48 protein-coding genes (1 of these 48 running past the window's edge) are annotated in these 57,671 nt (G+C 62.5%); 28 read left to right on the top strand and 20 right to left on the bottom strand.

Annotation, left to right across the window (positions count from 1 at the left end):
• The 3 genes from HPT29_RS13715 to HPT29_RS13705 all read right to left on the bottom strand — a co-directional run.
• On the bottom strand, nucleotides 1–869 hold the 5' portion of the coding sequence (locus HPT29_RS13715; protein ID WP_259059993.1) for a right-handed parallel beta-helix repeat-containing protein. It extends 418 nt beyond the left edge of the window; the window shows 869 of its 1,287 coding nt (coding positions 1–869); the start codon lies at nucleotides 867–869; the stop codon falls past the left edge of the window.
• A 334-nt stretch (nucleotides 870–1,203) separates the two neighbouring features.
• Entirely contained in the window at nucleotides 1,204–2,220 is a 1,017-nt protein-coding gene (locus HPT29_RS13710; protein ID WP_173945012.1) for a hypothetical protein, read from the bottom strand.
• Between the two features lie 542 nt (nucleotides 2,221–2,762).
• Nucleotides 2,763–2,945, bottom strand: a complete 183-nt coding sequence (locus tag HPT29_RS13705) for a hypothetical protein (RefSeq protein WP_173945013.1) — start codon at nucleotides 2,943–2,945, stop codon at nucleotides 2,763–2,765.
• Nucleotides 2,946–3,651: 706 nt separating this feature from the next.
• On the opposite strand from HPT29_RS13705, the gene HPT29_RS13700 reads away from it, so the two are divergent.
• Nucleotides 3,652–5,400, top strand: coding sequence for a right-handed parallel beta-helix repeat-containing protein (locus HPT29_RS13700; protein WP_259059992.1), 1,749 nt, complete (start codon nucleotides 3,652–3,654; stop codon nucleotides 5,398–5,400).
• A 471-nt stretch (nucleotides 5,401–5,871) separates the two neighbouring features.
• On the opposite strand, the gene HPT29_RS13695 is transcribed toward HPT29_RS13700, so the two are convergent.
• Nucleotides 5,872–6,255 carry a hypothetical protein gene (locus HPT29_RS13695; RefSeq protein WP_173945590.1) on the bottom strand — a complete coding sequence of 128 codons (384 nt, stop codon included), beginning with the start codon at nucleotides 6,253–6,255 and terminating at the stop codon, nucleotides 5,872–5,874.
• A gap of 882 nt (nucleotides 6,256–7,137) precedes the next feature.
• On the opposite strand from HPT29_RS13695, the gene HPT29_RS13690 reads away from it, so the two are divergent.
• Nucleotides 7,138–8,442, top strand: a complete 1,305-nt coding sequence (locus HPT29_RS13690; RefSeq protein WP_173945591.1) for a phenylacetate--CoA ligase family protein — start codon at nucleotides 7,138–7,140, stop codon at nucleotides 8,440–8,442.
• A 167-nt stretch (nucleotides 8,443–8,609) separates the two neighbouring features.
• On the opposite strand, the gene HPT29_RS13685 is transcribed toward HPT29_RS13690, so the two are convergent.
• The 4 genes from HPT29_RS13685 to HPT29_RS13670 form a co-directional block, all read right to left on the bottom strand.
• Nucleotides 8,610–9,731: a glycosyltransferase family 2 protein gene (locus HPT29_RS13685; protein ID WP_173945592.1), complete on the bottom strand. Its 1,122-nt coding sequence runs from the start codon at nucleotides 9,729–9,731 to the stop codon at nucleotides 8,610–8,612.
• A 110-nt stretch (nucleotides 9,732–9,841) separates the two neighbouring features.
• The gene (gene asnB, locus HPT29_RS13680; RefSeq protein ID WP_173945593.1) at nucleotides 9,842–11,836 is read right to left on the bottom strand and encodes an asparagine synthase (glutamine-hydrolyzing); all 1,995 of its coding nucleotides are present in this window, start codon (nucleotides 11,834–11,836) and stop codon (nucleotides 9,842–9,844) included.
• Between the two features lie 65 nt (nucleotides 11,837–11,901).
• Nucleotides 11,902–12,945: a glycosyltransferase family 4 protein gene (locus HPT29_RS13675; protein ID WP_173945594.1), complete on the bottom strand. Its 1,044-nt coding sequence runs from the start codon at nucleotides 12,943–12,945 to the stop codon at nucleotides 11,902–11,904.
• Nucleotides 12,946–13,076: 131 nt separating this feature from the next.
• Entirely contained in the window at nucleotides 13,077–14,414 is a 1,338-nt protein-coding gene (locus HPT29_RS13670; protein ID WP_173945595.1) for a glycosyltransferase, read from the bottom strand.
• 437 nt (nucleotides 14,415–14,851) lie between these two features.
• Between HPT29_RS13670 and HPT29_RS13665 the strand changes: the two genes are divergently transcribed.
• The 11 genes from HPT29_RS13665 (at nucleotide 14,852) to HPT29_RS13615 (ending at nucleotide 28,864) form a co-directional block, all read left to right on the top strand.
• The gene (locus tag HPT29_RS13665; protein ID WP_173945596.1) at nucleotides 14,852–16,288 is read left to right on the top strand and encodes a phenylacetate--CoA ligase family protein; all 1,437 of its coding nucleotides are present in this window, start codon (nucleotides 14,852–14,854) and stop codon (nucleotides 16,286–16,288) included.
• 217 nt (nucleotides 16,289–16,505) lie between these two features.
• The gene (locus tag HPT29_RS13660; RefSeq protein ID WP_173945597.1) at nucleotides 16,506–16,865 is read left to right on the top strand and encodes a VanZ family protein; all 360 of its coding nucleotides are present in this window, start codon (nucleotides 16,506–16,508) and stop codon (nucleotides 16,863–16,865) included.
• A 400-nt stretch (nucleotides 16,866–17,265) separates the two neighbouring features.
• On the top strand, nucleotides 17,266–19,212 hold the full coding sequence (locus HPT29_RS13655) for a methyl-accepting chemotaxis protein (protein WP_173945598.1): 1,947 nt from the start codon (nucleotides 17,266–17,268) through the stop codon (nucleotides 19,210–19,212).
• 4 nt (nucleotides 19,213–19,216) lie between these two features.
• The gene (locus HPT29_RS13650) at nucleotides 19,217–20,677 is read left to right on the top strand and encodes a chemotaxis protein CheW (protein WP_173945599.1); all 1,461 of its coding nucleotides are present in this window, start codon (nucleotides 19,217–19,219) and stop codon (nucleotides 20,675–20,677) included.
• Nucleotides 20,674–21,780 (top strand): chemotaxis-specific protein-glutamate methyltransferase CheB, encoded by a 1,107-nt coding sequence (cheB, locus tag HPT29_RS13645; protein ID WP_173945600.1) that lies wholly within the window; start codon nucleotides 20,674–20,676, stop codon nucleotides 21,778–21,780. Before HPT29_RS13650 ends, cheB begins: the two co-directional genes overlap by 4 nt.
• A complete protein-coding gene (locus tag HPT29_RS13640) occupies nucleotides 21,777–22,655 on the top strand; it encodes a CheR family methyltransferase (protein WP_173945601.1) in 879 nt (292 codons plus the stop codon). Before cheB ends, HPT29_RS13640 begins: the two co-directional genes overlap by 4 nt.
• A complete protein-coding gene (locus tag HPT29_RS13635; protein WP_173945602.1) occupies nucleotides 22,655–24,652 on the top strand; it encodes a chemotaxis protein CheA in 1,998 nt (665 codons plus the stop codon). Before HPT29_RS13640 ends, HPT29_RS13635 begins: the two co-directional genes overlap by 1 nt.
• Nucleotides 24,649–24,918 (top strand): hypothetical protein, encoded by a 270-nt coding sequence (locus tag HPT29_RS13630; protein WP_173945603.1) that lies wholly within the window; start codon nucleotides 24,649–24,651, stop codon nucleotides 24,916–24,918. Before HPT29_RS13635 ends, HPT29_RS13630 begins: the two co-directional genes overlap by 4 nt.
• A gap of 105 nt (nucleotides 24,919–25,023) precedes the next feature.
• Nucleotides 25,024–25,413, top strand: coding sequence for a response regulator transcription factor (locus tag HPT29_RS13625; protein WP_173945604.1), 390 nt, complete (start codon nucleotides 25,024–25,026; stop codon nucleotides 25,411–25,413).
• A complete protein-coding gene (locus HPT29_RS13620) occupies nucleotides 25,410–26,048 on the top strand; it encodes a chemotaxis protein CheX (protein WP_173945605.1) in 639 nt (212 codons plus the stop codon). The genes HPT29_RS13625 and HPT29_RS13620 overlap by 4 nt, the downstream gene beginning before the upstream one ends.
• Before the next feature lie 41 nt (nucleotides 26,049–26,089).
• On the top strand, nucleotides 26,090–28,864 hold the full coding sequence (locus HPT29_RS13615) for a PAS domain S-box protein (RefSeq protein WP_210271930.1): 2,775 nt from the start codon (nucleotides 26,090–26,092) through the stop codon (nucleotides 28,862–28,864).
• 14 nt (nucleotides 28,865–28,878) lie between these two features.
• Here the strand turns inward: HPT29_RS13615 and HPT29_RS13610 are convergent, their stop codons facing one another.
• Together HPT29_RS13610 and HPT29_RS13605 are read right to left on the bottom strand one after the other, a co-directional pair.
• The gene (locus HPT29_RS13610) at nucleotides 28,879–29,826 is read right to left on the bottom strand and encodes an IS110 family RNA-guided transposase (RefSeq protein WP_173944981.1); all 948 of its coding nucleotides are present in this window, start codon (nucleotides 29,824–29,826) and stop codon (nucleotides 28,879–28,881) included.
• A 372-nt stretch (nucleotides 29,827–30,198) separates the two neighbouring features.
• Nucleotides 30,199–31,065: an IclR family transcriptional regulator gene (locus HPT29_RS13605; RefSeq protein WP_173945789.1), complete on the bottom strand. Its 867-nt coding sequence runs from the start codon at nucleotides 31,063–31,065 to the stop codon at nucleotides 30,199–30,201.
• Between the two features lie 199 nt (nucleotides 31,066–31,264).
• On the opposite strand from HPT29_RS13605, the gene HPT29_RS13600 reads away from it, so the two are divergent.
• The 6 genes from HPT29_RS13600 to HPT29_RS13575 all read left to right on the top strand — a co-directional run bounded on the left by HPT29_RS13600 (nucleotide 31,265) and on the right by HPT29_RS13575 (nucleotide 38,535).
• Entirely contained in the window at nucleotides 31,265–32,284 is a 1,020-nt protein-coding gene (locus tag HPT29_RS13600; RefSeq protein ID WP_173945766.1) for a TRAP transporter substrate-binding protein, read from the top strand.
• A gap of 104 nt (nucleotides 32,285–32,388) precedes the next feature.
• Nucleotides 32,389–34,263, top strand: coding sequence for a TRAP transporter large permease (locus tag HPT29_RS13595; protein WP_173945767.1), 1,875 nt, complete (start codon nucleotides 32,389–32,391; stop codon nucleotides 34,261–34,263).
• A 100-nt stretch (nucleotides 34,264–34,363) separates the two neighbouring features.
• Nucleotides 34,364–36,001: an acyl-CoA synthetase gene (locus tag HPT29_RS13590; RefSeq protein WP_173945768.1), complete on the top strand. Its 1,638-nt coding sequence runs from the start codon at nucleotides 34,364–34,366 to the stop codon at nucleotides 35,999–36,001.
• 43 nt (nucleotides 36,002–36,044) lie between these two features.
• Nucleotides 36,045–36,839: an SDR family NAD(P)-dependent oxidoreductase gene (locus HPT29_RS13585; protein ID WP_173945769.1), complete on the top strand. Its 795-nt coding sequence runs from the start codon at nucleotides 36,045–36,047 to the stop codon at nucleotides 36,837–36,839.
• A 7-nt stretch (nucleotides 36,840–36,846) separates the two neighbouring features.
• Entirely contained in the window at nucleotides 36,847–37,650 is an 804-nt protein-coding gene (locus HPT29_RS13580; RefSeq protein WP_173945790.1) for an SDR family NAD(P)-dependent oxidoreductase, read from the top strand.
• A gap of 21 nt (nucleotides 37,651–37,671) precedes the next feature.
• Nucleotides 37,672–38,535 carry a PCC domain-containing protein gene (locus HPT29_RS13575; protein WP_173945770.1) on the top strand — a complete coding sequence of 288 codons (864 nt, stop codon included), beginning with the start codon at nucleotides 37,672–37,674 and terminating at the stop codon, nucleotides 38,533–38,535.
• A 24-nt stretch (nucleotides 38,536–38,559) separates the two neighbouring features.
• On the opposite strand, the gene HPT29_RS13570 is transcribed toward HPT29_RS13575, so the two are convergent.
• From HPT29_RS13570 to HPT29_RS13545, 6 genes are all read right to left on the bottom strand, one after another.
• On the bottom strand, nucleotides 38,560–39,543 hold the full coding sequence (locus HPT29_RS13570; protein WP_173945771.1) for a bile acid:sodium symporter family protein: 984 nt from the start codon (nucleotides 39,541–39,543) through the stop codon (nucleotides 38,560–38,562).
• A gap of 24 nt (nucleotides 39,544–39,567) precedes the next feature.
• A complete protein-coding gene (locus tag HPT29_RS13565; protein ID WP_173945772.1) occupies nucleotides 39,568–40,962 on the bottom strand; it encodes an NAD(P)H-dependent oxidoreductase in 1,395 nt (464 codons plus the stop codon).
• An 80-nt stretch (nucleotides 40,963–41,042) separates the two neighbouring features.
• A complete protein-coding gene (otnK, locus tag HPT29_RS13560) occupies nucleotides 41,043–42,305 on the bottom strand; it encodes a 3-oxo-tetronate kinase (RefSeq protein ID WP_173945773.1) in 1,263 nt (420 codons plus the stop codon).
• The gene (locus HPT29_RS13555) at nucleotides 42,302–43,114 is read right to left on the bottom strand and encodes a hydroxypyruvate isomerase family protein (RefSeq protein WP_173945774.1); all 813 of its coding nucleotides are present in this window, start codon (nucleotides 43,112–43,114) and stop codon (nucleotides 42,302–42,304) included. The genes otnK and HPT29_RS13555 overlap by 4 nt, the downstream gene beginning before the upstream one ends.
• A gap of 4 nt (nucleotides 43,115–43,118) precedes the next feature.
• The gene (gene otnC / locus HPT29_RS13550; protein WP_173945775.1) at nucleotides 43,119–43,838 is read right to left on the bottom strand and encodes a 3-oxo-tetronate 4-phosphate decarboxylase; all 720 of its coding nucleotides are present in this window, start codon (nucleotides 43,836–43,838) and stop codon (nucleotides 43,119–43,121) included.
• A gap of 43 nt (nucleotides 43,839–43,881) precedes the next feature.
• Complete coding sequence (locus HPT29_RS13545) at nucleotides 43,882–44,571, bottom strand: GntR family transcriptional regulator (RefSeq protein ID WP_173945776.1); 690 nt, start codon at nucleotides 44,569–44,571, stop codon at nucleotides 43,882–43,884.
• A gap of 217 nt (nucleotides 44,572–44,788) precedes the next feature.
• Here HPT29_RS13545 and HPT29_RS13540 point away from each other — a divergent pair, with 217 nt between their 5' ends.
• From HPT29_RS13540 to HPT29_RS13520, 5 genes are all read left to right on the top strand, one after another.
• Nucleotides 44,789–45,808 (top strand): 4-hydroxythreonine-4-phosphate dehydrogenase PdxA, encoded by a 1,020-nt coding sequence (locus HPT29_RS13540; protein ID WP_173945791.1) that lies wholly within the window; start codon nucleotides 44,789–44,791, stop codon nucleotides 45,806–45,808.
• 58 nt (nucleotides 45,809–45,866) lie between these two features.
• Nucleotides 45,867–46,862 carry a Bug family tripartite tricarboxylate transporter substrate binding protein gene (locus HPT29_RS13535; protein WP_173945777.1) on the top strand — a complete coding sequence of 332 codons (996 nt, stop codon included), beginning with the start codon at nucleotides 45,867–45,869 and terminating at the stop codon, nucleotides 46,860–46,862.
• Between the two features lie 81 nt (nucleotides 46,863–46,943).
• A complete protein-coding gene (locus HPT29_RS13530) occupies nucleotides 46,944–47,423 on the top strand; it encodes a tripartite tricarboxylate transporter TctB family protein (protein ID WP_173945778.1) in 480 nt (159 codons plus the stop codon).
• A gap of 24 nt (nucleotides 47,424–47,447) precedes the next feature.
• Entirely contained in the window at nucleotides 47,448–48,962 is a 1,515-nt protein-coding gene (locus HPT29_RS13525; protein ID WP_173945779.1) for a tripartite tricarboxylate transporter permease, read from the top strand.
• A gap of 55 nt (nucleotides 48,963–49,017) precedes the next feature.
• The gene (locus HPT29_RS13520) at nucleotides 49,018–49,920 is read left to right on the top strand and encodes an NAD(P)-dependent oxidoreductase (protein ID WP_173945780.1); all 903 of its coding nucleotides are present in this window, start codon (nucleotides 49,018–49,020) and stop codon (nucleotides 49,918–49,920) included.
• Here HPT29_RS13520 and HPT29_RS13515 read toward each other — a convergent pair.
• From HPT29_RS13515 to HPT29_RS13505, 3 genes are read right to left on the bottom strand one after another with little or no spacing between them, the layout of a single operon-like run.
• Nucleotides 49,917–50,837: a PfkB family carbohydrate kinase gene (locus tag HPT29_RS13515; RefSeq protein ID WP_173945781.1), complete on the bottom strand. Its 921-nt coding sequence runs from the start codon at nucleotides 50,835–50,837 to the stop codon at nucleotides 49,917–49,919. The two genes, HPT29_RS13520 and HPT29_RS13515, sit on opposite strands and share 4 nt — an antisense overlap.
• A 3-nt stretch (nucleotides 50,838–50,840) precedes the next feature.
• Entirely contained in the window at nucleotides 50,841–51,515 is a 675-nt protein-coding gene (locus HPT29_RS13510) for a GntR family transcriptional regulator (RefSeq protein WP_173945782.1), read from the bottom strand.
• The gene (locus HPT29_RS13505; RefSeq protein ID WP_173945783.1) at nucleotides 51,512–52,399 is read right to left on the bottom strand and encodes a dihydrodipicolinate synthase family protein; all 888 of its coding nucleotides are present in this window, start codon (nucleotides 52,397–52,399) and stop codon (nucleotides 51,512–51,514) included. The genes HPT29_RS13510 and HPT29_RS13505 overlap by 4 nt, the downstream gene beginning before the upstream one ends.
• A 139-nt stretch (nucleotides 52,400–52,538) precedes the next feature.
• On the opposite strand from HPT29_RS13505, the gene HPT29_RS13500 reads away from it, so the two are divergent.
• From HPT29_RS13500 to HPT29_RS13485, 4 genes are all read left to right on the top strand, one after another.
• Complete coding sequence (locus HPT29_RS13500; protein WP_173945784.1) at nucleotides 52,539–53,876, top strand: ABC transporter substrate-binding protein; 1,338 nt, start codon at nucleotides 52,539–52,541, stop codon at nucleotides 53,874–53,876.
• Between the two features lie 75 nt (nucleotides 53,877–53,951).
• The gene (locus HPT29_RS13495) at nucleotides 53,952–54,851 is read left to right on the top strand and encodes a carbohydrate ABC transporter permease (protein ID WP_259060714.1); all 900 of its coding nucleotides are present in this window, start codon (nucleotides 53,952–53,954) and stop codon (nucleotides 54,849–54,851) included.
• A 2-nt stretch (nucleotides 54,852–54,853) separates the two neighbouring features.
• A complete protein-coding gene (locus tag HPT29_RS13490) occupies nucleotides 54,854–55,678 on the top strand; it encodes a carbohydrate ABC transporter permease (protein WP_173945786.1) in 825 nt (274 codons plus the stop codon).
• Nucleotides 55,679–55,899: 221 nt separating this feature from the next.
• Entirely contained in the window at nucleotides 55,900–56,508 is a 609-nt protein-coding gene (locus tag HPT29_RS13485) for a hypothetical protein (RefSeq protein WP_173945787.1), read from the top strand.
• A gap of 154 nt (nucleotides 56,509–56,662) precedes the next feature.
• On the opposite strand, the gene HPT29_RS13480 is transcribed toward HPT29_RS13485, so the two are convergent.
• Entirely contained in the window at nucleotides 56,663–57,418 is a 756-nt protein-coding gene (locus HPT29_RS13480; RefSeq protein ID WP_173945788.1) for a calcium-binding protein, read from the bottom strand.
• Nucleotides 57,419–57,671: the final 253 nt, after the last annotated feature.

The following is a 57,671-nucleotide window of genomic DNA, read 5'->3' as shown; positions in this document are numbered from 1 at the left end:
CCGTTGTTGTAGGCGGTGTTGTTGTAGAGCGTCAGCTTGGACACGCCGCCGTTGCTGCCGTTCTCGTCAAAGCCGTTCATCTTGTTGCCGAAGGCCACGTTGCCCTCGACCACGTGGGCGCCGGCGGTCGAGCCGGAGCCGTCGCGCACGCCGCCGAGCTTGAAGCCGTTGCCGTCGCCGCCGGGCTTGCCGTCCACGGTCCAGCCATTGCCCCAGGCCCAGTTGTTGATCACCTTGAGAGCGCCGGCCTTGGTGCCGTTCTGGATGTTGTAGAAGTCGTAGCCGTCATCCGAGTTGGCCCAGGCGCGGGTGCCCTCGAGCACGTTGCCGCTGCCCGTGGTGGCAACCTGGAAGCCGTCGGCGTTGTCGAGGTTCAGGTCCTGGTTGTGATGGGAGTCGATGTTGCGCAGCAGGTTGTTGGCGCTGGAGCCGAACAGGGACACGCCCTTGCCCTCCCACTGCGACAGGCGGCCGTTGTGGTGCACGTCGAGGTTGTCGAAGACGTTGCTGTTGGACGCGCCCTTGATCAGCAGGCCGCCTTCGGCGCCGTTGCGGATCTCCAGGTTGGTGACGCGGTTGAAGGACACGCTGTCGAGGCTGAGCACGTAGCCGGCGGCGCCGCCCTTGGTCATGGCCGCGCCGTCGAGCACGGCCTTCTCGCCGGGTGCGCTGGTGATGGTGATCGGGGCGGCGGCGGTGCCGTCGGCGGAGAGCTGGATGCCGGTGGTGAGCTTGTAGACGCCGCCGCGCAGGTAGATGGTGTCGCCCGGCTTGGCCAGGCTGTGGGCGTGTTGCAGGGAGGCGAACGGCTGCGCGGCCGTGCCGGCCCCGCTGTTCGACCCAGTCGTCGACACGTAATAAATCGTCATTCATGCCTCTCCTCGCCGCGTGGGAGTATGAGTTTGCAGCGCTCGGATCGCAAATTCTAAAATGGCTAGAACTGCTTCCACTTACGTGGATACACATTACTTCTTGTTGCGCGGCGATGTTTCGGCGAGCCCGACTGGTTCGCTTGAGATCGCCCTATTGCATCCGGTGACGCCGGAGGACCGCTCTCCTGCCGATGCAGCGCTTCGGATCCGTTCCGAACGATGTGCCGAGCATGGGAAGGAGCATTGGACCTGATCCGGAGAACGAGCTCATTATCAGCAGAGATCGCTGGAGTTATCCCGGTCGCTCAGAGGCGGAGCAACTGGGGCGGACCTAAGCGGAGTAGGTGAACGTCACTCTGCTGCTTGGGAAGCCCGAGACACGTGCACGGCTCCGATAGCGCACGGGGCTCTCCCATCCATCGGGTGATTGGTCGTCGCTTCGGTCCAGGCAGCCCAGCACGAACCGACCCGTCGGATGACGCAGATAGAAATCGTGCATCAACGACATGTTGAGGAGCCAACCTGCACCGTTGGATTCGACCGACCCACCCTCAAAGAAGTAGCATGTCTGACCGATCTCAACCCCGCTGAAGCTTGCGATCACTTGCCCCTTGTGAGAAAGAATGGCTGAGACGGATCTGTGCTTCGAGAGCAGGATTCTAAGGAAATAGTGCGTAGGATTCAGCAGCAACAGGAAATTCAAGCGCCTTGGTCTTCGCAGTTTGTGGAGTTTGCGCTTCAGCATTCTGAATTTGGAATAATGAAAGCGAGGAAAGATCTCGACTGAGCTTGCTCCATATCTTATGTCGATCTCAAAGGGATCTAATTCTGTCTTTGCATTCTTAATAGTGCGTCGGATATTCGAGCTGACCGCCTTCTGGTAATCCTCCCATGAGGTCCAGCGCGAGAAGTCTACCGCTTCCGTCATATATTTTTCCACGCTGGTGATCGTCACGCCTGCCATGGAGGCAAAAATGCTTTCTCGCGGTGGCTCGAAACTCCAATCGGAGCCGTAGACATATCGCCCGCGTCCCAGTGTCCGGAGGGTCGCCTCCATGCATGCAGCCCAAGTGTCGCGATACTCGGGAAGGAGCTGGAGACCGTCCGAAAATATTCTCTTGAGAGGGCCATGTCCGATGGCGAACTGACCAATCTTGATCGAACGCCCCGCTTCACGAAGTAAAATATTGTACCTGACTACGCGAAAGAGGACGTGGCTTCGGATCTGCCGATACCAGATCCATCCATCTAATTCTCGGTGTGAAGCGTTGCATCTGATAGCAAAGGCGTCCCAGTCATCAGGTGTACTCTTCATACGCTCGATTTCGATGAAACGGATGTCTGTCATGTCAAATCCGAACCGTATGGTGATCTTCCAGGCGAGGCATTCTATCCACCACTGCAATCAAGCGATCTTCTGTTTATCACCTCCTGAGTTTGATCGTGGGAGGATACTTGGTGTGATAGTGCTTCGAGTTTAGAAGAAATTCAATCCTTGGCGCGCCTCCTCTGAAGACGAGGCAATTAGGTATGCTTTCGGACTGAACGATCATCTGCGTTCGGCTCCTGAATTCATCAGACGACGTCCTTTTGCAGTTTGTTGCAAAGAGGACTTCGTTTGAATGAGAGACGAGAAGATCTTGGATCCGTTGCCTGGTTCGTCGTCAGGGACCGGATAGGAATGGTCGAAGGCGCGGGGCCCGTATGGATGGGTTTCCTTGCAGGGGCCCAGACGGGAGGGTGGTGAGAGAGGAGAGGCTGGCTCCCATCACGCCGCAGGCGTTCAGTCACACGGCATGAAGGGCGGTGTCATTGCAGGTGCCCCGCGGCGGCACAGGGGCGGGCTCGGATCAGAAATGATGCCGTCTATGAAAGTGGTGCCTACCTGTTTCACCAGAACCCTTCTGCAACTCTTGGCGACGAGGCATTGCCGTCCGGCAGGGCGCCTTCAGGTGGGGAGAATCGACCATGGTTCTGCTTTGGCAGTTCTTCATCGTCCGAGCGGGTTGGGGCAATGGCCGCCTCCAAGATGATCCCGTTGCTGTAAGCAGCCGCCGACATGTAGATGACCAACTTGATTCTTGGTCAATTCGGATGTGGCGGGTAACCGACCGACACTGCGCGCAGGGCAGATGCTGGCTCTTGAAGTCGACGCTCAGGACCGTATCGAAGGAGCTGCGTTCGTCAGTCAGGGTGCGCTGAACATCCAGGACGGCGCTCCGACAGTCGCAGGAAGCGTTGGGGAGGACTAGGCGCGTGGGCTTGTGGAGCCGTCGGCATGAGCATGCTCTGTTAACGCCGACCGGCTAAGGTTCCGGCATCAGACGCTCTTGCTTGGGCGCGACGAGAAACAAGGTGCAGAGCGCCGCCGCCCTAACCATGTCGACCGACGAATCCGGCGTCGGCTGGTCCCTGACTTGGTGAGCGTCGTGCCCCGCGGGCTCTCATCTGCCCCACCGTCACCCTCGCTCCAGCAGCGCGAGTGGACAAGTATTTCGTGAAAGTAGATCAGAAAGAATAAGAATTTTGACTTAAGGTACCGCTTTGAACTCAGGCCTTTTTATACGCGATGAGCGCTATACGATGGATATTTTCCTCAGGGTTCGAAAACACGAATGTTCGAAGATCTTGGCAATAATCATATTCTGGTCACAATCCCAGAGCAATTCCCAGAGCGCACCCAGTTAGTTTGGACAACACGATCCAATACGTCGGTTTGTGGCGGTAATCTGGGGGCAATTAAAACAATACTATATATACATATAGGGGCTCTACAAAAATGACGATTTATTACGTGTCGACGACTGGGTCGAACAGCGGGGCCGGCACGGCCGCGCAGCCGTTCGCCTCCCTGCAACACGCCCACAGCCTGGCCAAGCCGGGCGACACCATCTACCTGCGCGGCGGCGTCTACAAGCTCACCACCGGCATCCAGCTCTCCGCCGACGGCACCGCCGCCGCCCCGATCACCATCACCAGCGCACCCGGCGAGAAGGCCGTGCTCGACGGCGCGGCCATGACCAAGGGCGGCGCCGCCGGCTACGTGCTCAGCCTCGACAGCGTGTCCTTCAACCGCGTCACCAACCTGGAGATCCGCAACGGCGCCGAAGGCGGCCTGCTGATCAAGGGCGCGTCCAACAGCAACGTCTTCGACAACCTCGACGTGCACCACAACGGCCGCCTGTCGCAGTGGGAGGGCAAGGGCGTGTCCCTGTTCGGCTCCAGCGCCAACAACCTGCTGCGCAACATCGACTCCCATCACAACCAGGACCTGAACCTCGACAACGCCGACGGCTTCCAGGTTGCCACCACGGGCAGCGGCAACGTGCTCGAGGGCACCCGCGCCTGGGCCAACTCGGATGACGGCTACGACTTCTACAACATCCAGAACGGCACCAAGGCCGGCGCTCTCAAGGTGATCAACAACTGGGCCTGGGGCAATGGCTGGACCGTGGACGGCAAGCCCGGCGGCGACGGCAACGGCTTCAAGCTCGGCGGCGTGCGCGACGGCTCCGGCTCGACCGCCGGCGCCCACGTGGTCGAGGGCAACGTGGCCTTCGGCAACAAGATGAACGGCTTTGACGAGAACGGCAGCAACGGCGGCGTGTCCAAGCTGACGCTCTACAACAACACCGCCTACAACAACGGCATCTACAACTTCTACTTCGATGCCGCGGCCGGGCACGTGTTCCGCAACAACATCTCGTACGGGACCGGCAAGCTCAAGACCACCGGCACGGCCGACCACAACTCCTGGGACCTGGGCGTGTCACTCTCCAGCGCCGACTTCCAGTCGCTCGACAGCAGCTCCGCCGTGGCCGCCCGCGCCGCCGACGGCTCCCTGCCGCAAAGCGCCTTCCTGCACCTGGCCAGCTCCAGCGACCTCATCGACAAGGGCGTCGCCGTCAGCGGCCGCGCCTATCTCGGCGCAACCGCAGACCTCGGTGCATTCGAGTATGGGTCCGTCGGCTCCGAGCCGTCGCCGACTCCGACTCCTACGCCGACTCCCACGCCGACGCCGACCCCCACGCCAACTCCGACCCCCACGCCGACGCCTACCCCCACACCGACTCCGACCCCCACGAACACCATCACGGGGAACAGCAGCAACAACAGGCTGGTCGGCACGACAGCGGTCGATAAGATCGATGGCAGGGGTGGCAACGACTACCTGTGGGGCAAAGGCGGCAGCGACATCCTCACGGGTGGTTCGGGCAAGGACGCCTTCACGTTCGACACCAAGCTGGGCTCCGGCAATGTCGACACGATCACCGACTTCAACGTGGCGGATGATACCATCCGTCTCAACGACTCGGTTTTCACCAAGCTCGGATCGACGGGAACCCTGGCGGCCAGCAAGTTCGTGATCGGCGAGAAGGCTTTGGATACCACGGACCGCATCATCTACAACAGCAAGACGGGCGATCTGTCATACGATGCCGACGGCTCCGGCACCGGCGCGGCGATCAAGTTCGCCAAGGTGGACGCTGCCCTGAAGATGACGGCCGCTGACTTCGTCGTCATCTAACTGTCGCTATGATTCCCAGTAGCCCCGGCCATCCGGGGCTACTATCCCGCTAGCCAAGCCGGGCAAGTCGCAGCATCTGGCGCTCGTGGGCCGTGCGCTTGGTTCCTCGACGGAAATGCATGCTGATCTCGGATCAACGTCTCACGTGATTGTTCAACCCTGCAAGAGTAGAGCACGACCCCGGGTCATTTTGCGGGACTTCTCGCTGCCCGAAAGGCTTCACTCGGGCTGCGACTGAATTGTTCGCACGCATCTGCTCCATCCAACGCCCATTCTGATATCTGTTCGTGGTGCTGGACGGGTCCCTCAAGGGCGTAAGAACCTGAGCCGATGAACGCTTTCGAACCCGCAGGACACCAACATCCGCAGGGCCTGCATTCCTCCCGGAAACACGCAAACGTCTGCGGAGTTCCTTCCGATCTTCCGCCCACTTGCTCCATGACGACAGGCAGCCAGAAAATGGCTACTCAGCTAGCTTGGCTTTTCCTGCTGGGTCTGTGCATAAGCCAAATGTTTGCTCAGGATGTCGACAATCCTGATCACATCAGCTCGCGGGAGGGCAAATGCGAGCGGTCCATAGGACGGGTGGTCAAATGCAAGAAGTGAGCCGTCGATTTGCGCAACCTGGATGTACCAGGGTGGGTCAATAACAGTTTCGACCGTTTTCCCATCGAGCGGCCGCTTCTGCTCGTCTTCGACCATGAGGGCCCTGGCTTGTCCCAGCAGCTTGATGATCTGGGTAAGTTGATCAAGGTTCAGAGCGATAGGTTCTGATTGCTCCGAGCTGGGGCCGATTTCGATCGTCACCGATTGTCGATCATCGGCAACGCGAATGCCGACGCGCGCCTCGGCCATGCTATTGACCCCCTCTTGAGGGCAGAGGGCTAGATGCAGAAGCTCCAGCCAAGGTGGTGCACACGAACAGGTGCATAATATCCCCTTCAGCGTCGACACCTACCGCAAGTTGGCAGTTGGGTGTACATCCAGTTGATCGTCAAACTACGATCTTTGGCAGCTCGTTCGTCGTGCTCGGGGAAGGCAACGCTGATCCCCGGTTGCTGCGACGCCGAGCTGGCTTACCTCGTCCTCCGCCTGTTCGAGAAGGCGAGTCGACAAGTGCAGCCATCGCTGGATGTATAACTCCCCGCAGGGCCGAACAGATCCCCAGCCGGCTCTCGTCAACTCAACCGGCGCCGCCCATACGGAAATTCTCTGGCTGCGTTCGAAGGGTCGAGTTTACGGCACCCGTGCCAAGGAGGTTCCCTAGCCACTCGCCGACGTGCTCACGTACACGTGATCCACTTGTCCGGCCTGGCCTGCATCATCGCTTTGACTGCTACGGTCCGTGCGTGAGCATCCGGGGGCCCGCTTGTATCATTCAAAGGTGTAATGATACCGAAAGCAGCTTTGATCGGCAGGAAAATAAGTCAAAGTTAGCCAGCAGTTTCGACAATTTTCCGGAAAGGTTCAAGGTGTCAGGAACGTGTGTGTTGGTCCGAAGACAATCCGGTGGAATAAATCGGGAGATGCGGCGTCTTATGAGGGCATTTCCGCATCTCTTCATCCGACGCCAAGCCACCCGGGCCTGACGTCCGACAAACTATCGAATGGCGGAAATGCTACGCCAGAGGATCACTCATGTACAATTGGCGCCGACCCATTCTAGCGGTTTATGACTCACACATCATAAAGAACCCAATACCAGAACACGTTGCGCATTTGGACGCATTCCATCGCTTGTCCGTTGAGCAGCGCCGGCAGGTCCAGCTCCGCCGCCTCACCGGATTGCTTCGTCACGCAGCGCGCCACGTTCCGTATTATCAAGAACTTCTGCATAACGCCAAGGTGGTTCGGAACGGCATGGTGGATCTCTCACGGTTCGGACAGATCCCGGAATTGACCCGTAATCTCCTGCGCGACCAATTCGAGCATCTGAAGAGCGACGACCTCGACTTAAGGAGCTGGTACAGGAGAACCACCGGCGGCAGTACGGGCGAGCCCGTCGTGGTCTTGCAGGATCGTTCATACGACGATATCGGCAGAGCCGTGAAGGACCTGCATTATGAATGGGCGGGCCGTGCCTCTGGGGAGCCGCTTGTCGCGCTTTGGGGCTCCGAGCGTGACATTCTCATGGGGTCGGAAGGGTGGCGCAACAAGCTCTCCGGATTCATTCGCAACCAGACTTTGCTCAATTCCTGGAATATGACCAAAGCTGACCTGCAACGCTATGCAGAGACGCTGCAGCGGATCCGGCCTGCGGTCATCGAAGCTTATGCCGAAAGCATCTACGCACTTGCCCGCTACCTCAATGAGACTGGCACGCGGATTGACGGCGTCCGAAGCGTTATCAGCAGTGCTGGCACTCTCTATCCGTTCATACGGCACGAGGTGGAAAATGCGTTCAAGTGTCCGGTGCTGAATCGTTACGGATCGCGCGAGGTCGGAGACATCGCGGCCGAGACGACGTCTGGTTCAGGGCTTGATGTGTTTTCATACGTCAATCTGGTGGAAGTCGTGGATGAAAACGGTCATCCATGCGGGCCCGGTGAGGAGGGCGATGTTTTAGTTACGAGCCTGACGAATTATTCGATGCCGCTCATCAGGTACCGATTGGGGGACCGGGCGATTGTCGGAGCCGCCGCAACCATACCGATTCACTCGGTCGACCAGCTCCAGGCCGTCACCGGACGCATCTTGGATGCTCTCGTCCGAGAGGATGGATCAACGGTGCCCGCGACATTCTTCATGCACTTCCTGAGCGTTGTTCACAACTCCGGGTGGATCCGGAAGACGCAGGTTATTCAGAAAGATTACAACAGGATCATGATCAAGATGATCACGACAGCAGCACCGACGGACCATGCACTCGATGAAATCCGGAATACGCTGCAGCGCGTGATGGGCAAAAACTGCAGAATTGATTTCGATTTCGTCGACGATATTCCGGCATCGCCTTCAGGGAAGTATCGGTACACGATTACCCACCTGCCGCGCTCTGATTCAGGAACTTCGACGGATCCAGTTATCGTCGACGTGAATTGAGACGTCGTGCAGTCCCAGCGGACCGCTAGTCCGCTGCTTCCTTCACACCGAAGATGATTGGTCATTTCTCAGACCAAGAGCTTCTTCCACTAGAGTGGAAACAACTCTTTCCATTCTTGCGGTGCAATTGAGTTCGCTACAGCAGACCAACCTTGCCGAATATGGCTCTAGAGGCACTCCGCTGACGCAGGACGATCGGGGCCAGCTGCGAGGCGTTTGACTCGCCCGTGCTGCCCCCAGCGGTTCCAGAAGTGAGCCAACCCGACCAGGAACCCCGACCCATAGGAGACATGCAGGATCGCGAATGCGGCCATGAGCGAAGGCAGCATGGCAAGGCCTGCGTTCCGTCCCGCCCAGACGGAGGCGATGATGTTAGCTGCCGCGTAGCAGCCGGCTACCAGAACGAGCATCCAAAGGCCAGTGCTTGTGAACGGCGCAAGTGCCGCCGCGAGCAGCAGCGTCAAGACGAAGAGTGGAGGGATGAACTGCCGCGCCCGCATCTGGCTTGGATGCTTTTGCATGACACGCACCTTCCAATACCCATATTGGTAGTATTGGCGCCACAAGGAGCGCGGTGTGCTGCGGTTGTAATAGCTCGACTTGACGTGCGGGCTCATCAAAACCGATCCACCATGCTCCCGCAACCGATAATTGAATTCATCGTCCTGGTTTCGAACTTGCTCCTCATCGAACAGACCTATCTCCTCGAAGACACGGCGTGGCCAAGCCCCGAGATAGACCGTGTCCACCCATTGCTCCTGCGGGGCGAGACGCCAACGCCCATGTCCGACGCCGAAGGAAGTGCCGGTGGCCAGCGACACTGCTTCGCCAAAACGGCCCTGGCAAATCGGCTCCGTGCCACCTCCGACGTTGTCGGCGCCTGACGTCTGCAGGGCGGCTACACACTGCGACACATAGTCAGAAGCGATGAACGTGTGGCCATCGATTCGCAGGATCACATCTCCCGTCGACCGGGCGATCGCAAGGTTGAGGGCCGAAGGGGCGATCCGAAGCGGATTATCCAGCACCGCGATGCGGGTCTCAGGGTGATCAGCCGCCAGCTTCGCGATGATGGCACGGGTATCGTCCGTCGACAGCCCATCAGCGATGATGATCTCTATCAGCTCGGACGGGTAATCCTGTGCCAGGATTGCTCGGAGGCATTGTCCGATATGCTTCGCCTCGTTGCGAACGGGCATAATTATGCTGACGCTGACGGGCCGAAACGCGCGGCCCATTTCGGCCTTGATGTCGTTCGCCTCCCTCGACTGGGGCATCACGTTATGCATTTCGATCTCCCTGAATTTATCTATCTCTCTTGCCCTGGGACGACGTCGATGAGTGAGCTCATGTCATTTGGAGATTTGGCTCGAAGAGGCCCATTCAGTGGCAAGTCGATTCAGCACGACACGTTGAACGTGCGCATCCACGTCTCGAGAGACATTATTCGAAACAGCCCCAGATAGGACTCCTTGTTCCCTTTATCGATCCTCGACGACGCGTGCCACTGCCTTAAGGCTGCCGAATTGATGTACTTTTCGCTTCGCATCGTCCCTTTGACCATTTCATCGATCCGAGGCTTGAGATCATCGGAGAGCCATATGCGATCGGGTGCTGCGAAACCCAGTTTGCTCTTTCGCATTCGTACCGCCTCCGGCATCAAGCCTTTCATTGCTTTACGAACGGCGAACTTGCTCCAGCCGTTATTCACTTTCAGATGATCCGGAAGCGAGATGCCGTGTTCGACAAGGCGGTGATCCAGAAGCGGGACACGTGCCTCGATTGAGAACGCCATCGACGAGCGGTCCTCAAATCTCAAGAGTTGCGGAAGCGTGTCAACGAGAATATCATCGAGCTGAATCCGCTGCATCAGCGTGCTGGAATCCTTCGTGCCGTCGCTCCTGTGAGAGAAGGCGTTACGCCACCAACGTGTAGCAGGTGAGCTGTGATCTGAAACGGCGCTGCTCCAATCGGTTCGAATGACGTTCTTCATAACCGAGTCGACGTTCAGCAGTTGGCGCAAGCTCTTTGGCAGGTAGCGGTACCCGTTGCGCAAGTCGAGCACGTAACGGTCTCCCTGGCGCATCATGGCATAGAGCTCGCTCGACAATTTCGGGAGGCGGCCAGATCGAAGGAGAGAGGCCATATATGCGTATCGAAATTTCGCATAGCCTCCGAACACCTCATCTCCACCCTGTCCGTCGAGGAGGACTTTGACGCCGGCTTCCTTTGCCGCTCTCATAACACGCCATTGCGCGTAGAAGCTCAGGCTGCCGCACGGCATGTCCTGATGCCACGTCAGTCGTTCGAAGTCTGCCCAGAAGTCCGAAGCGGATGGGAACACGAGCTCTGATCTGGCTCCGACCGAGTCCGCGATGCTTCGAGCGAAGCTCCGCTCGTCAAGCTCCTTATATTCGTAGCAGGATGTAAAGGTGTGGAGTTTGTCTCCGATTGCTCCCGCCGCCTCGGGGTTTTCACGCGAAATCTTTCCAACCAACGCGACCACAGCCGACGAGTCGAGGCCTCCACTGAGGCAACTCCCAATCCGAACATCGCTGATCAGATGCTTTCGGACACTGTCGACAAGGAGTTCCTGCAATCGTCCGATCTGATCCTCATCCGACAGATCGTATCGTGTCTGCGGGTTCAGCTGATAATAGGACCGCGGCATGAACGTATCGGTACCCAAATCGATATCGATGCAGTGTGAACCTGGAAGCGCCTTGATGTCGCGGAACATGGTCCGCTCGCTATAGTCGCAGTTGCCGTGCGTGAGGAAGCCAAGCACGGCCTCGTCGTCGGCAACTGCCTCGACGCCCGGGAATGCGAGAAGCGCCTTGATTTCAGACGCAAAAATGAAATAGCCGTCCTTCAAGGCATAGTAGAAGGGTTTGATCCCAAACCGATCGCGAGCACAAAATAGTCTTCTGCGATTTCCGTCCCAGATCGCGAAGGCGTACATTCCCTCTATCCGCGACAAGCAATCCTGTCCCCAGTGCTCGTATGCCGTCAAAAGGACTTCCGTGTCTGTGCGGCTCCTGAACCGATATCCGCACTGCTCGAGCTCGGCGCGTAGCTCCAGGTGATTGTAGATCTCGCCATTGAAGACGATCCAGGTGCGCCCGTCGCCGGTAGCCATCGGCTGCAATCCGCGGTCCAGAAGATCAAGGATTGCCAGCCTCCTGTGTCCCAAGGCAACTTGAACCGCGTTGTTGAGACCGTACTGTGCGATCTGAGGAACGAAGACCTGGCTCGACGTGTCGCCGTCGAACCATCCCAGCAGGAAGCCTTCTCCATCGGGGCCTCTGTGGGACTGCAGGTCGTTCATCCGCTGTAGAACGCCAGTATCGACGGGCTCTCCGCTGAGGCTAACAACGCCTAAGATGCCGCACATCAGTATAACCTCCAGGATTGGTTCAAATTGGTCAAAGCAGCGGCGGCACCCGCAGGGGCTCCGGATTATCTTCTTTCGGTCGAGACGAACGGCCGATCGCTTAGCTGGTAGGTCGGACGACCGTGCCTCGTGACGCCACGGTAGATCCGCATGAGCTTGTCCGTTATTACACGTTCATCGAGTTCTTGGATTGCCTCGCGACCCTTAACTCTTCCCCCATGGAGTAGAACTTTTTCAAGGGCGGCAGCGATCGTCTCGGGTGCGTGATCCGCAGCGACTTCACACCCTTCGATACCTGCCAACCTTTCGACCACATCGCCGACAATCACGGAAGCGATGCCGAGGTTGCACGCAAGAGCCTCCTTGACAATCGTGGGAGATCCTTCCTGCAGGGACGTCACGATGAGAGCGTCGCAGGCATGCATCATCTTGATGATATCGCCGTGCGGCATATTCCATCCGAGCACGAGCGTGACCGGCAACCTTCTGTTTAGAGCATCAATCGCCTCGCGTGCCCGGTCGTAGCGCTTCAAAGGGTCCTTCGGATTGCCCACGAAGAGGACGAGCCGCTCATCGGCAGGAAGGCTCAGCTGCCGGCGCGCCTCGTCCTTCGACAATTCAGGCAACGACGCCAGGTCGACTCCTGTCGGAAGCATGTGGAGAGTCATGGACTTCGGGAGGTTTTGCCTCATCTCGTTCGAGACGATGATCACTGCATCCGCAAACCGAGCGGCGAGCCTGCCGAGCCATACGAGCAGTTTTCCACGCCAGGTCATCTGTCCTGTGTCCGAAAGCTGCCCCAGCATGTCGACGCCGTGAAAGGTGATGACAAGGGGCAGCTTCTTCGGCCAAGGGATCAATGCGGCCTGACCGAACTGGGCGTGAATCAGATCGTACTGCTTCCACTTGGATCTGTACTCCCACTGCAATCTACACCAGGCTTTGACATAGTTGAGAGGATTCTTTGCACCGCGAAAGAAGAACACATCAACGTCGGCGCCCGCGCGCCTCAGAAAATCCACCTGCTGCACGAGAAAAGGAACAGCAAAGGGACTCTTTTCCGTCGGCCACTCGGACGTAATCATCAAGACGCGTATTGGTGCCTCCATGCGAAACTCCTGATGTAACTCTTTCAATGATGTCCTCAAGCTGACCAATCCGCCATACGCGGAGTCTCGATTATTCCGCTCGAACCTTCACTCTTCGGCGTGTGATGGGAGGAGATGCCACAACGGGTTTCCTAGCGACCGATTCTTGCCTCGCACAGTGTCCAGAGCTCTCCCACGATGTGTTCCGGCTGGAACTTGCTCTTGATTGCGTCCCGTGCGCGACTTCCGAACAGCTGTCTCAAGGCGGGATCAACTGCCAGCTGATGCACATGCTGAGCCAGCGCGCGCACATCCATCCCGGCTATGAAGCCTGTCTTCCCATTCTCTATCACGTCATCGATGGCGCCAACATTTGTTGACACACACGGCACACCAGCCGCCATGGCCTCCAAGACGACATTCGGCATGCCTTCTCGATCAGACGACAATAGGAAGATATCAGCGGCGCAGATCAGCTCGCGGGCGTCCGGGACCAATCCAGGGAACTGAATAAACTTCTGCAAACCGAGCTGATCCGCGTGCGCCTTGACAGCTGGCAAATCTCCCTGATCGCGGCCTGCGACGACGGCCTTTATGGGAACTTGCTCGACAACTTGATGTACAACGTCGACAAAACGCTTGAAGTTTTTGGCAGGTTCGACTCGACCGACACCGAGAACGAGCACGTCATTGTCGGACAAGCCTAGCTTCTGACGCCAGGCCTCGCGATAGGATCGCAAGTTGTCGTCAGAAAAAACCTGAATGGCATTCGGAACGTAGACAACTTGCTTCGCGGGCGCGCTCCGCTGCGATATTTCGGTTTTTGTCCGCCGCGAGTTGCAGACCGCTGTCGATATTCCTGCCAGGCTCGCCCATGCCCAGATCCGTCTCCAGCGTGATGGCAGGTCGGTGAATCCTGTATTTCGGAACGATCCGACCCGATGAGCAGCGAGTCCGGCCAGAGCCAGTCCATAGACGTTCGTGTAGGAAGACCATGAGAAGAAGTGCTTCGCACCTTGGGCAATGCAAAGCTTTCTGAACTGCCACATCTTCGCGAGCGGGCCACCCGTCAGGAGTACGACCGGGATATTCAGTTTGCGGATCGGCTCCTCCCAGAAACCGAGTTCTCCCGACACGTAGACAACCGGGCTCCAGCGGTTACGGTCACAATACGACAAGAAGGTATAGAGCTGGCGTTCGCTACCGCCATGCTTAAACTGCCCGATAATGATTGCTATCGGTCTTGGAGGAGCTGCGGCGGAGCGCGCCTTCTCAACGTCACCGGTGTGCACTCTAGGCATTTCTTCCGCGACCATCGACAATGTTGTAACCCTTTCCCGTGCCATGTTCGGCTTGAATGGTCGTGACGTTCGGCGCATCGTCGGGCAGATGTCGGAAACGCCAGCTGTCGCATTCGATTTGCGGTTCTGATTGCTTGTCCAGATCGCTCTACATCGCAGACGAGCATCATATGTACGGACGGTAATCACTTCCTCCGCTCGTCGGCAAACATCAGCCACAACCCCGGCAGGGTACCATCAAACCAGACTGCATGTAGTCTCTCTTCGGGAGTGCACCTAAAGAGCATGCTGTCACCGATGCTCGTGCTTACCGGGCAGCGGCTAGGGCTGTAGACCCGAACGCAGACAAGACGGCCCGCCTTAATGGATCCTGAGACAAGACCCGTGGCCGTGATGAGCGGCCGATCAGGCTCACTCCACTGTTGCAGTCTCCCTCGTGCCGCTGGGCGACCGTGGTGGCCTTTCGAGATGCCGGTGAGCCTTGTGGTGGTGAGTTCTAGTGGCCCGAACCAGCGACTGACGGGCGGCGCGCGTCGAGCCGCCCGTCGTTCCCGCGGACATTATTCTGGAGTAATACCTGAGTTCGTTTCTGTTTTTCGGCCACATCGCTAAGATTTACATGAATCATGAGAGGCGCGAAGATCATGGGGAATTGGCGTAGGCCTATCTTGGGGTTTTACGACACGCATGTCACACGCAACCCTGTTCCGAACCATGTTGCCTTTCTGTCCGATTTTTATACGTGGCCGATCACGCAGCGGCGTTCGACCCAAGCTCAACAGCTCAAGCAATTGTTGATCCATGCTGCTCGCAGCGTACCATACTACGAGGATTTGCTGCGCCAGGCCGGCGTTGTTGACGGTGATCACGTTGACCTGACACGTTTTTCTCAGATTCCGGAATTGACGCGCGATCATCTGCACAACGAGTTCGAGCGTCTGAAGAGTCGGGATTACAGCACACGCCCCTGGTATAAGAACGGCTCGGGCGGAAGTTCTGGAATTCCCGTCGTCGTGCTGCAGGACCGGTTTTATGACGAGATTGGTCGATCGACCCAGGTGATGCTGCAGCGCTGGGCTGGCTGGGATTCGGGCGAACCCTACGTGACGCTTTGGGGTTCAGAGCGTGATGTGTTGCTCGGAACGTCGGGCTGGCGAAACAGGTTGTCCAACTTCATACGCAACAAGACCTTCCTGAATTCATGGTGCATGAGCCAACTGGACCTAGAGCGGTATGCCAAGATCATGCAGCAGGTTCGGCCCGTTATGATCGAAGCCTACGCCGAGAGCGTCTATGAACTGGCTCGCTACATCAATGATCATGGTATCAAAATTACAAGTGTCAGAGGTGTCGTCACCAGCGCCGGTACGCTTTACCCATTCATTCGAAATGAAGTTGAGAAAGCTTTTGGCTGTTCTGTCCTCAACCGGTATGGTTCGCGCGAGGTCGGTACTTTCGCCGGAGAGCGGGTCGCGGGCGAAGGAATGGACGTCTTTACCTACACACATCTGGTCGAGGTGGTGAACGAGCGCGGCGAGCCCTGCAAACCGGGCGAAGAGGGCGACGTGCTTGTCACATGCATGACGAACTATACGATGCCGATCATACGCTATCGCATCGGTGATCGGGCGGTTGTCGGCGCATTGACGGAATACCCCACGCCGTCGGTGGAGAAGCTGCAGACGGTGACGGGGCGCATCATGGATACCTTTGTGCGCGCGGACGGCTCGACGGTTCCTGGAAATTTCTTCATGCACTTCCTCGGAAAGGTTCACAACGACGGTTGGTTGAAGAAAACTCAGGTCATCCAGACCGATTACAACTCCATACTGATCAAGTTGATCACGGAGGCAACTCCACCCGCTTGTGCTCTCGAAGACATCCGCACATCGTTCCAGCGCGTGATGGGAGATGGCTGCAATGTCGAATTCGAGCTCGTAGACTCGATTCCGCCACTGGCATCCGGCAAGTATCGTTATGCCGTATCTCTCGTGAAGCATCCCAGGATGTGCCACAACTACCCGCTGAGTTCCTTCGTGAACGAAGACAAGATGGCGTCCTGATCCATCCTGCATTCGTTCGTGCCCTGCTCTGCAGGAGCTTGGATGAGAGCAGGGCATGGTCCAGCGAGTTCCAGAATGATCGATCGGGCGGCAAACCATGGGATGCTTCTCAGCCGCGGTCCTTGCTCGGTTTCATGTCCCGAAAGCCAGTGAGGTGAAGAGGGGATCGGGTACGACAATCGGCGACCGGCACCTCTCTTACTACAGGCAGTAGCATATGAACGCTCTGAACCGCCGCATACTCCGCGCCGCCGCATGGCTGTGCGTGCCGATCCTTGCTTACCTGTCGCTCGTCCCAGATGAATTCCAAACCCGTACCAGCGCGCCGGGATACGTCGAGCACTTCGTTGCTTATTGTGGAACCGCTGTCCTGTTTGCGCTCAGTTACCCTGAGAAACGGATGCAGATCGCCGCTTCGCTGGTGACCTATGGGATTGTCTTGGAAATGCTCCAGGGCCTGTCGCCGGGGCGGGAGAGCCGAGTCGTCGATGCATGCGTCAGTGGAGCGGGAGCCATCGTCGGAATTGCCGCCGTTGCTGTCGTGGCAGGGCGATATTGGCAGCTCGCATCGCGATAGCCGTGGAACCTGCAATCGCCGGGTCGGATCACAAAGTGAAGAAGCAGGCTGCCAATGTCGGGACGCCGGGAGGACTGTTGAGTGTTCGTGAGAGTGCGTCCAAGCGGCATGTTCAGCCCGAGCCCGCAGGAACATGAATCCTGCGGACGATCATGGGGCGGCGCAGTTGCCCGTCCGTGAGCGGCCCAAATGAAGACAACCCGCCGCGCCTGTCTTCTAAACCCGCTTTGTTGAAACATTATATCAAGGCGGTGAAATTACCGTATGGCAGCTTGCTAGTGGGGGAGCAGTACCTATAAACGTTATCGCTCCGCTTCTGGTTGATGTGATCGGGATGACCATAGGGCCAGCACGTCAAATCAGGCCCTCCCACGCTGTTACGAAACCTCAAAGGCCATCGATGGCACTGGTTAAGACGACCGATCTTCCGGGCAAAGCCACACTCCGTCAGATTGACGGCGATCCTCCGGTTCCGTCGGACCAACCCGCGTCCCTGAAACGGGTGAACTCAACGCGGCGGGCTCATGAGCGGGTCCGTGCCCGACAGCAGAAGGCCGCCGAGCGTATCGGGGCCGCCACGGAGGAACTGGCCAGCGGTGTGACTGAGTCCTCATCGGCTGCAGAGGAGTTGCGCCGCGCGATGGAGTCGATCGCCTCCGGGGCCGAGGAGGCGGCCGGGGCTTCGCAGCAATCCCTTTCGGCCGTCATAAGCCTCGGCGTATCGTTCGCCGAAGCCAGGCGGCATGCGGAGGCCACCCAATCCAAAACGGCCGGTCTCCAGAGCCTCCTGATTGAGGCGGGGGCTCAGATTGACGCTTCGGTGGCGGCCGTTACGACGAATGCAGCACGGCAGGAAGCGATGGTCGATGTGATCGAACTCCTCGAGGAGCAGGCGATCGCAATCGGCGATATCATGCGGACGGTCGGCGATATTTCCGATCAGACCAACCTTTTGGCACTGAACGCCGCCATTGAGGCCGCCCGGGCAGGGGACAACGGCCGCGGCTTCGCCGTCGTTGCCGATGAAGTCCGCGCGCTGGCCAGCGCGTCCGAAAAAAGCGCCCAAGAAGTCCAGACCCTGGCCGACGGCATCGTCACGGAGGTCCGGTCGGTTGCCGGGAGGATCAGGGGCGCGGCGGAAGCGGCAGCCGGTGAAGCGCGCACGGGTCGGGCCGTCGTATCGGGTCTGGACCGAATTCGCGCCGATATGACTCTTTTGTCCGAGGGCAGCCAGTCGATCCTGATCGCCGCTATCGAGGCCGAGACGGCCATTCGCGAGGCGCAGCGCGGGGCGGAGCAGGTGGCAAGCGCCGCCGAGGAGCAGGCTGCCGCCGCCGCCGAGGCTCAGCGTGCCGTGCAGCAGCAAAGCGTCTCTCTCGATCAAAGCCAGCAGACTGCTCAGGAACTGGCGGCCCTGGCCGATGATCTTCAGGCGAACACCGCAGGATCGGCCGCCGCCCAGCAGGTTGCATCTGCTGCCGAGGAACTCTCGGCCGCTATTCAGCAACTGTCCGGGGCCGCAGGCGAGATCATGACCGCAGTCGATCAGATCAGCCGGGGGGCGCAGATGCAGGCCGCCGCGACCCAGCAGACCAATGCTGCGATGGAACAGATCGAGCGGGCCACGGCTGCGTCCCTGGACTCCGCCGGCACGTCCGTCCAGCGCATCGAGGCTCTGGCCGGAGCCATCCAGGAGAACCGTTCGGAGACGCTGCGGATGGCCGAAGGCGTCGAACAGGGTCTGCGGGAAATGCGGGCCGTCATCGAAGTGATCGGCGGTCTCAACGAGGCCAGCCGACGCATCGAGAAGATCGTCGACAGCATCGCTCTCGTCGCGGTCCAGACCAATATGCTGGCCGTGAGCGGCTCCATCGAGGCAGCGCGAACCGGGGAGGCGGGGCGCGGCTTCGCGATCGTCTCTGGGGATATCCGCATTCTGGCCCGCGATGCATCCGAGAACAGCGATCGTATCAAGGAGGTGGTTCGCCAGATCCGGGATCAAATCATCATCGTCCGCCGCGATCTGGAGCAAAGCGCATCAAGTGCAGAGGCGGAGGTTGCCAAGAACGCCCTGATGGCCGAGAGGCTGGGGGCGGTCGAGGCGGATGTCAGATCGATCCGGAATGGCAGTGCGGCCATTCTGTCCGGGGCAGAGACGATCCTCAGCGCCGTTCGTGAGGTCAGGCTCGGGACCCAGCAGGTTGCGGCAGTGGCCGAACAGGCCGGAAACGCATCCGCGCAAGCTGCCACCGCGGCCCGGCAGCAGGCGCGCGGCGCAGAGGATTTGGCCGCCGCCATCGAGGAGATCGCCTCCCTGGCGGATGAGCTCCAGATCGCGGAGACGTGACATCATGGCCGAGAAGGCCCCTTCGCCGGCCAGCCAGGCACTTCTGACGGTGGAGGTGGATGGCGAGCGCTTTGCGTTTCCCGCCTCAGACGTCGCGGAGGTGATACGCCCGCCGGCCGTCTCCCGCGTGCCGCTCGCACCATCGAGCCTCGTCGGGGTTGCGAATCTGCGCGGCCTTGTCCTGCCGGTCGTTTCGCTGCGCAGCCTGATGGGACGTCCGGCAGGTTCCTCCGTGCCAACCCGTGTGGTCGTGGTCGATCGCGGTGCGCCGATCGGGTTCGAGATCGACAAGGTGGCGTCTTGGGGGGCGAGCGGTGTCGAAGGCGCGCCTGATACCGACAGCTCGACGAGCGCATCGGCGCATATTGACCTCGATGCCCTTCTGTCCCGCAACTTCGGGCATTACCGCGGACGCGTGCATCACGGCCGTGAGCCCACGGTGCCGGGTGCTCGGGAAACGAGCCTAACGGCTCCCGACGAGGTGGCTCTGGTCTGCTTTGCCGTGTCCGGCCAGGACTTTGCGCTGCCGTTGGATTCTGTCCATGAGATCGTGGCCGTCCCCTCGGGCAGTGTCGCGGTTCCGCAAGCCGATTCCGTGATGCTGGGCGTCGTGTCCCGGCGCGGGCATCTGATGCCGCTCGTGTCGCTTCGCGGACTTCTCGGTCTTCCCCTAGGTCGGCACGATGATGCCAGATCCCGTGTCGTGGTCGCACGGGTCGGCGACGCATTGGTGGGCTTGGTGGCTGACGGCATCAAGGAAGTCCTGCGACTTCCTTCAGGAGACATGGATCCTGTGCCGGCAATCCTGACCCGCGGCGCGGCGGAGGCCAAAATCCAACGCATCTGCCGCCTTGACGGCGGTCGGCGGCTTGTATCGGTCCTCTCGACTGATAACCTCTTTCGCGATCAGGCCTTGGCTGAACTCGTCGCGCCTCAGATGGAGACGAATCCAGAAATGAGCAGCCCTGATGCTTCTCCCAACTGCGACGAGCAGTTCATCGTCTTCCAACTCGGAGACGAGGAATACGGGCTGCCGATCGCGGCGGTCGAGGAGGTGGTCCGCGCTCCCGACACCCTATCTCGTCTGCCAAGGGCGCCGACGTTCATCGAGGGTGTCATGAACCTGCGTGGGCGTGTCGTGCCGGTGATCGACCAGCGGCGACGCTTCGAGATCGAAGGGGCCGGCGAAGGGCGGCGCGAGCGGATCGTCGTCGTCACGATCGACGATTTGCAGGCAGGTTTCATCGTCGACGCGGTATCGGAGGTGCTGAGGATTCCCCAAGACCAGCTTCGCCCGACACCTGAACTCGCAGCGGGCGAAGGCCAGACTGTCCACCGCATTGCCAACATCGAGACGGAGGGGCGCATGATCCTCCTGCTCGATCCGCACGAGCTTCTGGACCGGGCGGAGAAGGACTTGATCGCTTCCTTCAGCAGCGATCATCTCGATCGGGTCGACCCGTGACGCGACTGCTGATCGTCGATGATTCTCCTTTGATGCGGCGCCTTCTCGGCACGGTCTTTACCGCCGAGGGAAGTTTCGAGATCGCTTTCGCCCGTAACGGCGTGGAGGCTCTCGAGCAGCTTGGCGAGTTCAAGCCCGATGTGGTGACGCTCGACGTCCACATGCCGGAGATGGATGGTCTGACCTGTCTCGACCGCATCATGCTGGAGCGCCCATGTCCCGTCGTGATGGTCTCGTCGCTGACCGAGGAAGGAGCAAGCGTCACCCTCGAGGCTCTGGATCTGGGCGCTGTGGACTTCATCACGAAGCCGAAACGGGCCGTTTCGCTGGAGATCGAAACTCTCGCCCCTCTACTGATCGAAAAGGTTCGCGCCGCGTCGCGGGCGCGCCTCCCGGGCAGCCTGAGACTGGCCGAGCGGGTGCGGTTGAGAAGCGGCCTGACCAGAAAGCCCGCCGGCGTCGTCCGGAGAACGGCCCGCACTTTTCAGCCAGCAGTTTCGACAACCAGGAGCGCAGTGCCGTCCGCGTACGGGCTTGTGCTCGTCGGAGCCTCGACCGGTGGACCACCTGCCTTGGACACGGTGCTGTCGGGACTCCCGTCCGACTTTTCCGTGCCAGTGGTGGTCGCCCAGCACATGCCTGGATCCTTCACCGGACCTTTGGCACGGCGGCTCGACAAGCTCTGCGCACTGGACGTGGTCGAGGTCACGCAGATAATGCCGCTCAAGGCCGGCAACGTCTATATCGGGAAGGGCGATGCCGATGTCATCATCGGCGTTCGCCCAAACGGGCCAGTCGTCATGGCCGCGCCGTCGCTTCCGGAACACCGTTGGCATCCGAGCGTGGACCGCCTGGTCGACAGCGCCATGGAGCATTTCGCATCGGCGCGCCTGATCGGCGTTCTGATGACCGGCATGGGCAGCGACGGCGCGGACGCCATGACGCGGCTCCGGGAACTGGGTGGCCGCACGATCGCAGAAGCGGAGGAGAGCGCGGTCGTGTGGGGGATGCCCGGCGAGCTCGTGCGCCGGGGAGGGGCCGAGATCGTCGTTCCCTTGGAGCAGATTGCCGGGCGGATCATCGACACGGCCGGGCGCGCATGAGCAAGTCGTCGCCGAACAGCTCTGCCGCATCCGGGAAGGCGTCGGAGATCTCGCTGAGCTCGGACGAGATCCGTCGCCTGTGCGAGTTCCTCTACCGCAGGACCGGAATGACCTTCGGCGAGAGCAAGCGGTATTACATCGAAAGGCGCGTCGCTGACCGGATGTCCGCCGCGGAAATGCGCACGTTCCCGGCCTATTTCTCGTATCTTCAGACCAGCGAGAGCGAGGTCGAGCACCTGATCAACATCTTCACGGTCAACGAGACGTACTTCTACCGCGAGGAGCATCAGCTGCACTGCCTGGGCCGATCGCTCCTGCCCGACATCGTGCGGAACAGAAAGCCGGGCGATCTCGTGCGGATCTGGTCGGTGCCATGCTCGACCGGCGAGGAGCCGTACTCCGTCGCCATTTGGCTTCTCGAGAACTGGCCGATGGTGGATGCCTACCATATCGAGATCGTCGGCTCCGACATCGACACGGAGGCGCTCCTGAAAGCCCAGGAGGGCGTTTACGGGGAGCGCGCCCTGTCGCGTCTGCCGTCTCACGTGATCGATCGGTATTTCGAACCACCTCGCGATGACCAGCGCAGGCTTATCCGGGACCTACGGGAATCGGTCAAGTTCACATCGGTCAATCTGGTGGACGACGCTTCTGTCGCGGCTCAGGGCCGGTTCGACGTGGTGTTCTGTCGCAATGTTCTGATTTATTTCGACGATGGCTCCCGGGAACGCACCGCCAACAATCTCTACGATGCCCTGAATCCGGGCGGCTATCTCTGCCTCGGTCATACGGAGTCGATGAGCCGCATCTCGAAGCGCTTCAGGCTTCGCCGCTTCGAGGATGCGATCGTCTATCAACGGCCGGAGGGATCGTGATGGACGATCTTCTGCAGCACTTCGTCGTCGAGGCGCGCGAACTGACTCAGCAGGCGACCGATGATCTCCTGAATCTGGAGCGCGAACCGTCGGTCGCTGCGCACCTGGACAGCGCCTTTCGCGCGGTCCACACCCTCAAAGGCTCCGTCGGCCTGTTCGATTTTGCACCCATGGGCCTCGCGCTTCACGCCGCCGAGGATCTGCTGGGCGCCCTCAAGGGCGCTCGGGCGAGGATCGAGATCGACGCCGATGTGATCGACCTTCTCCTCGACTGCGTCGGGCAGACCGAGCGCTGGATCGCCGCCATCGAGCAGACCGGGCTGTTGCCTCCGGATGCCGCAGATGAGGGATACCGTCTTGCGCGAGCGCTCCGCTCACAGCTTGATGGTGAGGCCGCGCCGGATGGTCCGGCAATTTCGGATGCGGATGGCGGCTGGATCGAGGACCTTCTGGCAGCCGGTTCCCGCCGGGCCGATCCATTGCAGAACAGCGTCCCCCGCACCGCCATCCGGTACACGCCGCGGGCCGATTGTTTCTTCGCGGGCGATGATCCCCTGGCGCTCCTGCGATCGGTCCCCGATCTCGTCCATGTCCGGGCGACCTACCAGGCGCCCTGGCCTCCCGAGGCCGAGATCGATCCCTTCGCCTGCAATCTCCGTCTCGAGGCCCTGTCCACGGCCGGGTACGAGGCTGTGAAGGCCGTATTCCGCTTCGTTCCCGATCAGGTCGTCATTTTCGATGTGACGGGGCGTGACACAGCCGGCGGCGCTGAAGCCGGACGCGATGGATCCGCAACGCGCGAGGGACGCTCCGCCGTGGCGGGCAGTTCACGGACATTGCGTGTCGATGCGGCCAGGGTCGATCGGCTGGCGGATCTCGTCGGCGAGATGGTCATCGCCAAGAACGAGCTGGCGCACGTCGCCGCCATGAGCGATGGGGCCGGGGCGAGAGAGGATCTCGTGCGGAGCGTCGCCGCGTGCCAGGCGACCATCGACCGGCTCGTCGCCGATATGCACAGAGCCGTCATGGATGTGCGCATGATGTCCATGCGTGAGATCTTTCGGCGCTTCCCGCGTGCCGTTCGCGAGAGCGCCGGCCAGCTTGGGACGCTCGTGGAGTTTTCCATAGAAGGCGAGGACGTCGAGGCCGACAAGTCCGTTACGGAGGGGCTGTCCGAGCCTCTGCTCCATGTCCTGCGCAACGCCGTCGCTCATGGGGGCGAGCCGGAGGCGGTCCGCCTCGGAGCAGGAAAGCCCGCCGAAGTCAGGATTGTCCTCAGGGCCCGCCGGGATGGCGATCGTCTCGTCGTCGAAGTGAGCGACGACGGGCGCGGCATCGACCCCGAGCTGGTGCGTCGTGCCGCTCACGAGCGGGGTGTCGCGCCGGCAGACCGTATCGAAACCATGAGCGACGCCGAAGTCACGGACCTGATCTTCGCTCCGGGGTTCTCCACCGCCTCCGATGTGACGGATCTGTCCGGCCGCGGGGTCGGCATGGACGCCGTCCGCTCGGCGGTCGAGAGGCTCGGCGGGCAGGTGGCCGTGCAGAGCCGTCCCGGGCACGGGACGACGATCCGCTTCTCCTTGCCGCTGAGCGTGGTCATGACCAAGGTGATGACGGTGCACGTCGGGTCCGAGACCTACGGCATTCCCATCGAGGGCGTTCTGGAAACCGCCTATCTGCCCGCCTCGCGCATCATTCCCATCCAGGGGGCGGAGGCTTTCGTCCTGCGCGACCGCACCATACCCCTGGTCAGGCTGACGGATCTTCTTCGGATTCCTCGGGGAAGGGATGGGGAAGGCGGCACGAAAGTTCTCGTCATGTGGGTCGGGGGCGAGAGGGTCGGCATCGCGGTCGACGGATTTGGTGGGCGCTTGGACATTCTGATGCGCCCCATGGCCGGTCTGCTGGCGGGCCTCCCGGGCGTCATCGGCACGACCCTGATGGGAGACGGGAGCGTCCTGATGATCCTCGATATCCCGGAGCTGATCGGATGAGCGTGCGTCTGACGGGCGATACCATCTTGCTGGAAGGAGATTGCCGTGTCGAGGACGCGGAGCCGCTGCTCCGGTGGCTTCAGGAGGATCGCGGCCGCGTCGTGGATCTGACGGATGCCGGACACCTCCATACGGCGGTGTTCCAGATTCTACTGGCCCTGCGGCCATCCGTCAGGGGAGAAGGAAAGGATACCTTCGTCCGGACCTGGATGGTCCCGATCCTGTCGGCGGCTCAAACGTCTGGGGCCGGGAGCACGGAGGGCTGACCGGTTGTCATTCGTTTCGGATACTCTAAAAGAGCAAATAACCCTTTCCTCTCAAAAATGAGCTGGTCTGTCCGGACAATCCGAACCCGCTGGTGGAGCATCTGAGTGGCTACAACTGTTCTGATCGTCGACGACAGCAAGCTGGCACGCATCGTTGCCGGCAAGGCACTGGCTGTGCTGCAGCCTGACTGGGAGCGCATCGAGGCCGGCAACGCGCAGGACGCCCTCGACATCATCCGTCATCGCAAGATCGATCTTGCGATGATCGACTACAACATGCCGGAGAAGGATGGTCTTGAACTCGCGGCTGAACTGCGCGCCATCCATCCGACCATGCCGATTGCCGTCATCACGGCCAACATCCAGGACGAGGTGATCGCGCGGGCGAGGGAGGTCAATGCCACCTTCGTCAGCAAGCCTCTGACCGAGGACGGGCTCAGAGGATTCATTTCCGGAGCGGCGCTGCGCCTGCGATCGGGTGGCACGCCGTCATGATGAACGATGACATCGCTCTGACGGAACTCGAACACGATGCGTTGACGGAACTCGTCAATATCGGGGTCAGCCGCGCGGCCTCGAGCCTGCGCAAGATGATCGGCGAGGAGGTGCTCCTTTCGGTGCCGTCCATCGAGCTCATGGCACCTCATCACGCCGCCCGGTTGATCGGCGAGCGGGAGACGGATGACCTCGTGGCTATTCAGCAGCGCTTCGAGGGCGCGTTCTCAGGCCGGGCTCTGTTGATCTTTCCCGAAGCCACCAGCCTCGACCTCATCAAGGCGATCATTGGGAACGACGTGCCACCCGACGAAGTCGTCGCCATGGAGCAGGAGGCTCTTGCCGAAACGGGCAACATCATCCTGAACGGCTGCCTCGCCACCATGGCGAATATGCTGAAGCGATCCCTCAGCGTTTCTCTGCCCGAAGTGATCCGCGGCGACGGAACCCGGCTCTTCACCGTTGAGCACAATCAGCCGGACGATGGGCTGGTTCTGTTTCTCTATATCAATTTCTCAATTCGGAATCGTAATATCCGAGGCTATATCGCCATGCTGATGGATCTGCCGTCGCTTGCCGCATTGAAGGAGCTCATCGCAAGCTTCATCGATCGTGTGATCGGAGACGAGGCCTAGGCTATGGCATTCACGATCTCCCTCAAGAGACCCTGCCAAGAATGACCGCCCAGATCCTGTCCCAGCGCGAAGCCAAGCAGGCGATCGACCTGGCCGCGGACGAATTGCGACGCGTGGCCGGGCCGGTCTTCGCTGCGTTCGAGAAGTCCGGGCTGCCCATGGTCGCCACGGATCCGCGGGCGTTCGACAATCCGATCGTTTACGTCAACGACGCCTTCTCCAGAGTGACAGGCTACGCGCCCGAGGAGGCGATCGGCAGAAACTGTCGGTTCCTCCAGGCTCCCGACGCGGACCAGAAGGCGGTCGCGCAGATCCGGGAAGCGGTCACCGGCGGCCGGGCGGTCTCAGCCGAACTGCTGAACCGGCGCAAGGATGGTTCTCAGTTTTGGAACCATCTCTTCATCACGCCCGTGTGCGATTCCACCGGCGAGCCTCAGTTCTTCCTCGCGACACAGGTCGACGTCACGGAGGCGCATCAGTCGAGGTCGATGCAGGCTGCCTTCGAGGCGAGCCAAAGAGAGCTGGGTCAGACGAACGAGAGGCTGCGCCAGACCCTGACAGTGGCCGGAAGTGGCGGCTCCTGGGACTGGGACATCCCTCGGGGACGCTTCACGGCAGATGCGCGGTTCGCGGTTCTTCATGATCTCGATCCCGTCGAGGCGGAAAAAGGCCTGCCCGTCGAGGACTTCTTCAAGTCGATCCATCCGGACGACCGTCGACGGGTTCGTCTCGCCGTTGGCGGCATTCTCAATGGGGCGGAGATCTTCTCGAAGGAGTACCGGCTCCTCGGGTCGGACGGTTCGGTGAAATGGGCCCTTGCGAGGGGGCGTTGCCATTTCGATCAGAGCGACCAGCCGGTGCGTTTCACCGGCGTCGTCGTCGACATTACCGAGCAGAAGCACGTCGAACAGCGTCTCCGGATCGCCCAGAGTGCGGGCGGCGTCGGAACGTTCGAGTACGTGGAGGGCTACGCGACCGTCAACGTCTCGGAGGAGTTCTGCCGATTGCTCGGGCTCCATCCGAGCAATGCCCTTCCCATTCGCACCGTGAACTCTCTGGTCGAGCCGGGCGATCGTCCGATCGTCGAACCGAGCTCGGGCGAAACCGCTTCCTATGTCGAGTTTCGGATCAAGCGCGCCGATGACAAGGAGCCCCGGTGGCTGGCTCGGCGCGGCGAGTATGTGCGCGATGCAGATACGGCAGGCCTGCGATTCATCGGCGTCGTCTACGACATCACGGTCGCCAAGCAGTCCGAGGCAAGGCTTCGCGAGCTCAACGAACGTCTCGAGAGCCGCGTGGAAGAGCGCACCCGGGAGCGTGACCGGCTCTGGAGCCTCTCCAGCGATCTGTTCTGCGTGTGCGACTCCGACGGACTGCTCAACGCCGTGAACCCGGCCTGGACGGAGGTACTCGGCTATCGCGAGGACGAGATCGTCGGAACCCGGATCGATACCTGGATCTATGAAGAGGATAAGCCGCTGGGGAACAGCCTGCTCCAGGCGCTGCAGAGCGGGCGAGCCGTCAAGGACTTCGATATTCGCGTCCAGGCGAAGGACGGATCCTGCCGCTGGATCAACTGGACCTTTGCTCCAGCCGGGGATGTGTTCTACAGCGTCGGACGCGATGTCTCTCAGCGCAAGCAGCTTGAGGAGCAGCTTCGACAAAGCCAGAAGATGGAGGCCGTCGGGCAGTTGACCGGCGGCATCGCGCACGACTTCAACAACCTGCTGACGGGCATCGTCGGCTCGCTCGATCTCCTCCAGTCCCGCATGGCGCAGGGACGCCTCGAGAAACTCGACCGATACATCGGCGCCGCGACGACGTCGGCTAATCGCGCTGCGGCGCTCACGCACCGCCTTCTCGCCTTTGCCCGGCGGCAGCCGCTCGATCCGAAGCCTGTCGATGCCAACCGGCTCGTCCTGTCGATGGAGGATCTGCTTCGGCGAACGATGTCGGAATCGATCCAGCTCAACATCGTCACGTCCGAGAGCCTGCCTCTCACGATCTGCGATCCGAACCAGCTCGAAAGCGCGATTCTCAATCTTGCGATCAACGCTCGCGATGCGATGCCGGGGGGAGGATCACTCACGATCGAGACCTCCGTGTCCAATTTGGATCGGTTCTGTGCGCTTTCCCAGCAGGATGTCGCTCCTGGGCTTTATGTGACGATCAGCGTGTCCGATTCCGGCACGGGCATGCCCGCCGACGTTCTGGCTCAAGCCTTCGATCCGTTCTTCACGACCAAACCGATCGGCGAGGGGACGGGGCTCGGCCTCTCCATGGTCTACGGCTTCGCCAAGCAATCCGAGGGGCACGTCAGGATTTACAGCGAGGTCGGGAAGGGAACGTCCGTCAAGATCTATCTGCCCCACCATACGGGTGAGCTGGAAGGCGAAGCGCCCGCGTCGGGGCTGAGCGACGCCCATCGGGCGGAAGAGGGCGAGACGGTTCTCGTGGTCGAGGACGAGCCCGTCGTGCGGTCGCTCATCCTCGAGGTGCTGGCCGATCTTGGCTATCACGCCCTGGAGGCGGTGGATGGTCCGTCCGGACTCAAAGTGCTCGAATCGAAACAGCGAGTGGACCTGCTCGTCAGCGACGTGGGCCTGCCGGGCCTGAACGGCCGCCAACTCGCCGATCACGCCCGCCTGGTGCGCCCCAACCTGAAGGTGCTCTTCATCACCGGCTATGCCGAGCAGGCCGCCATCGCGTCCGGCTTTCTGGCGCCCGGCATGGAGATGATCACGAAGCCCTTCGCCATCGAAGACCTGGCGGTTCGAATCCGCAGTATCATCGAAAAGGGGCCGGACAGACGCTAGAGTATCCGTATTGATCAAGCGGGTTTTGGGGACCAGTTTCGCTGATCTCGCAAGAGCGCATTGGCCAGGATGATGAGCTTGCGCATGATGGCCGTCAGGGCGACCTTGGCCGGCTTGCCCGCCGCGAGCAGGGCCTGGTACTTGGCCTTCAGATCCGGATTGAAGCGGGCCGCCACCAGCGCTGGCATGTACAGCGCCTGACGCAGATGGGCGCGGCCGCCCCGGATCGTGCGGCGACCGCGCGAGGTTCCGCTGTCGCGCGCCACCGGAGCCAAGCCGGCGAGGCTGGCCACCTGGCTCTGATCGAGGCTGCCGAGTTCAGGCATCTCGACGAGCAGGCTCACGGCCGTGGCTTGAGCAATGCCGGGAATGCTCATGAGGATGGCCAGACGCGGGGCGAGATCCGCATCCGCCTGACACAGGCTGAGAAGTTGGGCGTCGACCGCAGCCAAGTGGCGGACTATCTGGCGCAGCCGCTGGTCGAGCTGACGTCGCAACAAGGGAGAGCGGACCACCTTCTGCCGGTTGAGAGCGGCCGTGCGGTCCTTGATCAGCGCCTGCCGCGCCACCACCAGCTCCTTCATGGCATCCAGAGTGGGACTGAGCACGGGCCGGGTGGGAGGCTCGAGCAGGGCTCCAAAACGCGCCAGCAGGGCCGCATCGAGCCGATCGGTTTTGGCGAGCTGTCCCAGGGCTTCCGCGAAGCGGCGGGCGTGGCGGGGATTGATCTTCGCCAGCGGCAGGCCGGCACTGGCAAGACTGCGCTCCAGCCCGCGGTGATAGGCGCCGGTCGGCTCGAAGACCACGCGCTGAATGGCGTACGCGGCCAGCCAAGCGATGAGGGCGCGATGGCCTTTGGCGTCGTTGGGGAAGTGGCGCGTGGCCCCGTCGGGGCAGAGACAGACATCGAGCTGATCTTTGGCAATGTCGATGCCGGCGGTCTGTGGTATAGGATGATCCATCTTTTCCGCGTCCTTGGCTTGTCATGCGGGCCATCACGCCCGGGTATCCGTTCAGGCCACGAGGAAAAGAGAGGGGCGGTCTGACTCTAGCTCGACCCGCTCCGGTCTGCGTCGGAACGACCCGTCCCCTCCCACCGCCAGCGAGCTCGCGACCCGCTGGCGGTGTCCTCATCTTGCTCGATCAGGACGCGAAAATCATAAGACAAGCATCGGACGTGAATAGTGGAATGCACTTTTATGACTGATGCTCATCTTGCCAGATGGCGCATCGTTTGAGCGGCCCCAGCGGGCCGCGCCAGTTACAACCGGATCCGTGTTTCACTGATATCGCCCGGCGTTCGAAATCCGTTCGGGTCTGCGCGCGGGCCCCCGTCACGGCGAGATGCGACGAACCCGCGCTTGTTTCTCGGCGGGATCGGTTTCGGCCAGCTTCGTCTCGATCGACGACGCTTCCTTCCTGAGCAGTGGGGCGATTTCGAGTTGCCGCTCCCGGCTCAGGCGACTCGCCGTTGCTGCGATGGAAAGAGCCCCGACCGGTCTGCCGTCGGGGCCATGAATCGGAACCCCGATCGCCCAGGAGTCCGGGAGAAGCATCCCGGGATTGAGGGCATAGCCTCTCTCACGGGTGTCCTGAACGAGATTGCGAAGAACGGAGGGCGAGAAAGGCGGATACTTCTCCGCAAGAACGTCCGCATTGGCGGCCAGCACGTCCTCCACCTCGTCATCGGGAAGGGCGGCGAGCAGGGCCAAGCCTCCTGCCCCTACGCCGAGCGGGTGGCGATCTCCCGCATGAAGGGCGTGGACCCTGATCGGAAAAGGACCTTCCTCTCGATGGACGCAGATGGAGTAGACGTCGCGCGGCACGGAAAGAAAGGCGGTGTCGCCGGTTCGCTGGCTCAACCGCACGAGGGACCGGACGGAGATCGAATGAATGCCGAATCGGGCGCTCGCCAGCGTGCCGAGAACGTGGATCTCCGGGCCCAGATAATACCGTCTGGTCTCGTGGTCCTGATCGAGCAGACCGGCCCGCGCGAGGGCGAGAAGCATGCGTCGTACGGTCGGCTTCGACAGGCTGCATTGCTCGACCAGTTCAGACAGCCGGGCGCCGGAGGGGCCCGCACGGCCTACGAGCAGCAGCAAGGTCGCAGCCCGGTCGATCGCCTGTGCCCCGTGGGACGACGGGTTGCTGATGCCCTGGACGGCGATCTTGGCGGAAATGCTCTTCTCGTATTCCAATATATGGACCTTCGATGACCGCCTTCCCGGGATTCAGCCCGGGCGGCAGTTTTTCATTGACAAGCGATCCTATCAGAGTGCCTCCTAAGGGGCCAATGAAAACGCCCGGCAAGCGGCGTGTCCTGAATCAAGGGAGGTCCGATATATGGACCTTGGCTCTGAGGAAACATGAGGGTCCTGGGGACCCGACCAGGAGGGTTACATGATCTTGTCTCGCCGCCGGCTGCTCACTGTCGGCTCAACCGCTGTCGCGGGTGCAGTCGTTGGGGCGCCGTTCATCGCGCGGGCTCAGCAGGCTGAGTTCTCCTACAAATACGCGAACAACCTGCCGGATTCCCACCCGATGAATGCGCGGGCGCGCGAGATGGCGGCCGCAATCAAGGCCGAGACGAACGGGCGGTTCGATCTGCAGATCTTTCCGAGCAGCCAACTGGGGTCGGACACGGATACGCTCAGCCAGGTGCGCTCGGGCGGCGTGGAATTCTTCACCCTGTCGGGCCTGATCCTGTCGACTCTCGTCCCGGCGGCATCCATCAACGGAATCGGCTTCGCGTTTCCGGATTACGCAACCGTCTGGAAGGCGATGGACGGGGACCTCGGCGCCTATGTGCGCCAGCAGATCACCAAGGCGAACCTGGTGGTCATGGACAAGATCTGGGACAACGGCTTCCGGCAGACGACTTCGTCCACGAAGCCGATCAATACCCCGGACGACCTGAAGGGCTTCAAGATCCGGGTGCCGGTCTCGCCGCTCTGGACGTCCATGTACAAGGCGTTCGACTCGGCCCCGACATCGATCAACTTCAACGAGGTCTATACGGCGCTTCAGACCAAGGTGGTCGACGGTCAGGAGAACCCCCTCGCCATCGTGTCCACGGCGAAGCTCAACGAAGTGCAGAAATACTGCTCGCTGACGAACCACATGTGGGATGGCTTCTGGTTCCTGGCGAACCGGCGCGCCTGGGAGCGGCTGCCGGAGGATGTGCGCGCGATCGTCGCCAAGCACATCAACGCCGCGGGTTTGAAGGAGCGCGAGGACGTGGCCAAGCTGAACGGCAACCTGCAGCAGGAACTCGCGGCAAAAGGCATGGTCTTCAATCAGCCCGATCCGGGCCCCTTCCGGGACAAGCTGCGCAAGGCGGGCTTCTACTCGGAGTGGAAGGGCAAGTATGGCGACGAAGCATGGGCGCTCCTCGAGCGGGCGACCGGGTCCCTGGCCTAGCACGCCTTGGACCGGGATCCCTGCGCCCGCGGGCGCAGGGATCAGGCGATCGTGCGGCCGTGAGGCGCCACGGCGTCCCGGAGAATCGTAGGGAACGTTCGGACATGACATCCTCCGCCCAGGCACTTCCCGCCTCAGAACCGCTCATCGTCGCCGAGAGCGACGAGGTTCGCGCCGGATCGCGCTTCCTGAGGCCCGTCGAGATCATCGCGTCCGGCCTGCTCGTCGCCATCGTGGTGCTGCTGCTGGCCGGCGTGACCTCGCGCTACGTGTTTTCGCTGTCGGTCGTCTGGATCGACGAAGTTGCGTCCATCTGCTTCCTGTGGCTCGCCATGCTCGGGGCGGCGATCGCCCTCGACCGCAACGAGCATCTGAGACTGACTTTGTTCCTGCACAAGATGCCGGAGCGGGCTCAGGCCTTCATGGGGGCCTTCGCGCCCCTGGTGATCGCCACCTTCCTTCTCGCCCTGATGGTGCCGGCTTTCGACTACGCGCTGGAGGAATGGTACATCACGTCGCCAGCGCTGAATATTCCCAACACCTTCCGCGTTGCGGCCATCCCGTTCGGGATGGTGGCCATGCTGGCGATCGTTCTGGCATATGCGCTGAAGAACGCGTCATGGCGCGATCTCGTCGTGGCGGCTCTCCTGATCGCCGTGGCTGCCGCCGTGCTGTGGTTCTCCTCGCCGTCCCTGGTCAGGATGGGAAGCGCCAAGATCATCCTGTTCCTCGTCGTCTTCGTGGCGGTCTGCCTGGCCGCCGGGGTGCCGATCGCATTCTGCTTCGGCATCGGCACGCTGAGCTATCTGGCCTTCGCCACGCAGGTGCCGACCTTCGTGATGATCGGGCGGATGGACGAGGGCATGTCGGGCATCATCCTTCTGTCGGTTCCGATCTTCGTTCTGCTGGGCTGCATTCTCGATGCGACCGGGATGGGGAAGGCCATCGTGGATTTCCTGGCGTCGCTCCTCGGCCATGTGCGGGCCGGAATGTCCTACGTGCTGCTAGGGTCGCTCTTCGTCGTGTCGGGTATTTCGGGATCCAAGGTGTCCGACATGGCCACCGTGGCGCCGGCCCTGTTCCCCGAGATGAAGCGGCGCGGTCACAGCCCGCGGGAGATGATTGCGCTGCTCGCCACGGGCGCCGCCATGGCCGACACCGTTCCGCCCAGCATCGTCCTCATCGTCCTGGGATCCGTCGCGGGCGTGTCGATCGCGGGCCTGTTCACGAGCGGCTTCGTGGTCGCCATGGTTCTGCTCGCCGCCCTCGCGATCCTAGCCCGCTGGAAGGCGCGCCATGAGAGCATGGAGGGCGTCCGCCGGGCGCCGGCATCCCTGATCGGCCGCACGCTGCTCGTGGCGGCGCCCGCGCTCGTCCTGCCGTTCCTCATCCGCAGCACGGTCGCCGGCGGAGTCGCGACCGCCACCGAGGTGTCGACCATCGCGGTCATCTACGCCCTGTTCGTGGGCGTGGTTCTCTACGGCGGCATCGGCTGGCGCAAGCTCTACGGGATGCTGGTCGAGACCGCGGCGCTCACCGGGTCGATCCTGCTGATCCTCGGCACCGCTCTCGCCATGGCCTGGGCGATCACGCAGGCAGGCGTCGCGCAGAGTCTTGCATCGATCATGACGGGCCTGCCCGGAGGCTGGATCGCCTTCATGGCCCTGACGATCGTCGTCTTCATGATCCTGGGCTGCGTGCTCGAGGGCCTGCCCGCCATCGTCCTGATGGCCCCGCTCATGTTCCCCATCGCCAAGAGCCTCGGGATCAACGACATCCACTACGCGATGGTCATCGTCACGGCGATGAATATCGGCCTGATGACGCCGCCGATCGGCATCGGCTTCTATCTCGCGTGCAAGATCGGCAACGTGTCGCCCGACGAAGCGATCGGGGCGATCTGGCCCTATCTTGTGGCGCTCGTCGCGGGTCTCGTGATCATCGCCACCGTCCCGTGGATCTCGACGGCGTTCCTCTGATGGTATCGTGCGCCCTGCGAGGATGATGGACATCGCCGTTCGACAAAGGAAACTCACCGATGGCACGCCCCGGCTTGATCGGTCTTCGGAAACGCCGCCCATGATCGCCTCTCTTCAGACCCCTGCGGGAGGCGTCGTGCCCGTGTCGAAGCGGGTCATGAACCTCGCCAACTTCCTGCACCAGGCGGCCCGGCGCCACGGGGCCGAAATCGGTTTCGTCTGGGGCGGGGCGAGCTGGACCTGGGCCGAACTCGCCCGTCGCGTCGACGCGATGGCTGCCGCCCTGGCGGCGAACGGGATTGGGAAGGGCGATCGCGTCCTGGTGCAGTCGAAGAACTGCAACCAGATGTTCGAATCCATGTTCGCCTGCTTCCAGATCGGAGCCGTCTGGGTGCCGGCGAACTTCCGGCAGACGCCCGACGAGGTGGCCTATCTCGCCCAGTCGAGCGGCGCCTCGGCGCTGATCTGCCACCGCGACTTCCCGGATCACGCAGCCGTGGTCCCCGAGGCCGCGCCCGACATCCGGTTCGTGATCTCCATCGGGGCATCCGGCTTCGGCGACGACTACGACGCGCTCGTGGAACGGCACGGGGGAGAGAGCGCGCCGGTGGCGTCGGTCGAGCACGACGATCCGTGCTGGTTCTTCTTCACGTCCGGCACGACGGGTCGACCGAAGGCGGCCGTTCTGACCCACGGTCAGATGGCGTTCGTGGTTACGAACCACCTCTGTGACCTGATGCCCGGGACGACCCACCGGGACGCGTCCCTCGTCGTCGCGCCCCTGTCCCATGGTGCGGGCGTTCACCAGCTCACGCAGGTGGCGCGGGCGGCCAAGACCGTGCTGTTGCCCGGCGAGCGCTTCGATGTCGACGAGGCTTGGCGGCTCGTCGAGCAGTGGCGGATCACCAATCTCTTCACCGTTCCCACCATCGTGAAGCTTCTGACGGAACATCCTTCCGTGGATGCGTACGACCATTCCTCGCTTCGCTATGTGATCTATGCCGGCGCGCCCATGTACCGCGAGGATCAGAAGCATGCGCTCAAGAAGCTCGGCAATGTGCTGGTCCAGTATTTCGGGCTGGGCGAGGTGACCGGGAACATCACCGTGCTTCCGCCGGCGCTCCACGAGCCGGACGATGGTCCCGACGTGAAGGTCGGAACCTGCGGCTACGAGCGGACGGGCATGCAGGTCTCGATCCAGGACGAGCAGGGGCGGGAAGTGGCTCCCGGGGAGACTGGGGAGATTTGCGTCTGCGGGCCGGCCGTCTTCGCCGGCTACTACAACAACCCGGACGCCAACGCGAAAGCGTTCCGGAACGGCTGGTTCCGGACTGGCGATCTGGGACACGTGGATGCGCAGGGCTATCTCTACATCACCGGGCGCGCGTCGGACATGTACATCTCCGGCGGCTCGAACGTGTATCCGCGCGAGATCGAGGAGAAGATCCTGACGCACCCGGCTGTCGCCGAGGTGGCGATCGTGGGCGTGCCCGATCGAACTTGGGGCGAGGTCGGCGTTGCCGTCTGCGTGCTGCGGCCGGGGGCGGACTCGACCGAAAGCGACCTTCTCGCCTGGATGGACGGCAAGGTATCCCGATACAAGCTCCCGAAGCGAGTCTTCTTCTGGGACGCGCTGCCGCGATCGGCCTACGGCAAGATCACGAAGAAGGACATCCGGGCGGAGCTGGAGAAGCGTGGATCCCTGCCGCTGGCCCAGCCGCCGCAAGGCGGGATCTGACAGGAAGCCTGCCCCCGCTCGTGAGACCTGACAGGAGAGAACCATGGCGCAGCCGCACACAGTGCTCGTGACCGGAGGAGCATCAGGCATCGGGCTCGCGGTCGTCGAAGCCGTTCTCGCCGAGGGCTGGCGCGTCATCGTGGCGGATCTCGAGCAAAAGAGCCTGGATCGGTGCAGGGAGGCTCTCTCGCCGTCCAGCAACCGGGTGCGGTTCGAGCGAATGGACGTGGCCGACGAGGACGGCGTCGTCCGCACGATCGCGGCCTGCGAGGCGGAGTTCGGACCGATCACCGGCGTGGTCAACTCGGCTGGCATCGGCAGGGACGTGCCAGCCCTCGAGACGAGCGTCGATCTCTTCCGCAGGATGCTCGAGGTCAACCTGATCGGCAGTTTCGTCGTGTCCCGCGAAGCGGCCAAACGGATGCGGGATCGCGGCAGCGGCTCCATCGTCAACATCGCGTCTGTGTCGGGCCTCATGGGCAACAAGGGCCGCGTCGCCTACGGGGCCTCGAAGGGCGGCGTCATCACCATGACGAAGATCATGGCGGTCGAATTGGCCGCTCTCGGGATCCGGGTGAACGCCATCGCGCCCGGGCCGATCGAAACCCCGCTCGTCCAGGAGGTCCACACGCCCGATGTGCGCGCTGCCTGGATGACAGCCGTGCCGCAGCGCCGCTACGGCTCTCCGGACGAGATCGCCGGCGCAGCCGTCTTCCTGCTCGATCCTCGCAAATCCAGCTACATCACGGGGCAGACCATCTGCGTCGATGGCGGGTTCTCCATTGCGGGCATTCTGGACCCTGCGTCGAATGCGGCTGCCCGCGACGGACATGAGTGAGCGCAAGATGGGCACGCGTCTGAAGGACAAGGTCGCCATCGTGTTCGGCGCGGGATCCTCGGGACCGGGATGGGGCAACGGGAAGGCCGCCGCCGTCGCCTATGCGCGCGAGGACGCGAGGGTGGCCTGCGTGGATCTCGTCCAGGAAGCGGCCGAGGAAACGGCCGCCATCATCAGCCAGGAAGGCGGCACGGCCCTCGCGGTTGCCGCCGACGTCACCGACCTGAGTTCCATCGGCAGGGCGGTGGAGCGCGCGGTGGCGGAATTCGGGAGGATCGACATCCTGCACAACAACGTCGGCGTGACCCACATGGGCGGGCCGGTCGAGTTGAGCGAGGAGCAGTTCGCGGCGGCCCTGAACCTTAATATCGGACCGGTCTACCGGACCTCCAAGGCCGTCATCCCGCACATGCTGCGGCAGGGCGGCGGCGCGATCGTCAACATCTCCTCGCTGGCTGCGATCCGCTGGACCGGCTACCCCTATTTCGCCTATTCCGCCACGAAGGCGGCGGTCAATCAGGCCACGGTCGCCTTGGCCATGCAATATGCCCGCCAGGGCATCCGGGCGAACTGCATCATGCCCGGACTCATCGATACGCCGTTGATCTACAAGCAGATCTCCGGGCAATACGCCTCGGTCGACGAGATGGTAGCCGCCCGCAATGCGGCCGTGCCGCTCGGCACGATGGGCACGGCCTGGGACATCGCGAATGCGGCTGTCTTCCTCGCGTCCGACGAGGCCAAGTTCATCACGGGCGTCTGCCTGCCGGTCGACGGCGGTCAGAGTTGCGCCGTATCCGAGTTGCGCTGACGCTTTATCCCGAGGTTGAGGATGGCCCGAAGAATCATTCGTCACCCTGGCCCGATCGCCCCGGAGCGCACGTCCGCCGTCCCCGGCTCTGCGGTTCCGCTGCGCTTCACCCTCGAGCCGGGCCAGGCCGTGGATGCCGCCATCGCAAAGGGGTTCGCCGATGCCGGGTGCGGCGGTGGTTTCGTGGAGTTCCGCGGCGGACGTTGCGAGCCGTTCCAGTTCGTCATGCCGGCAGCATCTCCGGATGACCTTCATGCGGCCTGGTACAGCGAGACCTTCGCCCCCAATGGCGTGGTCGAGATCGAGCGCGCCTGCGCGATCGTCGGGTGGCGCGACGGCAGGCCGTTCATCCACTGCCACGGTGTCTGGAATTCACGGGACGGTCGGCAGATGGGCCATATGCTCGGGCCCGCGACGATCGTCGCCGAGCCGATCCTCGTGACCGGGATCGGTTCGCGGTCCGCGACCTTTGACGCTCTGCCCGATCAGGAGACGAACTTTACCCTGTTCGAGCCGGCGCCTTTCGCCGAGGGAATCGCGGGAGATTCCAGTTTTCGTGTCCTGCTGGCGAAGGTCAGGCCTAACGAGGACATCAGCCTGGCGATCGAGGCGATCTGCGCGCAGCGCGGAATCCATGCGGCGAACGTCTATGGCATCGGCAGCCTGAACGAGGTTCGATTTTCTGGCGGCACCCGGGTCCAATCTCATGCCACGGAGGTTCTCATTCGCCGGGGCAGGGTGACGAGTGTCGACGGCCTGCCGCAGGCCAGTCTCGACATCGATGTCGTCGATATCCAGGGCCGGATCTTCGGCGGAGAAATCGTCCGTGGCGACAATCCGGTCTGCGTCACCTTCGAACTGGTCATCGAGCCGGCGGCGGATTGATCCTGTCCGGGATCGGCCTCCGGTCTACTCGGCCGGCACCGGTTCCTGGGCCGTGCGCTTGGCATAGGCTCGCGCCAGGACGGCGCAGACCAGCAGCTGGATCTGATGGAACAGCATCAGGGGCAGGATGATCGCGCCGATCATGCTGGCCGGAAAGAGGATGCTCGCGATGGGAACGCCGCTCCCGAGGCTCTTCTTGGATCCGCAGAACACGATCGCGACTTCATCCCGGGTGGAGAAACCGAACAGCCGGCTTGCCAGGGTGGTCGTCACGAGCACCAAGCCAAGCAGGATGCAGCTGATGAGGACGAGGACGATCATGTCGCGCGGCGCCAGCCGATGCCACAGGCCCTCGACGGCCGCCTCGCCGAAGGCGTAATAGACGACGAGCAGGATCGCCCCGCGGTCGACGAGGCTCGTGAGCGTCCGGCGCTTCTCCACCCATGATCCGATCCAGGGGCGCAGCAGATGTCCGAGAAGAAACGGAACGAGGATCTGCAGCACGATCTCGCCGATGGCCCCGAACGACACTCCTCCCTGGGTCTGCATGAACATGCCCATCAGAAGCGGCGTGAGAAGCACACCCAGGACGTTCGAGGCCGATGCGCTGCACACGGCCGCCGCGACGTTTCCCCCGGCGATGGACGTGAAGGTGATCGAAGACTGAATCGTGGACGGTAGAAGGCACAGGTAGAGAATGCCGAGCGCGATACCCGGCGCGAGGTAGGACTGGAGATAGGTCTTCGTGAGCAGCCCGAGGACCGGGAACAGGATGAAGGTCGCGGCGAACACCATCAGGTGCAGGCGCCAGTGGATAGCGCCTTGGATGATCGCCTGTCGCGAAAGGCGCGCACCTTGGAGAAAGAACAGAAGCGCGATCGACCCGACGATGACCACCTTGAGGATGGGAGCCGCCGCACCCGTCGCGGGAAGGATCGTCGCGGCGACCGCAGTCGCCACGAGCGCGATGGTGAAGCGGTCGGGCCGCAGGAGGGACAGAAAGGCCATCGGTCGTGCGCTCCCGGATTGTCTCTACGACCGGTGTCCGAAGAAGCGCGCATCCTGCTCCCGGCGCAGTCGCGTCAGGGCCGATCCCTCCGGGTGCTCGAGATCGCTCATGCGGATTTCCTGGCCCTTTGAGACCGAATTCGCCAGCCGGCAATCGGCGGCCAAGTAGAATGGGGCAGGTGCGCTTGTCCCCAGAGGCCCGGCGGGCCGGAACTCGGCGGTCACGCCGGAGATCGTATGATGATGCCCGCCCATGGCCAGGGCCGTGCCGGCCGGCAGGTTCTCGGTCGCGACGGCGATCAGGTCGTAGCGCGGCTGGTAGTCGGACCCGTAGCCCGACATCCCGTGGACGGCGGCATCGAGAATGCTGGTGGCGGCCTCGAGGCCGAGCAGGTGCCGCGGCAGGAACACCATGGCGTTCGCTCCCGTCCGGCTGACGATATGTCCCTTCTGGGCCAGCATGTCCCAGCTCTTCGCATCGTCGCAGCGGACGACCACGAAGACGCCGCCCGCGAAGCTGACCTCGTCCGGCTTGCGCAGGCAGTGGAACACGTCGAGGCGCCGAGTGCCCGAGAGAATGCCGCCGTCGTCCCGCTGCGAGAAGATCGTCGGAACCTCGCTGATGCGCGCGAGCGGCGCGTGGAGGTCGAAACGGTCAGGCTGGAGGCCGGTAGCGTTCGCAACGACCATGAGTTCGCACAGATCCGGCACGGCGCGCTGCGGGAAGCCCGCGATGGCCTGGTGCCGGGCGGCGAGGATCTCATCGACGTCCCGTGCGCCGAGAGTCCAATGAGCGTTCAGGTCCACGTTTTCGGCGGAGCGCTCGTTGCTGGCGAGATGTCCGGAGGAGGGATCGAAGACGAAGTCGTATTCGCTCGACTTGCCGGCCGCGACGATGTGGAAGCCCATCACCTCGGCCCAGGTGGCGAGACCGATGAGCAGGCTCGGCTGATCGCCGTCGACCGTCGTGACGACCCGGCCGCGCTCGGCCGCCAGAGCCTTGAGGCCGGGCCCGACCACGCTGTCGAGCTCCTTCGTGACGAGCGCAAGGTGCTTCTCGCTCTCGACCGAGAGCAGCGCATGACGGGCGGCCGCCTGCGGCTGCCCGGTCGCCTCGACGACCACATCGAAGGGCAGATCGGACACGAGCGCGAGGTCCTTTGTGGCGATATAGCCGCCACGCTCCCAGGCGGCTTGCGCGTCACGGGCCGACTCGCAGATGTGGATCCGGCGCGGATCGATGCCGGCGGCCTTCAGGCCCGCGGCTGCACTCTCGGCCGTGAGATCGACGGCGATGCGAGCATCCATCAAGGTAACGCGCTGAGCCTGCGCCAGGAAGCTCTGGCCGAAGCCGCCCGTGCCGACCACGCAGGTCTCCACCGGGCGGCCAGCCTTCGCATAGAAATCATGGTAGTTCATCGCGCATCTCTCCCGTTCCGGTAAGCGGTCGCCACCGGTCTCATGTGCCGCCGAATGGATCGTTCTCTTGGGCCGCCGCCCTACCGAAGCATGGTCCAGGCCTTCAGGAAGAAGTCAGGGGTGCCGAAATTCCCCGACTTGAGGGCGAGGGCGAGGTCGATCCCCGCGAGTGACCGGGTCCACGGGACGCCCGGGTCGATCTCGGGGCCGATCGCCAGCGCATCGACATCGAGGGCGTTCACGACCGCGCCGGACGTCTCGCCGCCGGCCACGATGAGGCGGGTGAAGCCGAGGCCGGGCAGCGCCTTCGCGATCTCCGCGAGGGTCCGCTCGACGATCTCTCCGGCATTCATGCGCCCGAGCCTGTTCTGGACGGCCTGGACCTCCTCGGGCGTCGCCGTGGAGTAGATGAGGGCCGGTCCGGTCGTCGCCTGCGCGTTCAGCCAGTCGAGGGCCGTGCCCGCCGTCATGGCCCCTGAGGCGAGGTCCAGCGCGTCGAGGCGGAGCGTCGGGATCCCGGCTTCGATCGCGGCCTTGACCTGAGCGCGGGTCGCGCTGGAGCACGAGCCGGCCAGGATGATGCTGCGGCCGGCAGGAGCGTCGAAGCCGGTGGAGGCCGGGGAGGCGTTGCGCTCGCCCCGCCGGTAGGCGGCAGGCAGCCCCATCGCGACCCCCGATCCTCCGGTCATGAGGGGAAGATCGGCAGCCGCAAGCCCGATGGCCCGAAGGTGGTCGTCGCTCAGGGCATCGACGATCACGATCTGGTGGCCGGCGGCCTTCTCGCGCGCAAAGGCGGCCCGGATGGCGTCCGGACCGGCTTCCACGTCTTCGTAGGCGACGAGCCCAACCGGCCGCTTGGTCTGGCGCTGCAGAACCCGCACGAGATTGGAATCCCGCATCGGGGTGAGCGGATGGTCCTTCATGCTGCTTTCGTGCAGCGGTACCCCGTTCACGAAGAGATGGCCCTTGTAGACCGTGCGGCCATTGGCCGGAAAGGCCGGGCAGGCGAGCGTGAAGTCGCTTCCCGTGAAGGTGAGAAGCGCGTCGGTGACCGGTCCGATATTGCCCTCGTCAGTGGAATCGAAAGTGGAGCAGTACTTGAAGAACAGGTGCTCGGCGCCGGCGGTTCTCAGGATCTGCGCGGCGGCAAGGGATTGATCGATGGCCTCCATCGCCGGGATGGTCCGGGATTTCAGCGCTGCCACGACCGCATCAGCTCCCGACAGGTCGAGTTCCGGCCGCGGCGCGCCGATCGTCTGGATGGTCCGCAACCCCTCCCGGGCCAGCATGAGAGCGAGGTCGGTCGCTCCGGTCAGATCATCGGCGATACACCCGAGCTTCATTCCGCGGCTCCCTTGGCGTTCGAGGAGGGTTGAGGCTCGCTCCAGGCCGACAGCCAGCCGAGGCCGTCTTCCGTACGGCCGCGGGGCTTGTACTCGGCGCCGATCCAGCCGCCATATCCCATATCGTCGAGGGATCGGCAGAGGGTGCGGTAGTCGATCTCGCCCTCGTCCGGTTCAGCACGGCTCGGCACCGCGGCGATCTGGACATGGCCGATCACGTCGAGGAAGTCCTTGAGCCGCCGCGTGAGATCGCCCTGCATGATCTGGGTATGATAGCAGTCGAACATGATCTTCACGTTCCGCCGCCCGACCTGGTCGATGATCGACGCGGCTTGCTCGACGGTGTGCAGGAAGTATCCCGGCTTGTCGCGGTGGTTGATCGGTTCGATGAGCACGGTCATTCCGGCCTGGGCGGCCTTGTCGGCAGCCAGCTTCAGATTGGCCACGAAGGTTCTCTCGGCCGCCGAGGCGGCATCAGGGGCGACCAGCCCGGACATGCAGTGGACCGCAGACGCGCCGATCGCATGTCCGTAGGAAACCGCCTGTTCGATGGCCTTCTGGAACTCGCTCTCGCGACCCGGCAGGGCTCCGAGCCCGAAATCGCCCGCAGCAGCGTTCCCGACTGGCGTGTTCAGTCCAAGCACGGTCACTTGGCTGCGGGTCAGGGCGGCACGCATCTCCTCAGCGGGCACCTGGTAGGGCCAATGCATCTCGACGGCCTTGAACCCGGCCGCGGCCGCGGCTCCGACCCGGTCGATCTCGGGAAGCTCGGTGAAAAGGAAGCCTAGATTGGCCGAGAAGCGTGGCATCGGTTCATCCGCATTTGTGGGAGGGGTGGTGCGACGCGGAACAGCAGTCCTGAGAAGCGTCGGAGGTCTCTTCGGCGATCGCCTCGTCCAATTTGAAGTGAGCCACCAGGTCCCGCACCTGGGCACGGGTCAGAAGACGAGGGTTGAGCCCATGAAGAAGGAGGCGCAGCTTCGCGGTCTCCTCCAATTCCTCAGTGGCATAGACAGCGGCTTCCAGATCCTTGCCAGCCACCACGGGGCCGTGATTGGCCAGAAGAACGGCGCTGTAGCGTCCGGCAAGGCCTCGGATCGCATCGGCCACGGCCGCATCTCCCGGCCGGTAATAGGGAACGAGGGCTGTCCGCCCGACCCGCATGACGTAGTAGGCCGTCAGGGGCGGCAGGGCATTTGCGGGATCGATGTCCGGCAGCATCGAAACGGCGACGGAATGCGTGGAGTGCAGGTGAACGATTGCGCCTGCATCCGGGCGGGTCGCGTAGAGCGCCGAATGAAGGGGCAGTTCCTTGGTCGGCGCATCGCCCTCGACGAGACGGCCGTCCGCATCAAGCTTGCTCAAGCGCGCCGGGTCGAGAAAGCCCAGGGAGCTGTTGGTCGGCGTCGTCAGCCAGCCCCCGTGGCTCAAACGGACCGAGATGTTGCCCGAGGATCCGGCGGTCAGGCCGCGTTCGAACAATGACCGCCCGAATCGGCAGATCATCTCGCGAATCTGGTTCTCATGGCTCATGTCCGGGCCCTCGCAATGAATGGTGACTGAATGGGAGCGGCTATCAGATCGCGTGCCTGACGCGCTCCCAAGTCTTCAGCATATGGGCGTTCAGGATCGTGGACAGCCGGTCGGCATGGCGCGCTTCGAGAGCCTCGATCATCTCGACATGGTCGGCCACGGCGCCGGACCATTTCTCAGGTCCTTCATTGCCGATGTAGCGGATGCGCTTCAGCCGGGCCTGCAGAACGTTGTGCACCGAGGCCAGAGCCTCGTTCTTGGAGAGCCGGAGGATCGACGAGTGGATGCTCTGGTTGAGCTTGAAATAGGGAAGGCGGTCGCGCTTCTCATACATGTCCATCATATGGTCATGCAGCTGCCGGACCTCGCGGATTTCCTGATCGGTGGCGTTTTCACAGGCCAACCGCCCAGCAAGACCTTCAAGATTGCCCAGCACGATCAGACTGTCATGCACGTCCTTCGCGCTGAACTGGCGCACGACCGCGCCTCGCCCGGGTGAGAGCTCCAGCAATCCCTCGCTGACCAGAAACTTGAGCGCTTCCCGCAAAGGTGTGCGCGAGACCCCCAGCATCTTGCCGAGGTTGCCCTCGTGGAGGCGGGTTCCCGGAGACAGCTCGCCTTCGATGATCATGTCGCGAACCCGCGCCACGATGGCGTCGTGGAGGGTAGGGCGGACGATGGGCCCACGCGAATCGAGGTCGTCGATCAGCAGGGGGGTGGCCTCAGATGCCATGGCTCGTTCCATACTTTGCCGTGTTTCCACAGATCCTCACGGGGATTGACCCCTCTATACAACCTTTCTCTAGATCGTCGCAAACAAAATTCTGTATGCAGCATACTTGCGTACGAAATTTACGGATGTTAACGTTCCGTCGTCATCCCGAGAAGAGGTTGCTGTGAGCGCTCCATCGTTGCCGACCCCATCCGAAAAGCCGACCGTCGCATTCGCCATGGGCGATCCTGCCGGCATCAGCCCCGAGTTGGCTGCCAAGCTCATCGCGTCAGAAGAGTTCCGCTCCGGCGCCGACCTCGTGATCTTCGGCGATCTTCGGATCCTGGAGCGCGGCGCCAAGGTGGCCGGTGTCGCCGTTGATGTGGAGGTTGTCGCGTCCGAGCAGGCGATCCCGAATCACGCCAGCCGCCCGGTCTTCATTGATCTGAAGAATCTCAGCCCGGATCGGGTTGTGCCTGCCACGGCCACGCTGGAAGGCGGAGTCTTCGCGACCGAGAACTTCCGCCGTGCCCTGCTGCTCGCCCAGTCCGGTCGCGCCGATGCGGTGTTCTTCACGCCCTTCAACAAGAAAGCCATGCGCCTTGCTTATGACGGATACGACGACGAGATCCGTTTCGTACGCGACGTTCTCAAGACGTCAGTGGCCGCAAGCGAGTTCAATGTTCTGGGGCAGACCTGGAACGCCCGCGTGACATCCCATATCCCGCTGTCGCAGGTTGCCGCCGCGATCTCCGAGGAAGCGATCCTACGGTCGCTGTCGCTGGCCAACCAGTGCATGCGGGCTGCGGGCTTCAACCCGCCGCGGATCGCCGTCGCCGGCCTCAACCCGCACGCCGGGGACGGCGGCAATTTCGGCACCGAGGAAATCGACATCATCGAACCGGCCGTTCGTCAGGCGCAGGCTCAGGGCTTCACGGTCGAAGGACCCTTCCCGTCGGACACGGTCTTCCTGCGCGCCAAGAACGGCGATTTCGACGCCGTCCTTACCATGTACCACGACCAGGGTCAGATCGCGATGAAGCTAATGGGTTTCGACCGCGGCGTGACGCTGATCGGCGGCTTCGAGTTCCCGATCTGCACGCCGGCTCACGGCACGGCCTATGAGATCGCCGGCCGCGGCATCGCGAATCTCGGCGCCAGCCGAGAGGCTCTCTCTCTCGCCATCCGCATGGGCGCTGAAGTGCGCGCCCGCCGTTCGGAGGCAGAGCAGCCGAGATTGTCAGCCGTCAATTCCTAGAACAGCCAGTTCCAACAGCCGACGCCATCGGTTGGAAACATCACAGGGAGGAAGAACGATGCTCAAGAAGACTTCATGGTTGGTAGCTACGGCCGTCGCGGTGACATTCAGCGGCTTCGCACAGGCGGATTGGAAGCCCACGAAGCCGGTCGAATTCATCGTCACGTCGGCACCCGGCGGCGGCACCGACAACTTCGCCCGCGTCGTGCAGTCTATCATCGCCAAGCACAAGCTGATGGAGCAGCCCATCGTCGTCACCAACAAGGGCGGCGGAAGTGGCGCGGAAGGTTTCATCTATACGAAGGTCGCGACGGGCGACAGCCACAAGCTGACCTTCGGCACGAACAACGCCTATCTCCTGCCATACGTCGCGAAGCTCGCCTACAAGCCCGATGAGCTGACCCCCGTGGCGGCCATGGCCCTCGACGAGTTCCTGCTCTGGGTCAAGGCCGATTCTCCCTACAAGGATGCCAAGAGCTACATCGAAGCCGTTAAGGCGAAACCCGACACCTTCAAGATGGGCGGCAGCCAGTCCAAGGACACGGACCAGACCCTCACCAGCCTGATCCAGGATGCGACCGGCGCCAAGTTCATCTACGTGCCGTTCCAGGGCGGCGGTGCGGCCGGTGTGCAGCTTGCCGGCGGGCATATCGACTCCAACACCAACAATCCGAACGAGAATGCCGGCCAGTGGAAGGCCGGAGCGATCACTCCGCTGTGCGTCTTCAGCCCTACCCGCCTCCAGGGCGGCGTCAAGGTCACAGCCACGATGGGCTGGTCGGACATCCCGACCTGCAAGGAAGCAGGCATTCCGATCGATCAGTTCCAGATGCCGCGCACCGTATGGCTGCCGGGCGGCGTTCCGGCCGAGGCCGTCGCGTTCTACGCCGACGTCCTGAAGAAGGTGAGCGAGACGCCGGAGTGGAAGGAATACATCGAGCGCACCTCCCAGACCGACAAGTTCCTGGCCGGTCAGGATCTGAAAAGCTTCATCGCCGCCGACGACGCCAAGAACCGCAAGGTCTTCGAGGGTGAAGGCTGGGTCGTTCGCTAACGGCAGAATGTGAACGGCCGGCGGAGGACAGCTCCGCCGGCTCCTCCTGCATGCATCATCCATCGAACCGGGACGGACGCGATGATTTCTCGTTTCAGCGCTGAGATCGGAACCGCCACACTGACCGCAGGCCTTGGGCTCGCGGCGGTCGTCGGCGCTCTGGAGTTCGGGATCGGTTGGGGAGACGCAGGGCCTGAGCCCGGGGCATTCCCGTTCTACATCGGCCTGCTGGTCGTCGCTGCCAGCATCGGCAATTTGGTCCGTGCGACGGTCGGACGTCATGGGTTGCAATCGGTCTTCCTGCACAAGGAGGAGGCCAAGCGCGTGGCATCGTTCTTCGTGCCCATGCTGGCCTTCGTGGTGGTAGCCCGTCTCCTCGGCCTCTACGTGGCGACGGCGCTGTATCTCGCCTTCGTCATGCGAGTGCAGGGAAAGTACCGGCTCGCGGTTTCCATCGCATCGGGCATCGCCGCAGCCGTGATCTTCTACTTCGTGCTCGAGGTGGCGTTCCAGGTTCCTCTCATGAAGGGTCCGCTCGAAGCCGCTCTGGGCCTTTACTAGCCCCCATCCGGACGGAGACAGGTCGTGGAAAATTTCGCTTCACTCCTTCATGGCTTCGGGGTCGCTCTGACGACCTATCATGTCATGCTCATGATGGTCGGCGTCCTACTGGGCATCCTGGTCGGCGTCCTGCCGGGGCTCGGTGCTCCCAACGGTGTTTCGCTTCTCCTCCCGCTGACTTTCACCATGGATCCGGTTGCGGCGATCATCCTGCTCACCAGCATGTACTGGGGCGCGCTCTTCGGCGGATCGACGACGTCGATCCTCTTCAACATTCCCGGGGAGCCTTCATCCGTCGCGACGACATTCGACGGGTATCCCATGGCCCGTCAGGGCCAGGCGACCCAGGCGCTGACGCTCGCTTTCCTGTCGGCTGGCTTCGGCGCCCTGGTCGGGGTGATCCTCATCACCGTGCTATCGACCTGGGTGGCCAAGTTCGCGCTTCGCTTCAGCTCACCCGAGTATTTCGCCGTCTACTTCCTGGCCTTTGCCAGCTTCATCGGGCTTGGGGCCGCGTCTCCGTTCAAGACCGTCGTCTCCATGGGCCTCGGGTTCGCTTTCGCGTCGGTCGGCATGGACACGGTGTCGGGCGGCCTGCGCCTCACCTACGGGTTCAATGAACTCCTCTCCGGCATCAGCTTCCTCATCGCGGTGATCGGCTTGTTCGGCATCGGCGAACTCATGCTCACCATGGAGGAGGGGCTGCGCTTCGACGGCATCCGTGCCCGCGTCAAGATCCGTGACGTCTTCAAGACGATCGCGACCCTGCCGCGCTACTGGGTGACGCTTCTGCGCAGCAGCGCCATCGGCTGCTGGATGGGCATCACCCCGGGCGGGCCGACCGCCGCCTCCTTCATGAGCTATGGTCTTGCCAAGCGTCTGTCGCGCCGCAAGGACGGATTTGGGCAGGGCGAGCCTGAAGGCGTCGTGGCGCCGGAGACGGCAGACCACGCCGCCGGCAGCAGCGCCATCCTGCCGATGCTGGCCCTCGGCGTTCCCGGTTCCGCAACGGCCGCCGTCATGATGGGCGGCCTCATGATCTGGGGCCTGAACCCCGGACCGATGCTGTTCATCGAACGGCCGGACTTCGTGTGGGGCCTGATCGCCAGCATGTATCTCGGCAATATCGTGGCCGTGCTCATGGTGCTTGCCACCATTCCGCTCTTCGCATCAATCCTGCGCATTCCGTTCGCCATCATCGGTCCGGTGATCGTCGTCGTGTGCTTCATCGGCGCTTATACGGTCGCGGGTCGACCTTTCGATCTCTGGCTGGCACTCGCCTTCGGTGTGGTGGGATACCTGTTCAAGAAACTCGATTATCCGATCGCGCCGCTCGTCCTGGCCATGGTGCTCGGCGACAAGGCGGAGGACGCCTTCCGGCAGTCCATGATCATGTCGCGCGGATCGCTGTCGATCTTCTGGTCGAACGGTCTCGTCACGACCCTGATGCTGATCGGTCTGGTGCTTGCGTTCGGGCCGCTCCTGAGCACCGCGCTCGGACGTCTGGTGAAGCCCAAGGCCTCATCGGCCGTCGCCTGAGGGTGATTGCGAGGGGCCGCTCAAACCTGAGCGAGCCGCACTGAAGGAGTTTTCGATGACCCCATCACCATCCGCCAACGTGGCGTTCCTTGGCATCGGCCTCATGGGATCGCGCCAGGCGAGGCGTCTGCTCGACGCGGGCTATAGGCTGACGGTCTGGAACCGCTCGCGCGAAAAGGCCGAGGCGCTTGGCGCCTTCGGCGCACACGTGGCCGAGACGGCGTCCGATTCGGTGAGCAACGCGGATGTTGTCATCCTTATGCTCGAGAACGGCAAGATCGTCAGGGATGTACTGTTTTCCCACGGTGTGGCGGAAGCCCTGAAGTCCGGAGCGATCCTTGTCGACATGAGCTCCATCAAGCCCGCAGAGGCTCAGGAGCACGCCCGGCACCTACAGGAGCGTGGCGTCCATCACATCGACGCGCCTGTCTCCGGCGGGACCACCGGGGCGGAGCAGGGGACACTGGCGATCATGGCTGGCGGCGAGGCCGAAACCTTCAGCAGGGTCGAGCCGATCCTCAGGATCATGGGCAGACCCGTTCATGTGGGGCCGCACGGGGCAGGGCAGCTCGCGAAGCTTGCCAATCAGATCATCGTCGGGGTGACGATCGGCGCGGTCGCGGAGGCGCTTCTGCTGGCACAGCGCGGCGGCGCCAACCCGGCCAAGGTCCGGGAGGCTCTTCGTGGGGGCTTTGCGGAAAGCCGCATCCTCGAACTGCACGGCCAGCGCATGGTCGAGCGCGATTTCGTCACCAAGGGTCGCTCGGTCACTCATCTCAAGGATCTCGACAACGCCCTCGACGCGGCTGACAGAATCGACCTCGAGGTCCTGCCTTATACCGCCCTGACGGCGGATCTATTCCGAGGGCTGATCGAGCACGCCGGCGACCTCGATCACAGTGGGCTGCTCGTCGAACTCGAGCGCAGAAACCCCACGGGAGCTTCGGCCGATTCTTAGACTGAGGTGCGACTTCGCTCCAGAAGCTCCGGAAGCGTCGGCGAGCCGAGACGCCCCCCGAAATGCTCGCACTTCATGGCGGCGGCAACATTGGCCATCCGCACTCTGCGCGGCAGATCCCAGTCGTTGACCAGTCCGTAGACATAGGTTCCGTGCCAGACATCCCCCGCGTTCAAGGTGTCCACGGCGCGGATGGGGATTGACGGGATCGTGGCGATGCTATCGACCATATCGCCTCGCTGCCACACCAAGGCACCGGCGGCACCGAGCGTCACTCCGACCACATTCGCTTCGATTCCGGCCGCAACATCCCGCAACGCCTCGCTGGGTGTTCCGCGATCGGACAGGGAGAGCAGGGCGGGTTCGGAGAACAGCACGTGGTCGGCCAGCGCGATCATTTCGCGCAGCACCTCCAGAGGCGAGACATCCGCGTCGAGCACGGTCGGAATCCCGCGACGGCGCGCTTCGGCCAGCAACGCCCTTGCCCCTTCGGGCCAGCGCATGTCGACCAGGACGGCAGCGGCATCGGCGACCTCGTGGAGCGGCAGCCAGCCTGGACCGGGGTCGAGCGACGGGTCGGTGTAGGGCACCACCAGTCGTTCGCCCTCATTGTCGACGAGAATGGTCGAAAAGGCCGTTCGGGCGCCTTCAACCCTGCGGATTCGATCAATGCGCACAGCTTCGCGGGACAAGTCGTGCAGGAAGCTTTCGCCGGTGGGGTCGCGTCCGACACGCGCCCAGAGTTCGACATTGCCGCCAAGGCGGGCGATGGTGACTGCGGCGGCCGTCGCCATCCCGGAGGCTGCTTGAACGGCCTTCTCCGGCAGAACCTTGGCTCCGTGGCTGGGGATTCGCTCGATCTTGAAGATGGTGTCCCAGAACGCGCATCCAAGGCAGATCACCGGCTTCTGGTTCATGGCCTATTCGAGCCTGAGCGCCCGCGCCCGAGCGTTCATGACGTGAGCGATGGCGGCCTCCACGGCCGCCGCCGTGTCGCGCCGCTTCATGGCCGCGATGATGGCGAGGTGCTCCCGCATCACCGGAATCACGAGATCCTCGTCGAGGCTCGTCTCGCTTTGGCGAATGAGCCGGACCTTGATCCAGTTCACCCGATAGGCCTTCGAGATGATCTCGTTGTTGAGATCGTCGATAATCGTTTCGTGAAATTCCCGGTCGACGTGCTGAGCCATGGCGACGAGTTGTTCGGTCAGGCCGTACCGTGCGTCATCGACGATCGACTGATGGGCGGCTTCGATCCGTGTGATTGCAGCGTCGCTCGCCGTCTGGCTGAAAACGGCGATCGCCTCCCGCTCCAGAATAAGCCGGAACTGGAAGGCGTTGCGGATCAGCGTGATGTCGAGCGGCAGGATCTGCAACCCGCGTTGCGGGACGGTGACGATCAAACCCTCCGCTTCCAGCCGGGGGATCAGTTCACGAATAGCGCCGAGAGGTTGTCCTGTGAGGGCGACCAACTCCCGCTGGGTCACGAACTGCCCGGGCTTAATCTGGCTCTGCAGGAGTTGTTCGGTAAACACGTCATAGGCCCGCTCGCGCAGTTTGATCTCCGTGCGAGGGGCTGGCCGAGCCATGCTCATGCAACGGCCTTGGTCACTTGCCCGAACGGCTCGAGCAACGAGACCGCCCGTGTGGTCGTCCGTTCGTCCAACGTCGGAAGCGGGGGCCTAGCAATGGCCCACGCCGGGTCGTTTCGTACATGGGCCACGAGCGCCTTTACCATCGGAACGATAGGGTGGCGGCAGATCTCCTGAACCAACGCGACGATGCGCGGATCGTCCCGACCGTTCTCCGCCAGGTCGATCACAGCCTCCGGCAGAACATTGGCCACTCCGCAGATCGATCCCGCGGCACCCGCCGCGCAAGCCCGGCCCAGATAGGTCTCGTCGCCGACCAAGATGTCCAGGTCGGGAAAGGCCTGGATCAGGGCGAATGTGGCGTCGGCGTTGCCCGCGCTGTCCTTCACCCCCCTGATGGCGCCGGGATACCGGTCCCTCAGGCGTGCGATGACCGCGTGTGACAGGGGAACGCCGGTCATGCCGGGTATATGGTAGAGTATGATGTCGCGGAGATCGGCGCCGATGGCGTCGAACACGGCCGAATACCAATCGAACACGGCGTCGTCTGGGGCAGGGCGGAAGTAGAAGGGCGGGGCCAGCAGTACCGCATGGGTCCCGCGACGCAGCGCCTGGCTCGTGCTGGACGCGGCCTCCTCCGGCGAGCAGGCGATCACGCCTTCCACCAGTTTCTCGGCCGGGATCCCATGTCGAATCATCTCGTTGGTAACACGCTCGCGCTCCGTCGCGCCAACGGAGGGGCCTTCACCGGTTGTCCCGAACAGCGTCGCCGTCCGACAGCCCCGGGCGAGGCAATCCTTGGCGTGCGAAGCAAGGCGATGAACGTCCACCTTTCCGTCAAGAAAGGGGGTAACGAGGGCAGGACTGATGCCGAAGCTGAGCGACACGGGAGCCTCCAGGAACAGCTTCGACCTGTGGCCGAGCAAGTGCTGTGTTGACACTAACATGTTACATGGTGCTTAATCGGTTGCAAGCACTGAAATGAGTCCGAAGGGACCGTTAAGCTCAACCACGGAGGAAGTGATCATGGCTGCCACAGGCGGATCGTTTACGCGTCGTACATTTCTCGCAAGCACGGCGGCCGCGACCGCCGCATACGGCCTCGGCGGCGTGGCGCCAGCCTTTGCGGACGTGAATTGGAAGAAATACGCCGGCACGAAGATCGGCGTGAACCTGATCAAGAGCCCGCGCGGCGAGGTTTTGCAGAAATACGAAAAGGAATTCACCGACCTAACCGGAATCGAAGTCTCGTCGGAGCAGACGCCGGAGCAGCAGCAGCGGCAGAAGGCTGTGATCGAGCTGAACTCGGGCAGCCCGAGCTTCGACGTGGTGCATATCAGCTATCACGTCCAGAAGCGCCAGTTCGAAAAGGCCAATTGGCTGGCCGACATCAGCGGCTTCATGAAGAATCCGGAACTGACGGATCCGAGCCTCACCGAGAGCGACTTCTCCCAGGCTGGCCTGCTCTATGCCAAGAACCCGCAGGGGCAAATGCTGTCGCTGCCGTTCTCTGTCGATTACTGGTTGGTGTACTGGAATAAGGACCTCTTCGCCAAAAAGGGGCTCGCCTATCCGCAGACCTTCGAGGAAATGGTGAAGGCCGCCGAAGCCCTGACGGATCCGAAGGAGGGCACCTACGGCTTCGTCGCCCGCGGCCTGAAGAACGCCAACGTTCCCGTCTGGACGAGCTTCCTGCTCGGCCACGGTGTCGATCCCGTCGATGCCAACGGCAACCTGATGACGGATTCGCCTGAAGGCATCGAAGCCGCAAAGCTGTATCAGCGCCTTCTCACCAAATCCGCCCCGCAGGGCGTGGCCGGTTTCAACTGGTCGGAATGCCAGTCGGCCTTCTTGCAGGGTAAGATCGGAATGTGGCTCGACGGCGTCGGCTTCGCGCCTCCGCTGGAGGATCCGGAGAAGTCGCGGGTCGTCGGCAAGGTCGGCTACGGCGTCATGCCGCGCGGACCGAAGGCGCAGGCCTCGGCGACCTTCGGCGACGGCATCGGCATCACGGCCGCCAGTAAGAACAAGGAGGCAGCCTATCTCTATTGCCAATGGGCGGTCTCGAAGCTGATGGGTGCTCGCCTGCTGCAGGCGGGTGGCGGCGTGCCGTTCCGCCAGTCGATCCTGAACGATCCCGAGACCCGCAAGGGCGTGAAGATGCCCCCGGCGTGGATCGATGCGGTGGTCGAATCGGGCAAGATCAGCAAGCTGGGCCTCCCGGTCATCCAGCCCGTGACCGAGTTCCGCGACATTATCGGCATCGGCCTGACCAATCTTCTGGGCGGGGGCGATCCGGCCGCCGAGATGAAGAAGGCCACGGAGCAGTTCAAGCCCATCCTCGAGCGCAGCGAGAAGGCCTGATGCGCGCCGGACGGGACACGATCGGGATCGTGGAGCATGTCCATGTCCTCCATCGCTGAGCGCTTAGCCAATTCGATGGCAGGGGCGGCACCCGCCCCGGACGCTCGACCGAAGAGCATCTACTGGCCCTTCGTCGTGCCCGCCGTCGCGGTGGTCGGGTCGGTGATCGTGTTCCCGTGGGTCTTCACCGTCTGGATGAGCCTGCATGAATGGACAGTCGGCGGAGCCAGGCGCTTCGCCGGCCTGTCCAACTACCTGCGCCTCGCGTCGGACGAGCGCTTCCTGACCTCCGTCGGCCATACGCTGGTCTATACGGTGCTGGCCGTGATCCTGCCGCTGATCTTTGGAACCCTGGCCGCTCTCATCTTCAACTCCCGTCTGCCCTTCCGCGGCGTTCTGCGCGGCGTGTTCGTCATGCCCATGATGGCCACGCCCGTGGCCGTAGCCCTGGTTTGGACGATGATGTTCCATCCGCAGCTGGGGGTGCTGAACTATCTCCTGTCCTTGGTCGGCATCGGGCCCCAAGCCTGGGTGTTCAATCCCTCGACGGTGATCCCATCGCTGGTTCTCGTCGAGACCTGGCAATGGACGCCGCTCGTCATGCTGATCGTCCTGGGCGGTCTCGCGGCCATTCCGACGGAACCTTACGAGAGCGCCTCCATCGACGGAGCAACGATCCTTCAGCAGTTCCGCTACATCACGCTGCCGATGATCGCCCCATTCCTCATGGTGGCGGTGATCATCAGGACGATCGACGCCCTGAAAAGCTTCGACATCATCTATGCGATCACCCAGGGTGGACCCGGCACGGCCTCCGAAACCATCAACCTCTATCTCTACAGCGTGGCATTCGCCTATTACGACGTCGGCTACGGATCGGCGATCGCGGTCGTGTTCTTCGCCATCGTGATCGCATTGTCTCTCCTCATGCTCCATCTGCGGCAGCGCACGAAATGGACGGACGTTCAGGGATGAGCATGAACCTTCGAAAAGTCACCCATTCGCTCGGCCTGCTGTTCGTCGGCCTCGTGCTGGTCTCGCCCGCGATCCTGTTCTTCCTCTGGATGATCTCGCTGTCGCTCAAGTTCGAGGTCGACAACGCCGCTTATCCGCCGATCCTGATTCCCGAGCGCTTCGCCTGGAAGAATTATACGGGCGTGTTCGAATCGAATCGCTTCGGCCTCTTCTTCCTCAACAGCGTGATCGTGACCGGCGCTGCGACCGGACTCGCCCTGCTGATCGGCGTGCCGGCCGGCTATGGCATCGCTCGAATGAAGGCGACCAAGGCTGCCGTGGTCGTGCTCATCGCCCGCATGACCCCTGGACTGTCGTATCTCATCCCGCTGTTCCTGCTCTTCCAGTGGCTGGGGCTCATGGGCACGCTTCTGCCGCAGATCATCGCCCACCTCGTGATCACGGTGCCGATCGTCATCTGGATCATGATCGGCTATTTCGAAACGACGCCGCTCGAGCTCGAAGAGGCGGCCGTCATCGATGGCGCCAGCCGGTGGCACGTCTTCCGTCACATCGCCCTGCCGATCGCCAAGCCGGGCATCACGGTGGCGTTCATCCTGGCGGTGATCTTCTCCTGGAACAACTTCGTGTTCGGCGTCGTCCTGGCGGGCCGGGAGACAAGGACCCTGCCGGTCGCCGTCTACAACATGCTGTCCTTCGAGCAGCTGAGCTGGGGACCTCTGGCGGCCGCCGCCCTGATCGTGACCTTGCCGGTCCTGGTCCTGACCATCGTGGCTCAGCGTCAGATCGTTGCCGGGCTCACGGCCGGAGCCGTGAAGGGCGGCTGAGGCGGGACGGGGAGGGAATGGGCTCGCTCCCGGATTCGACGGGTGTCAAGGCTTTGCGGAACGGGGTGCAAGAATTCGCCAGGGTGGCACGTTCCATCGTCGGGAATTGCGAAATTTGTCCCGAACGATCAAGCGGCCTCGCGGGAGAGATGTACAATCCTGTTTTTGATGGTTCCTGCCCCACACCTCGCGCATGCGAGCCGACCGACGGGAGGACGGCAATGAACAGGATTCTCTTCGCGATCGGGGCGCTCGCAGCGAGCGCTCTCCTTTTTCCAGCCGATGCCTTTGCCCAGCGCTTCGGTAGCCATGGAGGCGGGTTCCGCGGCGGCGGGTTTGGGGGAGGAGGGCTTGGCGGAGGCGGGGCTTTCCGGGGCGGCGGGTTCGGAGGCGGGGGCTTCGGTGGTTCGAGAATGTTCATCCCTCGGGGAGGAATAGGCGGCTTCGGAGGCGGGGCGATTGCTGGGCCGCGCCTTGGCCGTGGAGACTTCCGGGTAGGTGCCATCGGACGGCCGGGCTATGGCTTCCGTGCTCCCTATTACGGCCGGGTGGCTGGCGGGTACCGTCCCTATTACCGGGGTTATTACGGCGGTTATCCGTACTACCGCAACTATTACCGCGGCTACCCGTATTACGGAGGTGTCGTGGCTGCCGGGCTGGCACTCGGCGCGCTGAGCTATCCGTATTACGGCTATGGCTACGATTATCCGTATTATGGCTATTACCCGGCGGCCGTTGCCGAAGGCGAAGATTGCTATTGGGTACGCCGCCGCATCGTCGGGCCTTATGGGCGGATCGTCATCCGGCGTCAGCAGGTCTGCAATTATTGACCCTGCCCGTTGCGGGCGCGCTGATGTCCCGCCGGCGACTGCCGGCAAGGGTCACCCCGTCACGGCGGGTCACCCGAATCGGGGGGTGCGCTTCGGCACCCCATTCCTGAAAAGCGCGTCGGGCCGAAGATCGACGCGCTTTTCACACGATGGGCTAGAGATTGATGATGTAGCGGTAGTTCATGTCCGCGGCACTGCCGGCCCCCGTCAGAATGACCCCCGTCTCGAACTGGTTGTCGTTGTTGAGATCGGAAAGCAGATAGCCCGTATCCGTCTGGGCATTGTACAGGAACACATGGGAGATGCTGGCGCTCGTGAAGGTCGTCTCCGCCTGGGATGCCGCCTCTTCGATGGACACCGCGCTCGTGGCGGCCTCGCGGTAATTGGCAGACGTTCCGGCAATCCTCGTGGCGATCCAGTCGGTTGCCGGCCTCCAGTCCGTGATCGTGTCCGCGCTTGCGCTGGTGATGCCCGACGAACCGCGCGTGAACTGGAAGGCATCGTCACCGGTTCCGCCAGTCAGCCTGTCCTGCCCGGAACCGCCGTTGAGGAGATCGTCGCTTGATCCGCCGGAGAGGGAGTCCCGTCCCGAACCTCCGTAAAGGTTGTCGTAATTCGCCCCGCCGGAAATGCGGTCGTTTCCGCTGTCCCCGAACAGGAAGTCGAATCCGTAGCCGCCGATGAGATTATCGTTGCCCGATCCGCCATGGAGGTCGTCAGGTCCATCTCCCCCGTTCAGGTAGTCGTTGCCGTTGCCGCCCACGAGGATGTCATAACCCCAGCCGCCGTAGATGTCGTCGTTTCCGCCGAAGCCGTAGAGATCGTCGTCGCAGCCGAAGCCGTAAATCACATCCTGACGGGACGTTCCGTCGAGAAGATTGGGCCAGTCATCCCCATAGATGGTCGCCATGACTTCCTCCGAATGCGCCCCCTCGGGATTCTTCGAACGATCCGGGCCGTTTGTCGGAGATCGATTTTCAGACAGTCATTATATGCCTTCTCCCGCCGGCATGCGTGAAAATGCTGAGGCGGCTGCTGGATATTTTGCACTATGAAGCGGACGGGCGAAGCTGCGTCTGTGGGCAGAATATTCACGAGGAGAGGTGGTTCGACGAGCGGAAAGTCGGCCTCGGCCGACGATAGAACCCGCTGCAGCTTTTCAG

This window comes from Microvirga terrae, from assembly GCF_013307435.2.
GTDB classification, from domain to species: domain Bacteria; phylum Pseudomonadota; class Alphaproteobacteria; order Rhizobiales; family Beijerinckiaceae; genus Microvirga; species Microvirga terrae.
The sequence above is the reverse complement of the archived record's forward strand: the minus strand, read 5'-3'. Positions and strand labels throughout refer to the sequence as shown.

Coding starts and splice junctions, on each gene's coding strand:
- HPT29_RS13590 (WP_173945768.1), top strand. CDS start 34,364: ATGATCGCCTCTCTTCAGACCCCTGCGGGAGGCGTCGTGCCCGTGTCG.
- HPT29_RS13600 (WP_173945766.1), top strand. CDS start 31,265: ATGATCTTGTCTCGCCGCCGGCTGCTCACTGTCGGCTCAACCGCTGTC.
- HPT29_RS13695 (WP_173945590.1), bottom strand. CDS start 6,255: ATGGCCGAGGCGCGCGTCGGCATTCGCGTTGCCGATGATCGACAATCG.
- HPT29_RS13685 (WP_173945592.1), bottom strand. CDS start 9,731: ATGCATAACGTGATGCCCCAGTCGAGGGAGGCGAACGACATCAAGGCC.
- HPT29_RS13565 (WP_173945772.1), bottom strand. CDS start 40,962: ATGAACTACCATGATTTCTATGCGAAGGCTGGCCGCCCGGTGGAGACC.
- otnC (WP_173945775.1), bottom strand. CDS start 43,838: ATGAGCCATGAGAACCAGATTCGCGAGATGATCTGCCGATTCGGGCGG.
- HPT29_RS13555 (WP_173945774.1), bottom strand. CDS start 43,114: ATGCCACGCTTCTCGGCCAATCTAGGCTTCCTTTTCACCGAGCTTCCC.
- HPT29_RS13665 (WP_173945596.1), top strand. CDS start 14,852: ATGAGAGGCGCGAAGATCATGGGGAATTGGCGTAGGCCTATCTTGGGG.
- HPT29_RS13535 (WP_173945777.1), top strand. CDS start 45,867: ATGCTCAAGAAGACTTCATGGTTGGTAGCTACGGCCGTCGCGGTGACA.
- HPT29_RS13570 (WP_173945771.1), bottom strand. CDS start 39,543: ATGGCCTTTCTGTCCCTCCTGCGGCCCGACCGCTTCACCATCGCGCTC.
- HPT29_RS13640 (WP_173945601.1), top strand. CDS start 21,777: ATGAGCAAGTCGTCGCCGAACAGCTCTGCCGCATCCGGGAAGGCGTCG.
- HPT29_RS13515 (WP_173945781.1), bottom strand. CDS start 50,837: ATGAACCAGAAGCCGGTGATCTGCCTTGGATGCGCGTTCTGGGACACC.
- HPT29_RS13655 (WP_173945598.1), top strand. CDS start 17,266: ATGGCACTGGTTAAGACGACCGATCTTCCGGGCAAAGCCACACTCCGT.
- HPT29_RS13480 (WP_173945788.1), bottom strand. CDS start 57,418: ATGGCGACCATCTATGGGGATGACTGGCCCAATCTTCTCGACGGAACG.
- asnB (WP_173945593.1), bottom strand. CDS start 11,836: ATGTGCGGCATCTTAGGCGTTGTTAGCCTCAGCGGAGAGCCCGTCGAT.
- HPT29_RS13530 (WP_173945778.1), top strand. CDS start 46,944: ATGATTTCTCGTTTCAGCGCTGAGATCGGAACCGCCACACTGACCGCA.
- HPT29_RS13650 (WP_173945599.1), top strand. CDS start 19,217: ATGGCCGAGAAGGCCCCTTCGCCGGCCAGCCAGGCACTTCTGACGGTG.
- HPT29_RS13675 (WP_173945594.1), bottom strand. CDS start 12,945: ATGGAGGCACCAATACGCGTCTTGATGATTACGTCCGAGTGGCCGACG.
- HPT29_RS13495 (WP_259060714.1), top strand. CDS start 53,952: ATGGCAGGGGCGGCACCCGCCCCGGACGCTCGACCGAAGAGCATCTAC.
- HPT29_RS13490 (WP_173945786.1), top strand. CDS start 54,854: ATGAACCTTCGAAAAGTCACCCATTCGCTCGGCCTGCTGTTCGTCGGC.
- HPT29_RS13575 (WP_173945770.1), top strand. CDS start 37,672: ATGGCCCGAAGAATCATTCGTCACCCTGGCCCGATCGCCCCGGAGCGC.
- HPT29_RS13615 (WP_210271930.1), top strand. CDS start 26,090: ATGACCGCCCAGATCCTGTCCCAGCGCGAAGCCAAGCAGGCGATCGAC.
- HPT29_RS13610 (WP_173944981.1), bottom strand. CDS start 29,826: ATGGATCATCCTATACCACAGACCGCCGGCATCGACATTGCCAAAGAT.
- HPT29_RS13700 (WP_259059992.1), top strand. CDS start 3,652: ATGACGATTTATTACGTGTCGACGACTGGGTCGAACAGCGGGGCCGGC.
- HPT29_RS13710 (WP_173945012.1), bottom strand. CDS start 2,220: ATGACAGACATCCGTTTCATCGAAATCGAGCGTATGAAGAGTACACCT.
- HPT29_RS13620 (WP_173945605.1), top strand. CDS start 25,410: ATGATGAACGATGACATCGCTCTGACGGAACTCGAACACGATGCGTTG.
- HPT29_RS13630 (WP_173945603.1), top strand. CDS start 24,649: ATGAGCGTGCGTCTGACGGGCGATACCATCTTGCTGGAAGGAGATTGC.
- HPT29_RS13500 (WP_173945784.1), top strand. CDS start 52,539: ATGGCTGCCACAGGCGGATCGTTTACGCGTCGTACATTTCTCGCAAGC.
- HPT29_RS13545 (WP_173945776.1), bottom strand. CDS start 44,571: ATGGCATCTGAGGCCACCCCCCTGCTGATCGACGACCTCGATTCGCGT.
- HPT29_RS13660 (WP_173945597.1), top strand. CDS start 16,506: ATGAACGCTCTGAACCGCCGCATACTCCGCGCCGCCGCATGGCTGTGC.
- HPT29_RS13595 (WP_173945767.1), top strand. CDS start 32,389: ATGACATCCTCCGCCCAGGCACTTCCCGCCTCAGAACCGCTCATCGTC.
- otnK (WP_173945773.1), bottom strand. CDS start 42,305: ATGAAGCTCGGGTGTATCGCCGATGATCTGACCGGAGCGACCGACCTC.
- HPT29_RS13485 (WP_173945787.1), top strand. CDS start 55,900: ATGAACAGGATTCTCTTCGCGATCGGGGCGCTCGCAGCGAGCGCTCTC.
- HPT29_RS13585 (WP_173945769.1), top strand. CDS start 36,045: ATGGCGCAGCCGCACACAGTGCTCGTGACCGGAGGAGCATCAGGCATC.
- HPT29_RS13510 (WP_173945782.1), bottom strand. CDS start 51,515: ATGAGCATGGCTCGGCCAGCCCCTCGCACGGAGATCAAACTGCGCGAG.
- HPT29_RS13580 (WP_173945790.1), top strand. CDS start 36,847: ATGGGCACGCGTCTGAAGGACAAGGTCGCCATCGTGTTCGGCGCGGGA.
- HPT29_RS13540 (WP_173945791.1), top strand. CDS start 44,789: ATGGGCGATCCTGCCGGCATCAGCCCCGAGTTGGCTGCCAAGCTCATC.
- HPT29_RS13635 (WP_173945602.1), top strand. CDS start 22,655: ATGGACGATCTTCTGCAGCACTTCGTCGTCGAGGCGCGCGAACTGACT.
- HPT29_RS13520 (WP_173945780.1), top strand. CDS start 49,018: ATGACCCCATCACCATCCGCCAACGTGGCGTTCCTTGGCATCGGCCTC.